The following is a 43,584-nucleotide window of genomic DNA, read 5'->3' as shown; positions in this document are numbered from 1 at the left end:
TGTGCTACGAGGGGCACGTACTCCTCAGCGAGCAGGCTGGGGTCGGTGGACTCGAGTTGGTCGGTTGGGCCCGACACGCCGTTGAAACGGTTCACGAGAGGATCTTGACCGAATCTTGTGGATTAAATGGGCGCAGTTGTCCGAAATGGCCCAGGTGGGCTATGGCAACGTTATTGCGGACTAGGGACGGCCGAATCGGTGTCGTGATCGGTTTTCCGTTGGCGGTGGTCCCCGAACCCGCCGAAAAGGTCGGTCTCTCAGCCCTCGAAGGCGCAGAACTCGTTGCCCTCGGGATCGACCAGGACGGTCCAGACAACCTCGTCGACTCGAGCGTGAGCGGTGGGTCAGCTCGGCTTTCGTAGGGTGGGGGTGACACCCCGGGCCGCCGGCCCGGCCGGTTCGACGTCGTGGACGAGGAGGCACCGATGCTGAGACTCGCACCGCCCGCTGGTCTCCGTGTCCACGTCGAGATGGTCCTGCCTGCTGCACGGCGCTCCCGCGCCGGCGTGGTGCTGAAGGCCGCGGGGCGCCGACGTGGTTGACGATCGTGACCGCAACGAGGAGGGACGCGCGCAGCAGGCGCGACCACGCGACGCTCTGGGACGCCCCCTGCCGTACGGCGCGGCCGGCGTCGAGCCGATCTCCGAGGTGCCGCTCTCGCCACAGGAGACGCTGCGCTACGCCCGCCGCCTGCTGGACGAGGGGCGCCCTTTTGCGGCGCACGAGGCCCTCGAGGTCCGGTGGAAGTCGTGTCCGGACGAGGAGCGCCCGTTGTGGCAGGGCCTGGCGCAGTTGTGCGTCGGTCTGACCCACCATGCGCGCGGCAACGCACGCGGCGCCTCGAGGCTCGTCGAACGCGGCTCAGGGCACCTCCAGGAGTATGCGCAGAGCGCCGGTCCCACCTTCGGCCTCGACCTCACGTCGCTGGTCGAGTGTGCCCGCGTCCGGGTCGAGGACGCCTGAGGGTCCGGTCGGCGCCAGGTCGACATGGGTGGAGGAGGCGCCGATCGGATCCTGTGGTCAGATCGGCCCGCAGCGCGGACATCTCCTTCCGCGTCATCGAAATCGGGCGTAACCTGCGGCCCGAGGCCTCGTTGTGCCGGATGATTGATTCTTGCTGACGGACGACCGACTGGGGGGTCGGTCTCGTTCGGGGGACGGCAATGCGTCGATCAACGGCCACGTCGCTGCCACCCCGAGATGGCAGTGGACAGGCCGCAGACCGCCCCGGCATCGCTGATGCCGGGGCGGTCCTGCGAGGCCGGCGCGTCGATGAGGTACCCGGGCTCGCGACCAGGGATGGCGCAGGTCAGTAGCCGGCGAGCCAGTTCTTCAGCTCGACGATGACCACCGCGGCCAGCAGGACCGCGCCGGCGTACGCCGTGGCCTTCACCCGACTGGTGCCGCCCCACCGCATGGAGAGGTAGCCGACGACGGCGACGAACGCCGAGAGCCACAACTCGGTGGCGTTCAGCTCGATCGAGTCCGGGAGGACGAGCAGGGGGATCGAGGCCAGGACCGCCACCGCGGCGGCGCCGGTCAGCTGGGCCGCGGCCAGCCCGAGCGACTCCCGGTCGAACTCGCCGGCGCTGACCATGCGGGTCGCCATCCAGAAGGCGAACCAGTGCGCCACGGCCAGGCCCAGGGTGATGCCCCAGACGATGCCGAGACCGTGGGCGTGGAGGTCCTTGCTGTCCGGCAGCGCCGTCAAGGCGGCGAGCAGGCAGATCGCGATGTAGAGCGCCATCGTGTTGGCCTCGCGGCGGCGCTCGACCCGCTGCCCCTCGTGAGCACTGCGCACGTCGACCATGGGGAGCATCATCCACGGGTCGGAGCCCGGTTTCCCGTCGAATGGCGCGATCGCTGTGCCACGATCACGTCCATGGCGAGAATGAGACGTGCGTCACTGGCCGTCATGGCGCTGGTCGCCCTGGTAGCAGGACTGCTGGTGGCGACCGACGTGCCCACCTCCGCGGACCCGGTCGAGCTCACCCTGCGGCCGAGCGTCAACCAGCTCTACGTGCTGGATGCGACGCCGGGCCAGGCGCTGCAGCTCGTCAACGCCGGCGACGCGGTCGTCGGCACCGGGACCGCGGACACCGCGGGCAGCTTCGTGTGGCGCGAGCTCAAGGCAGGCAGCTACACCGTGCGTACGACGGGGGAGCCGGTCGTCACGGTCGGGCCGGTCACCGTCACCGACTACAGCGCCGCGCCGCCGGCCGCGTCGTTCTACTCCGGCCAGACCCTGGCCGAGGGGTTCGGCTACATCACGACCCGCGACGGCACCACGCTCTCGGCCAACGTCTCGCTGCCGTCCGGCCCAGGTCCCTTCCCGACCGTGGTCGAGTACTCCGGCTACGACCCGAGCAATCCCGCCAACACCACGATGTCGGTGCTCTACAACGCGCTCGGGTTCGCCTACGTCGGAGTCAACATCCGCGGCACCGGCTGCTCGGGCGGCTCCTTCCTCAACTTCGAGCCGGTCCAGAGCCTCGACGGCTACGACATGATCGAGACGATCGCCGCCCAGTCGTGGGCGAAGTTCCACAAGGTCGGCATGGTCGGCATCTCCTACCCCGGGATCTCGCAGCTGTACGTCGCGCAGACCCGGCCGCCGCACCTCTCCGCGATCTCGCCGCTCTCGGTCATCGACGACACCTACAACGGCACGCTCTACCCCGGCGGCATCCTCAACACCGGCTTCGCCGTCCCGTGGGCCGCCGAGCGCTCGTCCGACGCGGCGCCGTACGGCGAGGGCTGGGAGCAGCCGCGCGTCGACGGTGGCGACACCACGTGCGCGGCCAACCAGGCGCTGCGGCTGCAGAACCCGGACCCGCTCAAGCTGATCAAGGCCAACCCCTTCTACTCCAAGAAGGTCGGCGACCCGATCTCGCCGGCGCTCTTCGCGCACCGGATCAACGTCCCGGTCTTCCTCGCCGGCGCCTGGCAGGACGAGCAGACCGGCGGGCACTTCCCGGCGATCCTCGACGACTTCACGTCCTCGCCGCACCTCTTCGCGACGATGACCAACGGCTCGCACACCGAGTCGCTGAGCCTCGGCGTCTTCGACCGGTACGCCGACTTCCTCGACCTGTACGTCGGCCGCCGGGTGCCGACCAACGCCAAGGGGCTCGTCGCGCCGTTCCTGTCCGAGCAGCTGACCGGCGTCAGCGGCGTGGGCCTGCCGCTCGGCATCAACTACACGGGCATGAGCTACCCCCAGGCGCTGCGGGCCTTCCAGGCCCGCAAGCCGATCCGGATCCTCTTCGAGGAGGGGGCCGCCGACGGTGCCCCCTCCGGCGCCCCGCTGCCGCGGTTCGAGGCGGGATACAGCTCCTGGCCGATCAGGAGCGCCAAGCCGACCGCGTGGTACCTCACGCCCGGGGGCGGCCTGAAGGCCAAGCCCTCCAAGCTGCGCCCGCGCCAGGCGAAGCAGCGCAGCTATCGCGCGGATCCCCGGGCGCTGCCGCGGACGACGTACTCCGGCTCCAGCTCCGGCATCTGGACGGCGCACCCGAAGTACCACTGGCGCCAGATCCCGGCCGACAAGGGCCTGGGCTGGATCACCGCACCGCTCAAGCGGAACGCGGTCGCCATCGGCACCGGCTCGGTGGACCTGTGGATCCGGTCGGCCGCGCGCGACACCGACCTCGAGGTGACGCTGAGCGAGGTGCGGCCCAACGGCACGGAGGTCTACGTGCAGTCCGGCTGGCTGCGCGCGAGCCACCGCAAGCTCGACGCCGCGAGGTCGACCGTCATCTCGCCGGTGCACACCAACCTCAAGTCCGACGCCACCCGGTTGCCTGCCGGCAGGCTGACCCGGGTGCGGCTGGAGCTCTTCCCCTTCGCGCACCCCTTCCGCGCGGGCTCGCGGCTGAGGATCACCCTCGACGCACCGGGCAACGCCCGGCCGCTGTGGGCCTTCCAGACGATCTCGCGCGGTGAGCGGGTGTACGTCGCCGCCGACCGGCTGCACCGCTCGCGGGTCGTGCTGCCGCTGGTCTCCGACGTCAGCGTGCCGCCGAGGGCGCCGAAGTGCGCGTCGCTGCGCAGTCAGCCCTGCCGCACCTACGGGACGAGGTAGCGTCGGGCAGGATGGCGCCCATGCGAGTGGGACTCACCGGCGGCATCGCGTCGGGCAAGAGCACGGTGTCGTCGATCTTCGCCGAGCTCGGCGCGGTCATCATCGACGGCGACAAGCTCGCCCGCGAGGTCGTCGAGCAGGGTCAGCCCGGCCTGGCGCAGGTCGTCGAGGCGTTCGGCCCCGAGATCCTGACCGCCGACGGCGACATGGATCGCGCGAAGGTCGGCCGGATCGTCTTCAACGACGACGCCAAGCGCAAGATCCTCGAGGGGATCGTGCACCCGCTGGTCTTCGAGAGGTACGCCGCGCTGGAGGCCTCGGCCCCGCAGGACGGGATCGTCATCCACGACATCCCGCTGCTCGCCGAGACCGGTCGGGCCGACACCTTCGACGCCGTCGTCGTGGTGGAGACGCCGACCGAGGTGCAGATCGAGCGGATGCTGCGCGACCGCGGCTGGAGCCAGGCGGACGCCGAGTCGCGGATCGCGGCCCAGGCGACCCACGAGCAGCGGCGAGCGATCGCGACGTACCTGATCCTCAACACCGGCACCCGTGAGGAGCTGCGGGCGCGGGTGGAGGAGGTCTACGCGGCGCTGGTGGCGGCGCGCTGACGTCGTCTGCGCGTGGTGGCGGCGCGGTGGCCGGCGTGGTGGTGTGGTTGCGGGGGTTTCGAGGCTCAGGCCTGGCGGCCTTCGCACCTCAACCCGCGGGGCGGCCCGGCGGCCTTCGCACCTCAACCAGCGGGGCGGCCCGGCGGCCTTCGCACCTCAGCCCGCCGCACGGCCCCTGAAATGGTCTCGACCCGCCCGACGAGGTCGGGCGGGTCGAGCGGGCTGGTCGCCGGTCAGGCGGCCAGGTCCGGGTCGCCGAGGCGACGGAGCTTCTGCAGGGCCTCGCGCTCGAGCTGGCGGACCCGCTCGGCGGAGATGCCGTGCTTGAGGCCGATGTCGGCGAGCTTGTGCTGCCGACCGTCGACCAGGCCGTAGCGCGACCGGATGATGTCGGCCGCTCGGTCGTCGAGCTGTCCGACCAGCGAGTTGAGCCGCTCGCGCGACTCGACGTCGAGGACGGTGAGGTCGGGACCCGGCGAGGTCTCCTGGGCCATCAGGTCACCCAGCGAGGTGTCGCCGTCCTCGTCGATCGGCGAGTCCAGGCTGACGTGCTCGCGGCCCCACGCCATCAGGTCCAGGACCCGGTCGATGGTCATCCCGAGCTCGGTCGCGATCTCCTGCGGGTCGGGGTCGCGACCCAGCTGGCGCTCCAGCGTGCGGCGCGCGCCGCCGACCTGGTTGAGCTCCTCGACCACGTGCACGGGGAGGCGTACGACGCGAGCCTGCTGCGCGATGCCGCGGGTGATCGCCTGCCGCACCCACCACGTGGCGTACGTCGAGAACTTGTAGCCCTTCGTGTAGTCGAACTTCTCGACCGCACGGATCAGGCCGGTGTTGCCCTCCTGGATCAGGTCGAGCATCGGCATCTGGGCCCGGCCGTACTTGCGGGCGATCGAGACCACCAGACGCAGGTTGGCGTTGATGAAGGTCTGCACCGCCTGGCGACCCTGCTCGGCGAGCCACTCGAGCTCCTCCTGGGTGGCCGACATCGGCGCGCCACCCTTCTTGCGTCCGATGCGACCCTCGGCGAGCAGGTGCTCGGCCATCAGGCCGGCCTCGATCGTCGTGGAGAGCTCCACCTCGGCGGCTGCGTCGAGCAGCGGGTTGCGGGCGATCTCATCGAGGTAGAGGCCAACGCTGTCGCGGCCCTCGATCTCGCGGGTACGGGCTGGAGCGGTACGTGTAGCCATGTGACGCCCTCCTTCGATCGTGGACGACGCCACTGCGTCTCCACACGTCTTCACAACGTCCACGGTGACCGATGGATTCCCTCGGTAAACGTGGACCTTCACTAGTGACTACGTGCGGGAGAGCCGAAGAGTTGCCGCTGCGGCGTACTCTCAGGGACTTCTCAGGGGAGGGCCGCGGGTGTCACCTCGGCCAGCCCCATCCGGTCCAGGATCCAGGCGAGCGTGAACGCCCGGTCGTGCCACGACTTGTAGCGCCCCGAGATGCCCCCGTGACCGGCCGACATCTCGGTGCGCAGCAGGAACTCCTGCCGCCCGACGGCGGTGGCCCGGAGCTTGGCGACCCACTTGGCGGGCTCGACGTAGAGCACCCGGGTGTCGTTGAGGGAGGTCTCGGCGAGGATCGGTGGATAGTCCACCGCCGCCACGTTGTCGTACGGCGCGTAGGACGCCATGTAGTCGTAGACCGCCGGGTCCGCCTCGGGGTTGCCCCACTCGTCGTACTCCGTGACGGTCAGCGGGAGCGTCGCGTCGAGCATGGTCGTGAGCGCGTCGACGAACGGGACGGCCGCGACCACCCCGGCGTACTGCTCGGGCGCCTGGTTGACGATCGCGCCCATCAGCAGGCCACCGGCGCTGCCGCCCTCGGCCACCAGCGTGTCGGCGCTCGACCAGCCGGTCTCGACCAGGTGGCGCGCGCACGCGTTGAAGTCGGAGAAGGAGTGCTGCTTGGCGAAGAGCTTGCCGTCGTCGTACCAGCGTCGACCGAGCTCACCACCACCGCGCACGTGCGCGATCGCGAACGCCGCGCCGCGGTCGAGCAGCGCGAGCCGCGCGATGGAGAAGTAGGGGTCCATCGAGGCCTCGTACGCGCCGTACCCGTAGAGCAGGGTCGGCACCGGGCCGGTCCGGCTCCGGCGGGCCACGATCGAGATCGGCACCTGCTCGCCGTCCTCGGCGGTCGCCCACAGCCGGTGCTCCTCGTAGTCGGCGGGGTCGTAGCCGCCGAGCACCGGCGCCTGACGCAGGAGCGTCAGCGATCGGTCGCGCACGTCGTAGTCGTAGACCGACGACGGCACCGCCATCGTCGTGTAGCCCAGGCGTACGACGGGCTGGTGGAAGCCCGGGTTGCCGGCGGAGCCGACCGTGTAGATCTCGTGGTCGAACTCGACGAGGTAGTCGTCGCCGACGCCCTCGGGGCCGAGCTCGAGGATCCGCAGCTGGGTCAGCCCCTCGCTGCGCTGGTGCACGACCAGGTGCCCGGCGAAGGCGTCCACGTCCTCCAGGCGTACGGCGGGGTTGTGCGCGATCAGCGGCTGCCAGTCGGCCGGCGGGGTCGGCGTGACGGGCGCGGTCGCCAGCTCGAAGTCGGCGCCGGTGTGGTTGTGCATCACCAGGAAGACGTCGTCACCGGCGATCACGGCGTGCTCGAGGGAGTACTCGACGCCCTCGGTGCGCTCCGCGAAGACCTGCCAGCCGGCCTCGGGGGCGTCGGCGTCGAGGAAGCGGTACTCCGAGGTGGTCTTCGAGCCCGAGGCGATCACCAGGAAGCGGTCGCTGCGGGTGCGGCCCACGCCGACCCAGAAGCGGCCGTCGGTCTCGTGGTGGACCAGCTCGTCCTCGTCCTGCGACGTCCCGAGCCGGTGCCGCCAGATCTTGTCGGCGCGCCAGGCGTCGTCGATCGTCGTGTAGTAGAAGTTCTCGCTCGCGCGGTCCCAGGTGGCGCCGCCGATGACCCCGGTGATCTCGTCGGCGCGCAGCTCGCCGGTCGTCAGGTCCTTGACCCGGATCGTGTAGCGCTCGTCGCCGACCACGTCGGTCGAGTAGGCCAGCAGGGTCGTGTCCGGGCTGACGGCGGAGCCGCCGAGGGAGAAGAACTCGTGGCCCTCCGCGAGGGTGTCCAGGTCGAGCAGCACCTGCTCGCCGGGCAGCGCCGGCTGGTCGGGCGCGGTGTCCTCGGCGGGCCGCGGGGGAGTCCAGTCGTCCACGTCGACGACCGGCACGCGGCAGCTGGCGCCGTACTCCTTGCCCTCGAAGGAGCGCCCGTAGTACCAGAAGCCGCGGTTGCGGGTGGGCACCGACAGGTCGGTCTCCCGGGTGCGTGCCTTGATGCCGTCGAAGACGGACTGGCGCAGCTCGGCGAGGTGGGCGGTCTGCTCCTGCGTGTACGCGTTCTCGGCCTCGAGGTAGCCGATGACGTCGGCGGAGTCCTTGTCGCGTAGCCACTCGTAGTCGTCGGTCCGGGTCTGGCCGTGGATCTCGGTGCTGGTGGGTCGCTTGTCGGCGATCGGCGGGGTGGTGGCGCGTTGCATGGCCTGAACCTATCCGGGCGCCTGCAACGGACGCGGTTTGGTCACCAACCGCAGATCTCGGGGGCCTGGAGCTGCGGTTGGTGACCAAACCGCGGGCGCTAGCGTTCGCACGTGCCCGGCCCCGTGATCGACCTCAACGCCGACCTCGGCGAGGAGGTCACCGACGACGCCGCGCTGCTCGCCGTCGTGACCAGCGCCAACGTCGCGTGCGGCTACCACGCCGGCAACGCCTCGATCATGCGTGCGGTCTGCGCCGAGGCGGCCCGGCTCGGCGTCTCGGTCGGCGCCCAGGTCTCGTACGACGACCGGCCGGGCTTCGGGCGGGCGCCGCGCGACGTGGCGTACGACGTGCTGCGCGACCAGGTCGCCGACCAGGTCGGCACCCTCGCCGCGATCGCCGCGACGGCCGGCACGTCGGTGCGCTACCTCAAGCCGCACGGCGCGCTCTACCACCGCGTCCTCGACGACGAGGATCAGGCACGGGCGGTCCTGGACGGCTCGGGCGACCTCCCCGTGCTCGGGATGCCGGGCCGGCTGCTGTCCCTGGCGCAGGCGGCCGGACGGCGGGTGCTGCACGAGGGCTTCCCCGACCGCGGCTACACCGCAGCGGGCCGGCTGGTGCCGCGCTCGGAGCCGGGGGCGCTGGTGACCGAGGAGGGCGAGATCGTGGCGCAGGCGCTCCGGCTCGCCGCGAGCGTCGACTCGCTGTGCCTCCACGGCGACAGCCCGGGGGCGGTCGAGCACGCCGTCGCCGTACGTCGCGGACTCCTCGCAGCTGGTCTGGTGCTGCGAGGGCTGTAGCGGCGAACCTCTCCACTGCGGTGCCCGGCGTCCGATGATCGGGTCGTGACCATCACCCTGTGCCGCGCCCTGGGCGCCACCCTCCTCGTCCCTGCCCTCCTCGCGCTCGGGGCGTGCAGCGGCTCCGTCTCGGTCGACACCGGCGGGTACGACGCCGCCGACGTGGCCGAGCAGGTCCAGCAGGCCCAGGAGAAGGCGACTCCCGACCTCGACGTCACCGACGCGACCTGCCCCGACGACTCGAAGCCGAAGAAGGGCGCCTCCATCGAGTGCACGATCAAGATCGAGGGCGTCCAGGCGCCGTACGCCGTCACCTTCACCACGGTCACCGACGACGACGTGAAGTTCGCATCGCACCGGCTCAGGCCATCGTCTCGTCGGCCAAGGTGGTCGAGTTCCTCCAGCAGCAGGCGACCGACCAGGGCCTGACCGACGTGACCGCGGACTGCGGCGAGCAGGCCGTGCTGGTGCAGGACGCCGACACCACCTTCACCTGCTCGCTGGTCCAGGGCGAGGACACCCAGGAGGTCACCCTGCGAATCAAGGACCTGCAGGGCACGGTGGCGATCGAGTCCTGACGCTCGCGGCAGTCCGCAGCTCTCCACAGCACGGTCCACAGGTCTGGACCGCCGTCTGTGGAGATCCCGCCACCGTTGTGGATGAACCGCCCCGACCTGTGGAGGACCCTGGGGGACCGGCGGAATGTCGCCGGGACCCCTTGCGGGGTGTGACCCGCACCACGTAGAACTCTCCTCACCAGGTCGCCGGCAACGGGGAGCTGGGATCGGACAGGAACCAAGATCCGCACCGCGAGGCGACTCGCGGCGCCGGCCCGGTGACGGGGCGGGCGGGGTCGAGGGGAGTGCCCGGTCGACCGGACGTCACCGAGCCGGTCGAAGCGAGGGGCCCCTGGCGCTCATACCGCCGGGGGCCCCTCATCCATTTCCATGGTGATCCCGTTCGGCGACGCGTGCAACGCCGTGCGCGTGACGTCTGTGTGAACGCCGCCTCCCCGCGAGCCACGTCAGACTGGACCCATGCAGCTGCACGCCGTCGGTCGCTCCGCGCTCCTCGCCGAGGTCGCCGACGCCGTCGAGGCGCTCGACCTCGCCACCTGGGCGCGCTCGGTCGGCGTCGACGCGGTGGAGGTGGTGCCGGCGGCGCGGACCGTGCTCTTCGACGGGGTCGGCGACCCGGCCGCGCTGACCGCGCGGCTCGACGGCTGGACCCCCTCGGGCGCACGACCCACGGGCGACCTGGTCGAGATCCCGGTCGTGTACGACGGGCCTGACCTGGCCTTCGTCGCGGAGGTCTGGGGCACCGACGTGGCCGGTGTCGTCGCCCGGCACGGCGAGGTGGAGTACGTCGCCGCGTTCTGCGGCTTCGCGCCGGGCTTCTCCTACCTGTCCGGGCTGCCGTTGGAGCTCGCCGTACCCCGCCTGGGGTCGCCGCGACCCCGCGTGGCCCCGGGGTCGGTCGGACTGGCCGGCGCATGGTGCGGGGTCTACCCGACGGCCTCGCCGGGCGGGTGGCGGCTGCTGGGTCGCACCGACGCGAACCTGTGGGACCCGTCGCGCGACCGGCCGGCGTTGCTGCCGCCGGGCACCCGGGTGGTGTTCGTCCCGCGATGACCTCCCTGCACGTGCTCGCCACCGGCCCCCTGGTCACGGTCCAGGACCGGGGCCGCCTCGGCCTGGCCCACCTCGGCGTCGCCCGCGGTGGCGCGCTGGACGGGCCGGCGGCCGGGCTCGCCAACCGGCTGGTCGGCAACGACGAGGACGCCGCCGTGCTCGAGGTGCTGCTCGGCGGCCTCGAGCTGCGTGCCGATGCCGGCTGCTGGGTCGCGGTGACCGGGGCGGGCCGCCCCCACGCCCGGGCCGAGTGGCTCGCCGCGGGCGCGACGCTCCAGGTGGCTGCTCCGGCGACGGGACTGCGCAGCTACGTAGCGGTCGCCGGCGGGATCGCCGTGCCTGCCGTGCTCGGGTCGCGCTCCACCGACACGCTCGCGTGGGTCGGGCCCGACCGGGTCCTGCCAGGCGCCGTCCTCCCGGTCGGCGAGCCCGCCGGGCGACCGCGGGCGCTCGACACCCCCCGGACGCCGACGCCCGGGCCGTTGCGGGTGCGCCGGGGCCCGCGCGCCGACTGGCTGAGCCACGACGCGTTCGAGCGGCTCTGTGCCACGTCGTACGTCGTGGCGGCCGACTCCGACCGCATCGGCCTGCGCCTCGACGGCGCGTCCCTGCCGCGGCGCCGCGAGGACGAGCTGCCGAGCGAGGGGATGGTGCTCGGGGCGGTGCAGGTGCCGCCGAGCGGCGTACCGATCGTGTTCCTGGCCGACCACCCGCCGACCGGTGGCTACCCGGTGCTGGCCGTCGTGGAGGCCGACGACCTGTGGCAGTGCGCGCAGCTGCGGCCGGGGGAGGGCGTGCGGTTCACTCCGGCGCGCTCGGGGTCGTCCACGCGCTGAGCGCCGGGTCGTCCTCGGCATAGCTGCGCACCGGCCCCGCCGGGCTCGTCGCCGTCTCGAACCGGATCGTCACCACCCCGCGTCCCGACCCCCAGACCCACCCCTGGCCGAGCTCGGCGTGCACGACGTCCATCCCGGGAGCCCAGGTCGGTCGCGAGCTCTGCGGCAGCTCGACGTCGGGCAGCTCCTCCTCGTCCTCGGTGGTCTCCCCGAAGAGGTCCTCCTGCACCCAGTCGGCCAGACCGGACACGCCGACGCCGAGGAGGCGTACGCCGCCGGAGGTGTCGAGGTCGGCGAGCAGGCCGCGGGCGAGCCGCGCGATCGTCGCCGCCGTGTCGGTGGGCGAGCCCAGGGTGGAGGAGCGGCTGACCGTGGTGAAGTCGTGCATCCGCACCTTGATCGTGATCGTGCGCCCCGACAGCCCGCTCTTGCGCAGCCGCCGCGCCACGTCGCCGGCCTGACGCGTCAGCAGGTGCTCCATCAGGCTGCGGTCGGTCAGGTCGTGGTCGTAGGTGCCCTCGACGCTGACCGACTTGGCCTCGCGCTCGGAGACCACCGGCCGGTCGTCGTCGGCCCGGGCCAGTGCGTAGAGCCAGTGCCCGCTGGCCTTGCCCAGCTCGCGCACCAGCTCGTCCTCGCTCAGCTGCTCCAGCTCGGCGACCGTCTGCACCCCGACGCGTCGCAGCCGCTCCGCCGTGGCCGGTCCGACGCCCGGGATGACGGAGGCCTTCATCGGGCGCAGCAGGTCGCGCTCGGTGCCGGGCGGCACGACGACCAGCCCGTCGGGCTTGTCGAGGTCGCTGGCGACCTTCGCGATGAACTTCGAGGTGCCGACGCCGACCGACGCCGTCAGCCCGCCCGTCACCTCGGTCACCCGGGAGCGCAGCTCCTCGGCGAACGCCGTCACCGACGCCAGCGACAGGTCGGTGAGGCCGGGGTGCTCGGTGGTGTCCGCGACGGCCAGGTCGACGAACGCCTCGTCGAGCGAGAGCGGCTCCACCAGCGGCGAGACCGACCGGAGCAGCCGCATGACCTGGTCGCTCGCTGCGCGGTAGGCGTGGAACCGACCCGAGAGGAAGGCCGCGTGCGGGCACCGCGAGCGCGCCTCGCGGGTCGACATGGCCGAGCGGACGCCGTACTGCCGGGCCTCGTACGACGCCGTCGCCACCACGCCGCGGCCGCCGACGCCGCCCACGACGACGGGCTTGCCGCGCAGGGACGGCTTGTCGCGTTGCTCAACCGCCGCGAAGAACGCATCCAGGTCGAGGTGGAGCACCGACGCAACCGCTCGCACCCCGAGAACCTATCGCGGCCCTCCGACAGCCCACCTGCCGCTCACAGCAAGCCCTCCCGCAGCCGTCTTCACAGGCCCGCCCACCACCGGCCGCCGACGTCGGCAGCACCGGGGAGCGTCGAGGCATGACCACAGACCAGTCCCCACCCACGACCACCCTGACCGCCCGCACGCCCGAGGACCTCCTCGCGGTGGTGCCCGTCGTCCTCGGCTTCGAGCCGACCGAGTCGATGGTGATGCTCACCTTCGGCGGCGACCGACCCTTCCATGCCCGCGTCGACCTGCCCGACGCGGTCGACGACGTCGCCGAGATGGCCGCCCTGCTGGCCGAGCCGGCGCGCCACCACGGGGTCCGGCGCGCGTTCCTGATCGCCTACAGCGACCGCGACCGGTTCGCCGACCGGGCCCTGCAGGCCACCGCGCAGTCGCTGCGGCTCCACGGCGTCGAGGTGATCGACGGGCTGCTCACCGACGGCCGGCGCTGGCGACCGGTGCCCGGCCGTCCGGGCGTGCCCCTCGACGGGGTGCCCTACGACCTGTCGGCGCACCCGTTCGCCGCCCAGGCCGTCTACGACGGCCGCGTGGTCCACGCCTCGCGCGACCGGCTCGCCGAGACGGTCGCCGCGCAGCCCGACCTCGTGGCGCGGGTGGTGCCGGCGCTGGCCGCGCTCACCGGTGAGCCGCTCCCGGCCCTCGAGGAGGGCCGGTGGGCGCGTGAGCTGGTGGAGCGGCACGTCGGCCGGGGCACCTCGCCGGCGGACGCCGAGGTCGCCCGGCTCCTGCGCGGCATGCTCGACCTGCGGGTCCGCGACGCGGCCTGGTCGTCCCTGACGCGCACCCGGGCACGCGAGCACACGGCGTTCTGGACCGACGTCGTACGGCGCGCGCCCGACCCGCTGGTGGCGGCGCCCGCGGCCCTGCTGGGCTTCGCGGCGTGGCAGGCCGGCCAGGGCGCCGTGGCCTGGTGCGCGGTCGACCGGTGCATCGAGGCCGACCCCGGCTACTCGCTGGCCGGGCTGGTCGCCGAGGTCCTCACCCGCGCCGTGCCGCCGGAGACGTGGGAGGGCGGCTTCGACTGGACCACGGGCCTGTCCGCGTGAGGGATGCGGATGAAGGTCCGGCCCATCGGGTAGTGGTCGGGCATGGTGCGCACCGTGGGTCTCGAGGAGGAGCTGCTGCTGTTCGACCCCGACACCCGGGAGGTGGCGGCGGCCGCGCCGCAGGTGATGAAGCAGTTCCGTGAGCACGGCCGCGGCCGGCTGGAGGCGACGGCGGCCTCCGACGAGCTCGACCAGGAGCTCTTCCAGCACCAGCTGGAGACGAAGACGGACCCCACCCGGTCGGTCGATGACGCGTTCGTCCAGGTGGTGACGGCTCGCCGTACCGCCGGGGAGGCTGCTCGCGAGGCCGGCTTCGCGCTGGGCGCGTCCGGGATCGTGCCGCTGGGCGGGGACCTCTCCGTGGTGACGCCCAACGACCGCTACCGGTCCATGGTCGACACCTACGGCGAGCTCGCGCGCGGCGGCGGCACCTGCGGGATGCACGTCCACGTCGCGATCGACTCCGACGAGGAGGGGGTGGCCGTCCTCGACCGGATCGGCCCGTGGCTGCCGGTGCTGCTCGCGATGAGCGCCAACTCGCCGTTCGCCGACGGCCGCGACTCCGGCTACGCCTCCTGGCGGGCGCAGGTCTGGAGCCGCTGGCCCAGTGCCGGCCCGACCGAGCAGTTCGGCTCGGTCGAGGGCTACCGCGAGTCGACCCGGATGATGATCCGGACCGGCGCGGCCCGCGATGACGGGATGCTCTACTTCGACGCCCGGCTCTCCGTGCACCAGCCGACGCTCGAGGTCCGCGTCAGCGACGTCTGCGCCGACCCGGAGGATGCCGTGGCCATCGGCGCGCTCGTGCGGGGCCTCGTCGAGACGGCGGCCGGCGAGTGGCGCGACGGCCGGCCGGTGCCGCGCTGGCGCTCCGAGGCGCTGCGCGCGGCGCACTGGCGGGCTGCTCGCTACGGCATGTCCGACGCGCTGGTGCACCCGCTGGAGCGCGAGCTCCGGGGCGCGCGCGAGGTCGTCGACGCCCTGGCGGACGCGGTGGCTCCCGCCCTGGCGGAGGCCGGCGACGCCGACCGGGTGGCCCGGGTGCTCGACCGGCTCGTCCACGCCAACGGCGCGACCCGGCAGCGGGCGGCGTACGAGCGCACCGGCAGCGTTCGTGGTGTCGTCGACGACCTGATCGCCCGCACCGAGGCGTCGTACGAGACCTTGATCGACGACCCCGGCCACTAGGGTCTCCCCATGGGCGAAGAGGTCGAGGCTCAGGAGTTCTCCCGCGCTGATCGCACGCGCCACCGGGAGAAGGTGCGTCGCAACCTGGACGTCTTCGCCCGGATGCTGCGCGAGGCACGCTTCGACACCGACGACCCGATGACGGGTCTGGAGGTCGAGCTCAACCTCGTCGACGAGGTCGGCGACCCGGCGCTGAAGAACGCCGAGGCGCTGGAGGCGATCGCCGACCCGGACTTCCAGACCGAGCTGGGCCAGTTCAACATCGAGATCAACGTGCCGCCGGCCAAGCTGCGCGAGGGCGGTCTGACCACCTTCGAGGACACCCTGCGGCGCAGCCTCAACGACGCCGAGGAGAAGTCCTCCGCGGTCGGTGCCCACATGGTGATGATCGGGATCCTGCCGACGCTCGCCGAGGGCCACATGGGCCTCGACGCGCTGAGCGCCAACCCGCGCTACAAGCTGCTGAGCGAGCAGATCCTCAACGCCCGCGGCGAGGACATCACGATCGCGATCGACGGCCCCGAGCGGTTGCGCACGACGTCCGACTCGATCGTCCCCGAGGCGGCGTGCACCAGCACCCAGTTCCACGTGCAGACCTCGCCCGACCAGTTCGCGGCCTACTGGAACGCCTCCCAGGCGATCGCCGCGGTGCAGGTCGCCGTGGCCGCGAACTCGCCGTACCTCCTGGGCAAGGAGCTGTGGCGCGAGACCCGGATCCCACTCTTCGAGCAGGCGACCGACACCCGCAGCGAGGAGCTCAAGGCGCAGGGGGTCCGGCCGCGGGTGTGGTTCGGCGAGCGCTGGATCACCTCGATCTTCGACCTCTTCGAGGAGAACGTGCGCTTCTTCCCGGCGCTGCTCCCGGTCTCCGACGACGAGGAGCCGCTGGCCGTCCTCGAGGACGGCGGCACCCCGCGGCTCTCGGAGCTCCGGCTGCACAACGGGACGATCTACCGCTGGAACCGGCCGATCTACGACGTCGCCGGGGGAGTGCCGCACCTCCGGGTCGAGAACCGGCTCCTGGCCGCCGGCCCGACGGTCGCCGACACCATCGCCAACGCCGCCTTCTACTTCGGGCTGGTCCGCGCCCTGGCGGAGAGCCCGCGGCCGCTGTGGTCGCAGATGTCCTTCAGCGCGGCCGAGGAGAACTTCCACGTCGCGTCGCGCCAGGGCATCGATGCACAGATCTACTGGCCGGGCGTGGGACAGGTGCGGGCCACCGAGCTGGTGCTGCGCCGGCTGCTGCCGATGGCCCGCGAGGGACTGGCCTCGTGGGGCGTCTCGCAGGCCGAGTCCGACCGGCTGCTCGGCATCATCGAGCAGCGCTGCCTGCTCGGCACCAACGGCGCGGAGTGGTTCGTCCAGCGGGTGGGCGCCGAGGGCAACCGCGACCGGTACGACGCCCTGCGGGCCGCACTGCTCGACTACCGCGAGCGGATGCACACCAACGAGCCCGCCCACACCTGGGACTGAGCCCGTCGGCGGCTCACCGGTTGCGCAGCCGCTTCCACTCCCGTCGTACGCCGGTGCGCGGGTCGAACCACCCGTGGCGGGTGACGACCACCAGCACCAGGTCGACCGCGGCCTCCGCTCCGGCGGAGCGCGCCGCCGCGAGCCACGCCAGGTCCAGGTCACCGACCTCGAGCGGGCCGGACCGGGTCAGCCACAGGATCGGGACGGCGCCGGCGACGGGCGCGTGTCGACGTGCGGTGTGCAGCATCGCCGCCACCACGTCGGTGCGCAGGGCGTGGTCGAGCCGCTCGTCGAGGCGGACGACGTACACGTCCTCCGGCCCGCCGGGCCATCCCACGTGCAGCAGCGGCGGGTGCACCCGCCGGCGCTCGCGCATCGCGTGATCGGCGACCGCGCGCCGGAGCACCAGGTGCAGCGATCGCGCGAGCGGTTCGTGGATGCCCTCGATCGCGACCACCTCCCCTCCTCGGAGGTCCACCCTCACCCGACCGGCGGTGGCGCCGCGGCGCCCATCCACAGGCTGCGTGCTTCGCGCCGGATCGGCTACGGTGCCGGTGACGTCTTGAACTTGGGAGGATCGATGGGAACCGTCGTCGTGGGCTACGTGCCCAAGCCCGAGGGGGATGCTGCGCTGCGTACGGCGGTCGCCGAGGCCAGGCTCCGCTCGGCCAGCCTGGTCGTCGTGAACTCCCAGCGTGGTGGCGCCGACTTCGACCAGGACGCCTCCACCCAGACCGACCGGGAGATGAACGCCGTGCGCGCCACGCTCGACGGCTCCGGCGTGCCCTACGAGATCCGCCAGCTGGTGCGCGGCTTCGAGCCGGCCGAGGACCTGATCAGCATCGCCGAGACGAGCCAGGCCGAGCTGATCGTGATCGGCCTGCGCCGCCGCTCGCCGGTCGGCAAGCTCATCCTCGGCAGCAACGCCCAGCGGATCCTGCTCGACGCGCACTGCCCGGTGCTGGCGGTCAAGGCCGACTGAGTCGGTCGCCCCTCCGCGATCCGCGAGTGGGTGACCTCCCATGGCGCACCGGCGCGCTGGCCCAGGTCCTGGCCGACGATCCGTTCGCACTGTTGGTCGGCATGATGCTCGACCAGCGTCTGGAGACACGAACACGAGGCATCGACTGTCGCGCTCGTCCTCGCCGAAGCCGAGGAACGTGGACGACGAGACCCACCGGGCGACCCACAGCGCTCCTGCTCGGCTCAGAGGTTCTGTGCATCGAGCCAGTCGAGAGTCGCTGTGGCGACCTCCCGCCAGCCGGCGTCCATGGTCAGCGAGTGCCCACGCCCCTCGAACTCCTTGTACTCCGTGACCGACGGGTTGTCGGCGTACAGCTTGAAGACCTGCCTGGTCACCTTGGATGGCACGGTGTGGTCGTTGTCGCCGCTCACCAGCAGGAGCGGTCCCCGGACGGCGTGATGGGTGTCGACGGCGGCCGGCGAGTGCTTCGAGAAGGTGGCTGCGGCGTCCTCGAAGAGCGGTCGGCCGGGTCCAGGGATGGTCCACGCCTCGAACAGGGCGTCGGACTCCTCCTCGGTCAGGGCGTTGCCGAAGCTGTAGTGGAACTGCTTCGCCGTCAGCGACACCGTGCGCTTCTTGTTGGCCGGGTTGCCCAATACCGGGAATCCCGAGCGGAGCTGGGAGAAGGGCAGCGCCGTGACACCCTTGATGGGCGCCGGGTCGATGGCGACGGCGGCGACGGCGAGGTCCTTGGCGATCAGCTCCTGAGCGATGAGGCCCCCGAAGGAGTGCCCGACGACGATGGGCTTGTCCGCCATGGTCCCGATCACGGATGCGTAGTGGTCGAAGATGTCCTCGATGCCGATGCCGTTCAACGGCTCCGGGTTCGCCCTGGTCTCCACGACGGTCTCGGAGTCCCCGGGCCACCCGGGCGCGCTGGCGTCGTAGCCAGCTTCCGCGAACAGGTCGATCCACGGCGCCCACGCGGTGGAGTGGATCCACAGCCCGTGGATGAACAGGACCGGCGGCTTGGTGCTTGCGTCACTCATGACTACTCCTTGGTTGGGTGATGGTCGAGCTCAGGGCAGGCTGACCGACCGGTGTGGCCGGCCCGTCGTCTGACGGCATGGCCTGCGGACGGGACAGTCGTCGTACGGCGAAGGGGAGAGCCGCGGCGGTGCCGATGGCTGCCGCGTACGGCGTCCAGGCGATGTGGTCGGCGTTGACCAGCACCGTTCCGACGATCGAGCCCAGGGCGATGCCGACGTTGAAGCTCGCGACGTTCAGTGTCGAGGCGAGGGTGCTTCCGGGGCCGGCGATCTCGATGACGCGTGACTGGAGGAGCGGTGGGAGGGCGAACCCGGTCAGTCCCCACAGCACGAGGAGTACGACGGCCGCCCCGGGCGTGGAGCCGCCCAGCCCGAACAGGGCCAGTACAGCGGTCAGCAGCGCCAGGACCACCGGCAGCGCCTGGGCGGGCCAGCGGTCACCGGCACGGCCACCCACCACGGCCCCCACCGCGGTCGCCAGGCCGTAGACCAGCAGCAGCGCTGGCACTGCTCCTTCGGCGACACCCGTGATCTCGACCAGGTAGGTGGTGATGAAGGTGAAGACGGCGAACATCGATCCGAACCCGAGCGCGGTGGCGACGAAAGCCCGCGCCAGCGCCAGCCGGTCGACGGCCCGTTCGCCCGGCTCGGCGACGGCATCGGTGGCAGACGGGCTCTTCTCGACGAAGGCGATCCAGACCGCGGCAGCACCTCCCATCAACGCGATGGCGGCGAACGGGACCCGCCAGGAGGTGGCCTGCCCCAGCAAGGTCCCCAGCGGGACCCCCAGCACCGTCGCGATCGTGAGCCCGCCGAACATCAGCCCGAGCGCACGTGACTTGCTGGACTCGTCGACCAGGCTGACCGCCAGGACCGCCGCGATCCCGAAGAAGGCGCCGTGCGTCGCGGCAGCGAGCACCCGCGCCACCAGCAGCACCTCGAAGGAGCCCGCGACGGCCATCACGACGTGGGCGGCGACGAACACGCCCAGCAGGGCCTCGAGCGCCGACTTCGGTGGGCGCCGCCGCAACAACCACGCAAGGAGCGGTCCACCGCCGGCGATCCCCACCGCATAGGCCGTCACCAGGGTGCCGGCAGAGGCGACAGAGACCGACGTCGCGCTGGCGATGGTCGGCAGTAGGCCGACGACGACGAATTCCGTGGTCCCGAGGGCGAACGCCGCTGCGGTGAGGGGCAGGAGAGTCTTCGGTAGTGCCATGGCTGGGACCTTCCAGTCGGGGACCTGCCTCAACAGACCACAACCGGAAGGGCAAGCGAACCCAGGAAAACCCCCAGTCCACAGACGACACCGCTCGGGGAGCGACGCCTTGCTGCCGGGCTCAGCTCTCGGTGCGCTCCAGCTGCAACCGGTCCTTGAGTTGGCGCCGCGACTTGATCTGGAGCTTCCGGAAGATCTTGGTCAGGTGGAACTCGACGGTGCTCTCGCCGATGAACAGCTTGGTTGAGATCTCCTTGTTGCTCATGCCCGACCTGGCCAGCTCGGCGACCTGCTGTTCCTGGGGGGTGAGCAGGCTCGCGTCGCCCGAGTCCCGACGGAGCCGCTCCCCAGTGGCGCGCAGCTCCGCCTCACACCGCTGAGCGAAGAGGCGCGCACCCATGGCGTTGAACAGCGTCAGGGCTTCCTTGAGCTGGACCCGCGCATCGAGCTTGCGACCCTCCCGACGGAGCCACTCGCCGTACAGCAGGTGGGACCTGGCGTGCTCCGTGCGGACGCCGGAGGTGGCGAGGAGCTCGAGGGCTCTGCGGAAGTAGGCGTCGGCCTCGCCCCTGCGGGCGCAGACGGCCTCCGACCGGGCGAGGAGGCCCTCGGACCAGGGAGTGCGACAGGCAGCGACGCGCTCGCGGAGCTGACCCAGGCGGAGCCGGACCGTCTCCTCGTCGTGGATACGCGCCGCCGCCTCGATCGCTTCGGGCAGCGCCTGGGACCCCCAGGGCACGTGGTCGTGCTCGATGGCCTGCGACGCGGCCGCGAGGGCCTGCTCGTAGTTGCCCAGGCTGTTCTCCAGGACCGCGAGACTCATCCAGCCCCAGTCCTCGAGCACGCTCTTGCCGAGCTGGACGCCCCATCGATGGATGAGCGCGTCGATGATCTCCCGAGCCTTCGCCTCGGCACCCATCCAGACGAACAGCTCTCCTTCGTACGGCGTGTCCACGACGCTGGGCTCGGGACTCAACATCGCGACGAGTCCACGGAGCTCACTCATCATCAGCTGTGAGGAGCTGAAGTCCCCCTCGAGCAGGTACACGCGTCCGAGGCTCGCCTGGCTGGACCTGAGACTGCCCATCGACCCGTGACCGAGATCGTGCGCCCGATAGCGCGTGCTCAGGACCCTGAGCGCGTCGAGGTCCCACAGCTCGGCAGGCATCAGGACGGCTAGCGTGGTCAAGCCGATCTCGCCGTCCATGCTGACCTCGTTCTCGATGATGTCGGCCACGGCCCGCTTCATCTGGGCTGCCGCCCGCGGATGGCCGGCATGCATCCGGAGGGCACCGGCCATCGCCAGCCCGTCCCGGGAGCGGTCGACGGCCTCGACAGGTGGGTCGTCCGCCAGCCTCGCAACCTCGGCATTCAGCTCGGCGAAGGACAGACCGGTCATGTGCCGCCCGCTCATGAACGCCGCCCCGAGGGCCTCGAGCGTCACCGTGCGGGCGAGGTCGACATCGAGAAGACGGGCCTGGTCGAGGACCTCGATCAGGTGTGCCGAGATCTCGCTCGCCGAGGCGGCACCCGCCAGGTGGATCACTGCTTGGAGCCGGACGACCTGCACCCGCAGGTGCAGGTCGTCCAGGTCGGTCGCTGCCAGGTCGAGGATGCGTTGGGCGCCGACGCGGTCCCCGGCACGCAGCAGTGCCTGCCCGGCCCCGAGCTGCCGCTGTGCTTTCAGTGCTGGGTTGGCGGTGAGCTCAGCAGCGCGGGTCAGGTACGTCGCCTGGGTGGCGTATCCGCCCTTCGGTCGGACCCGGTCAGCGCAGGCTTCCAGAAGCGCGGCTACCTCGTCGTCGTGGAGGACCGCGGCACAGGCGCGATGCCAGGCATGGCTCTCGACGTCGAGAGCGGCGTCGGTCGCGTCGGCGAGGGCAGCGTGGACGCGCCGCAGGTCGCCGGGCTCGGCGGAGGAATACGCCGCTGTACGGATGAGTGGATGGCGAAAGGCCGGCGCGGGCTCGTAGCTCCAGACGCCGGCGCGGACGGCGGCGTCGGCATCCTCGGGCGCGAGGCCGAGCCGAGTCGCCGAGACCCAGAGCACCTCCGAGTCGCCCTGCCCGTTTGCGGCTGCCAACAGCAACAGCTGCTGGCAGCGCGGCGGCAGGTCCGCGATCTGCCGCTGGAAGTGATCGACGAGCACCTCGCCGACCGACAGCTCACTAGCCAGATGCAGCGATGCGTGGAGCTGGGAGGCGTCCGCAGCGTGCACCAGCTCGACCACGGCCAGCGGATTGCCGTTGGTCGCCTCGACCAACCGGACGAGGTCGACGGTCAGCGGGTCGTAGGACGGTGCGTCGAGGGAGGCGAGGAGCTCACTGACGGCGCGCGCCGTCAGTCCACCCAGCTCGAGCTTCGGCAGGTCGTTGACCTGCTGCGGCACCTGTCCGACGCGGGAGCTCAGCACCAAGGCGACGGCGTCGGAGTCCAGCCGCCGCGCGACGAAGGCGAGCACCTCGAGGGTGTCGGGGTCGATCCAGTGGGCGTCGTCGATGACGATCAGCAAGGGACGCTCTGCCGCCGCGCTCCGGAGCACCGCAAGGACGGCAAGCCCGAGGTGGAGACGCTGGAACGGCTCGTCGGACAGACCCAGCGCCGTGGCCATGGCGCGGTGCTGGGGGATGGGCAGGGCTCTCATCCGGTCCAGCAATGGCGACACCAGCCGGTCCAGACCCGAGAAGACGATCCGTGTCTCGGACTCAGCGCCGGCAACGTGCAGGACCCGGAACTTCTCCGCCCGGGCGGCGAAGTGCTCGAGGAGGTGCGTCTTGCCGGCGCCGGCCTCCCCGACGAGGAGCAGCGATCCGCTTCGGTTCGTCGTGGCCCTCACGAGGAGCTCGTTGAGGCGTCCCATCTCGAAGTCCCTACCGACGAGCGGTCGCCGCTCGGTCACTCCAAGTTGATCCCGGGACTCGACCATGGACCAGATTCCTACCGTGAATTGGACCCTCGAGGGGCAAAGGCGACCATATTGCTCGGGTTCGAGACGCGCAACGCACTGGGGTTCACCCCGGATGCGATCCGTGCCCCCGATCGATCAACTGGGATGGCGTCCCGTTGAGTCCACCTGGCTCAGGCGCACCGGACCGTAGATCGGAGCACGCGCATGTCTCTTCAAGCACTTCGCGCATTCCCTCGACGCACCATCCTCCTGCTGATCCTTGCCCTGTCGGTGGTGGTCGGCGGGACCGCCATCGCTGCCGGAGCCGACGTCAGCAGCTCAGCCACTTCCTCGGCCCCCAGATCGGATCGAGCAGCCAAGCCGACCATCGTGCTGGTGCACGGTGCCTTTGCTGACGCCTCCGGGTGGAACGGCGTCACCGCGCGCCTGCAGGCCGGGGGCTATCCGGTCCTGGCCTGGTCCAACCCCATGCGAGACCTGACGTCGGACAGCGCCGCGCTTACGACCTTCCTGTCCACCGTGACGGGGCCGATCGTGCTCGTCGGTCATTCCTACGGCGGAGCGGTCATCACCCAGATGACGGGCAACAGCCACATCAAGGCGCTGGTCTACGTCACCGGCTACGCGCTGGCCAAGGACGAGAACGTCTTCGCCGCCAGTGCCCTGGGCGGTGCACAGTCCACGCTCGGTGAGCACCTCGTGTTCCGTCCCATCCCGGGCGCGGGGCCCGAGAACGCCGACGCGTACGTCGACCCGGCGTACTTCCACCACCTGGTGGCCGGCGACCTCAGCAAGCGACGCTCCGCCGTCCTCGCGGCGAGCCAGCGACCGGCGGCCGTCACCGCGTTCTCGTCCCCGTCGAGACAGCCCGCGTGGGCGACGATCCCTTCGTACTACCTGATCGCCACCCGTGACAACGCGATCCTCCCGAAGGCCCAAGCGGCGATGGCCGAGCGCGCGGGCGCCAAGACGACGAAGGTCGCGGGCTCGCACTTCGTGATGCTCAGCCATCCCAAGGTGGTGGCCGATTTCGTCCGCAAGGCGGCGACCGGCGGCTGAGCCTCGACATCACCGGCCCCAACGCCGCGATGACGAGATCTCGTTCGCTCCGTGACCCCGGGCCACTTGCCTGGCTGAGACCGCGCCGAGACCCAGTGGCCTCGGTAGGGCATCCGTCAAGTGGCTGAGGGTCAGGCATGCTGGTCCCATGGCGATCCACATCACCGGCGACGCTGCCGCCGACCAGGTGCTGACCGACGACCCGTTCGCGCTGCTGGTCGGCATGATGCTCGACCAGCAGTACCCGATGGAGCACGCGTTCCGGGGGCCCGCGAAGGTGCTGGACCGGTTCGGGACCCTCGACCCGGCGCGGATCGCGGCCGCCGACCCGGAGGAGTTCGCGACGCTCTGCTCGACGACGCCGGCGATCCACCGGTTCCCCGGGTCGATGTCGGCGCGGCTCCAGGAGCTCGCCCGGATCGTCGAGGACGAGTACGACGGCCACGCCGAGCGGATCTGGACCGAGGCGAAGGACGGCCGCGACTTCCTCAAGCGGATGCAGGCGCTGCCCGGCTTCGGCAAGCAGAAGGCGCAGATCTTCGTCGCCCTCGTCGCCAAGCAGCTCGACGTGCGCCCGGAGGGCTGGGAGGCCGTCGTCGGGGCGTACGCCGAGGACGGCTACCGCTCGGTGGCCGACGTCGTCGACGACGCGAGCCTGCAGAAGGTGCGCGACTTCAAGAAGGCCAAGAAGGCCGAAGCGAAGGCGCAGGCAGGCTGAACCGAACCGAGCACCGGCGGCGTCTGAGTTGTTGTGAGTGTCGAGATAGTGGAAGGAAGCGCAGTGAGCGCTTCCTACGAGGAGTTCGTTGCGGCCCGAGGGCCGGCGCTCTTCCGCACCGCCTACCTGCTCACGGGGTCGCGGGCCGACGCCGAGGACCTCGTGCAGGTGTCGCTGGTGAAGCTGTTCGTGTCCTGGTCCCGCGCCGCCCGGGCGAAGTCGGTCGAGGGCTACGCGCGGCGGGTGCTGGTCAACGCCTACATCTCGGGGCGCCGGCCGGCGCGCCACACCCGGGAGCACCTGGTCAGCTCGCCGCCCGACGTCGCGATGCGCGATCCAGAGGTCGACACGGCCCTCACGCTGTGGCCGCACGTGCGCGCCCTGCCGCCGCGCCAACGGGCGGTGATCGTGCTGCGGTACGCGAACGACCTGAGCGAGGCCGATATCGCCCACGCGCTCGGATGTGCACCCGGGACCGTGAAGTCCACCGCCGCCGCGGCACTCGCGACGTTGCGCCAGCGCATGGCCGACCAGGAAGGACGAGGCAATGACTGACCTCGAGCACCGGCTGCGCCGCGAGCTGACACAGGTCGAGCACGCTGCGGCGACACCTACGATCAACGTCCCCGGCGTTGCCGCGCTCGGGCGACGTGAGCGGACGCGACGGCACGGGATCCTTTCGGGTGCCGCCGTCGTTGTCGCGGTAGTGGCCGTCGGCGTGACTGCGACCCTGGTCGGTCACTCGCCCGACGCCGCGCCGCGACCGGCCGGCCCGTCGCCCACGCCGACGAGCTCGACCTCCCCGTCCCCGACGACCGCAGCACTCCCCGCAGTGCCGGACACCGACGTGCCGTGGTGGAGCGACGGCGTGCTGCACGTGGGGAGCACGACCTACCCGATGCCGTCCGAGCCGGAGATCGCCTTCCGCGGGGGCACGACCCTGGTCTCGTTCCGCAAGCCTGTCTATCGAGTCATCCGTGGCGACGGTCCGCTCCGTCCCCTCCCGGCCGGGCACCCCTACGCGAGCGATCCGGTCATCTCGTCGGACGGCACCCACGTCGCGTGGGTCGAGACCGTGGCGTCCCATCCACTTCCGAACGTGTCCGGGCTGTCGGCATCACGACTGGATCTCTTGCTGGTCGACTACGACCTCGAGGGAGGGCGAGTCTCCGCGTCGCTCCCGCAGACGGCGGACGTGGAGTGCTGCGAGGGGGACGCGGTCGGGGTTCCTCAGATACAGGGATACACCGACGATGGCCGCTTGGTGCTCTACGACACCGACCGGAACCCACCGGCGCTGTGGGACCCACGGCAAGGAACCATCACGGTCGCCGAGGTCGGTGCTGACGGGGCGAGCATGGGAGGAGTCCCGGCGTGGCCGGGGGGCATCGCCTACTCCGGGCCCGACTCCTCGGGACCCGCGACCCTCGTGCGCGTCGACGGCTCGGGGCATTTCAGCTCGACCCGGCAGGTACCGCAGGCCTCCGACGGATCCTGGAACGAGGACGGCACGATCTATGCCTACGACCTCTACCCGGAAGCGGTCTCGTTCGTCGGCCCCGACGGCGGAGAACCGGCTCGGCTGCCGCTGCCGGAGTCGACGGACGAGTGGCGGATAGCCGCGTGGGAGTCGAACGACACCCTCCTGCTGGTTTCTCGGCGGAAGAGGACCAACGAGCTTGCGCGCTGCGATGTAGTCGCACTGACGTGCGAGCCGGTGGCCGATGTGCCTGCGATGGGGCCGCTGGTCCTACCGCAGAGCGGGTGATCGAAGGGCTGAACCTCGCCCACGCACGGCCCGGTTGCCCGATTCGTTGGGAGTGCGTGGCAGAATGACGAACGCGGCTCTTGACGTCTCCGGGACGGGCCGCGCCCAAGATCTGTTTTGACCGTCGTTGACGAGAGGTGTTCGTGTCCTCGAACGCGCGCAAGCTGCTCCCCGCCGAAGTGCTGACCCACGAGGCTGTCGTGACCCTGATCGAGCGGGGGACGCCGACCGGTTCGGTCACCCCCGAGGAGGTCCGGCAGGCCAGTGAGGACGCGGCCGTCGAGCCTCGTCACCTCAAGGCGCTGCTCGGACACCTGAGCTCGCTCGGGATCTCCGTGGCGCTGCCGGTGGCCACCACCCGCGCCGTCGCGGCGACGTCGACCCGCAAGACGACGACCGCCAAGACCACGAAGGCGGCGCCGGCCAAGAAGGCCGCCGCCGACAAGCCGGAGGCTGCTGCTCCCGCGAAGAAGGCGCCGCCGGCCAAGAAGGCCGCCGCCAAGAAGACCGCGGCGAGCGCCGACGGCGAGGCCGTGGTCGAGGTCGTCGTCACCGACGCCGTCGTGGGCCCCGACGGCAAGAAGATCCTCCCCGACGTCCCGGACGAGCAGTTCGAGAAGGACGTCAAGGCCGACCCCACGATCGAGGAGGACGAGAAGTCCGCCACGTTCGTCGTCTCCGCTGCCGACGACACCGACGAGCCCGAGCAGCAGGTCATGGTCGCCGGCGCGACCGCCGACCCGGTCAAGGACTACCTCAAGCAGATCGGCAAGGTCCCGCTCCTCAACGCGGAGATGGAGGTCGAGCTCGCCAAGCGGATCGAGGCCGGCCTCTTCGCGGAGGAGAAGATCGCCAAGGGCGCCAAGATGAGCGGCAAGCTCGCCGAGGAGTTCGAGTGGATCGCCGAGGACGGCAAGCGCGCCAAGAACCACCTCCTCGAGGCCAACCTGCGTCTCGTCGTCTCGCTCGCCAAGCGCTACACCGGTCGCGGCATGCTCTTCCTGGACCTGATCCAGGAGGGCAACCTCGGCCTGATCCGCGCGGTCGAGAAGTTCGACTACACCAAGGGCTACAAGTTCTCGACGTACGCCACCTGGTGGATCCGGCAGGCCATCACCCGCGCCATGGCCGACCAGGCCCGCACCATCCGCATCCCGGTGCACATGGTCGAGGTCATCAACAAGCTGGCCCGCGTGCAGCGCCAGATGCTCCAGGACCTGGGCCGCGAGCCCACCCCGGAGGAGCTCGCCAAGGAGCTCGACATGACCCCCGAGAAGGTCATCGAGGTCCAGAAGTACGGCCGCGAGCCCATCTCGCTGCACACGCCCCTCGGTGAGGACGGCGACTCCGAGTTCGGTGACCTGATCGAGGACTCCGAGGCGATCGTCCCGGCCGACGCCGTGTCGTTCACCCTCCTGCAGGAGCAGCTGCACGCCGTCCTCGACACGCTCTCCGAGCGCGAGGCGGGCGTCGTCAGCATGCGCTTCGGCCTGACCGACGGCCAGCCGAAGACCCTCGACGAGATCGGCAAGGTCTACGGCGTGACCCGCGAGCGGATCCGCCAGATCGAGTCCAAGACGATGTCCAAGCTCCGGCACCCGTCGCGCTCGCAGGTCCTGCGCGACTACCTCGACTGAGTCCAGCACGCCGATGACGGGCCGGGTTGCGCAGCTGCGCAGCGCGGCCCGTTTCGCGTCCCAGCTGTACGGCGAGCAGGCGCGCGGCGCCTACGAGGCCTACGTACGGCGGATCCCCTTCGCCCGGCTCCGGTTCGCGCCGGGTCGCGACGACCCGTACCCGATCTACGAGCAGCTCCGCTCGCAGGGACCGTTCGTCGTCACCCCGATGGGCAACCTCGCGACCGTCGACCACGCGCTGTGCAAGGAGATCCTGCGCAGCCGGCGCTTCGGCGTGCAGCCCGAGGGCCAGGGCCCGCCGCACGACTTCGACCTCTCGTTCCTGGACCGCAACCCGCCCGACCACACGCGGCTGCGACGCCTGGTCGCACCGGCCTTCAGCCCGCGCCGGATGGCCGACTTCCGCGGCGCCGTCGAGAAGACGGTGACCGGCCTGCTCGACGACGCCGCCGCGGCGGACGAGATCGACCTGGTCCCCGCGCTGGCCGCGCCGCTGCCCATCGCCGTGATCACCGACCTGCTGGGGATCCCGGACGCCGACGGCGATGCGTTCATGAGGTACGGCATGGCGCTCGGCAGCGCGCTGTCCGGGCTGCGGTCCCTGCGCCACGCCCGCCAGGTGATGGCGGCCAACCGGGACCTGGAGGCGCTCTTCGAGGACCTCTTCGCACGCCGCCGGGCCGATCCGCAGGACGACCTGATCAGCGCGCTGGTGGCGGCCGAGGCCGACGACGTGGTCCACCCGGCCGAGCTGGTGCCGCTGTGCGGGCTGCTGCTGATCGCCGGGTTCGAGACGACCGTCAACCTGATCGGCAACGCGGTCAACGCGCTCCTCGACCACCCCGAGCAGTGGGCGCTGCTGGTGGCCGACCCCGACCTGGCCGGTGCCGCGGTCCAGGAGACGCTGCGCTTCGACCCGCCCGTCCAGCGCACCGCTCGCGCCTCCTGGGACGACGTCGAGCTGGGCGGGTACGCCGTACGCCGCGAGCAGTGGGTCAACGTGCTCCTCGGCGGGGCCAACCGCGACCCGGCCGTCTTCCACGACCCCGACGTCTTCGACCTCACCCGCGCCGACGGCGCCGAGCACCTGGCCTTCTCCAGCGGCATCCACCACTGCGTCGGCCGTCCGCTGGCCGAGCTGGAGGCGACCGTGGCCCTGCGCCTGCTGGTCGAGCGGATGCCGGGGCTGCGCCGCGCCGGCCCCGTACGACGCCGCAACGCGACGCTGATCCGCGGACCGCTGAGCCTGCCGGTGCGAGCGAGCTGAGCGTCAGTACGCTTGGTTTCGTGTTCAAGCACCGCCCTCCCGCCGCAGCCCACCGGCCCCGAGGCTGACGCGCGACGTGGCGGTCTCGTCCCAGCAGCTGCGGCAGGCGGCTCGCTTCACCACGCACCTGTACGGCGGCCGCGTCCGCGGGCTCATCGACGCGCACCTGCGCCACGACGACGTCGCCCGGCTGAACGCGATCGGCGCCGGTGACCCGTACCCGATCTACGACCGGATCCGCGCGGCCGGCCCCTTCGTGACGACGCCGTCGGGCCACCTCGCCTCGGCCGACCACGCGATCTGCAAGCAGCTCCTGCGCGATCGCCGCTTCGGGGTGGAGCCCGAGGGTGCCGCCCCACCGGAGCCCGCGCTGGACCGCTCCTTCCTCACCCACAACCCGCCCGACCACACCCGGCTGCGGCGGCTCGTGGCGCCCGTGCTCAGCGCGCGCCGGCTGGCGGAGTTCACCAAGATGATCGAGGAGACCGTCGACGGGCTCCTCGACGACGTCGGCGGGACGGCGACCTTCGACGTGATGCCCGCGCTCGCCGAGCCCCTGCCGGTCGCGGTGATCAACCGGCTGCTGGGCATCCCCGCCGAGGACGGCGCCGTGCTGGCGTCGTACGGCGAGACCCTCGGCGGCGCCGCGGCCGGCTTCCGCTCCCTGCGTCAGGCCCGCGACGTCTCGGTGGCCGCCACGGCGATGGTGCGTCTCTTCGAGGACATCATCGAGCGTCGGCGCTCCGACCCGGGCGACGACCTGATCAGCGTCCTCCTCGCCGCGGAGGGGGACGGCGACGCCGAGATCCGGGCCGTCGAGCTGGTGCCGCTGTGCCGGATGCTGCTCATCGCGGGGTTCGAGACCACCGTCAACCTAGTCGGCAACGTCGTCAACGCGCTGCTCGACCACCCCGACCAGTGGGCCCTGCTGGTCTCCGACCCGGCGCTGGCCCACGCGGCGGTCCAGGAGTCGCTGCGCTACGACGCGCCCGTCCAGCGCACCGGTCGAGTCTCCTTCGACGACACCGAGATCGCCGGGCAGCCGATCCGCCGCGGGCAGTGGGTCAACGTCCTGATCGGCGGGGCGAACCGCGACCCGGCGGTCTTCGGGGACCCCGACGTCTTCGACCTGTCCCGCGACGACGTCTTCGACCACCTGGCCTTCTCCAGCGGCATCCACCGCTGCGTGGGTCGACCGATCGCCGAGCTCGAGGGCACCGCCGTCCTCCAGGCGCTGGCGCAGCGGATGCCGAGGCTGCGACGAGCCGGCGCCACCCGGATGCGGACCATGCCGCTGGTGCGTGGTCCGCGGAGCGTGCCGGTCCACACCGCCTGAGACACGCCGCAACCCGCTTGCAACCTTCCCGGCACTCCAGGAGTCTGAAGAGGCAGACCCCGACGTCCGGAGGACAGATGAAGCTCGCGATCGTCGCCACACTCACCGCCGCCGCTCTCGGCGCAACGCTCGTCGCGGCGCCGGCCGCCCAGGCGGAGCAACGCAGGTACGCCGACCCGGCCGACGCCGCCGCCTCGCTGACCGACATCCGCGCGGTCAAGGTCGACCACGGTGCCCGGACGCTGGCGGTGACCGTCAGGTTCACCGACCTGCGGCGTCGCTCGGACGGCGGGCCCGCGAGCCTGACCATCGGCATCGACACCCGCTCGAGCCGGCCGGGCGCCGAGTTCCGGCTCGTCAGCGGGCTCCAGGAGGGCACCGACTACCAGCTGATGCGGGTGCGCCACGGGCGGGTCGTCGGCGAGCCGCTGACCTGCGGTCACCGGGTGCGCCTCGACTTCGCCCACAACCGCCTGCGGTTCGTCGGCTCACGGACCTGTCTCGGGTCACCGGCCCGGGCGCGGATCGCCGTGCTGATGCGCGACGAGTGGGACGCCTCGCACCCGATCACCGACTGGCTCGGCGCCCGGCGCTCCTACACCGCCTGGCTCGCCAGCAGCTGATCAGCCGCCCAGGGCCGCCAGCGCCTGCCGGGCGGCCAGGTGGCCGCACATCCCGTGCACGCCCGGGCCGGGGGCGGTCGACGACGAGCACAGATAGGCGCCCGGCACCCTCGTGCGGTACGGCGCGCGCCGTACGAGCTGGGGCACCGTGACCGCCCCCGAGGCGATGTCGCCGCCGACGTAGTTGGGGTTGTACGCCGCGAACCCGGCCGGGTCGGTGACGTGCATCGCCACGATCCGCTCGCGCAGGCCCGGCGCGAAGCGCTCGAGCTGGTCGAGCACCACGTCGGTCGCGTCGCCGGCGTACGCGTGCGGGACGTGCGCGTAGGCCCAGATCGGGTGCACGTCGCCGGCGGAGCGGGTCGGGTCGGCGAGGTACTGCTGCCCCACGAGCACGAACGGCCGCTCGGGCATCACGCCGCGGGCCGCCTGGGCCTCGGCCTCGGCGATCTGCTCCAGGGTCCCGCCGACGTGGACGGTGCCGGCCCGGCGGCAGGCCTCCGCGGTCCACGGCACCCCGCCGCGCACGGCCAGGTCCAGCTTGTACGCCCCCATGCCGTAGCGCCACCGCGGCCGGGGCAGGCGCGCGATGTCGGCGAACGCGGTGGGGGTCGTGTCGAACATCGTGATCCGCGACCCGGGCAGGTCGGAGAGCGAGCGCACCTCGACGCCGGTCCGGATCTCGCCGCCGAGCGAGCGCAGCAGGCCGGCCAGGGCGTCGGTGATCGCTCGCGAGCCGCCCTCGGCGACCGGCCAGCCGTGCCGGTGACCCGCCGCGATCAGGGTCGCGCCGATGCCGGCGGTGGTCGGCCGGTCGAGCGGGCGGCAGACGTGCGCCGCACAGCCCGCGAAGAGCCCGCGTGCCGCGTCGGTGCGGAACGCGCGAGCGAGCACGGTGGCCGGCAGCGCCGCCCGCATCCCGAAACGGGCCATCAGCACGGGACGCCGGGGCAGGTGCACCACCGGGCCGAGGAGGTCCGGCGCCAGCTCGTCGAAGTGCTGCCCGAGCGGGCCGAAGACCGAGCGCCACCGGTCGCCGTCGGCTCCCAGGCCGGCGCCGGTCTCGTCCAGGTCGCGCACCATGACCCCGGCGGTGCCGTCGTCGAGCGGGTGGGCCAGGTCGATCTCCGGCCACCGCCAGACCAGGCCGTGGTCGGCCAGCGGGAGCGAGGAGAGGTACGGCGAGCCGACGCCGAAGGGGTGGATGGCGGAGCAGATGTCGTGCTGGACGCCCGGCACCGTGAGCTCGGCGGTGCGGGTGCCGCCGCCGATCTCGTCGTACGCCTCGAGCACGGTGACCCGCAGCCCCCGTTGCGCGAGCGTGACCGCCGCGGCCAGCCCGTTGGGCCCGGAGCCGACGACGACAGCGTCGGCGTCGCCGCCGGGAGGACTCATGCCTCGACTCTGCCGTACGACGCAACCCCGTGCCGTCTTCGACCGGGCGGGCGCCCCTCAGCCCGCGGCGACGAGCACGACCGCCCCGGCGCACAGCGCCAGGCCGACCGCCTGGGTGCGGTGCACGTGCTCGCGGAGCACGGTGGCGGCGAGCAGCACCGTGAACGCGGGGTAGAGCGAGGTGATGACCGCGGCCACGGTCAGGTAGCCGTGGTGGGTGGCGACCAGGAAGAGGCCGGTGGCCAGGGCGCCCAGGGCGCCGCTGATGGCCCCACCGAGGGCGTAGCGGTTGCGCGGGACCCAGTCCTGGCGCAGCGTGAGCGCGACCACGATGATCGCGCCGCCGGCGATGAGCTGGTTGAGCGCGAGGGGGAGGAAGCCCGCCTCCGCCGGGACCTGGGCCAGGCTGGCGAAGAGCGCGCCGAAGCCCAGGCCGGCCAGGACGCCGTCGACGATGCCCGAGCCCGGGCTCTCGGTCGGGCCGGGCAGCGGCTCGATCAGCGGCTCGGCCAGCGGCTCGCGGGAGACCAGCCAGATCGCGGGGAGCGCGAGCAGCACGCCGACCCAGACCAGCGCCCCGGGTCGCTCCCCGGTGAGCACGCCGACCACGACGGGGACCAGCACCGCGCCGACGCCGGAGACCGGGGCCACCACGCCCATCCGCCCGGACGACAGGCCGCGGTAGAGGAACGCCGTACCGAAGCCGTTGCCGACGCCGGCCAGGACCGCCCAGGCGAAGTCGGCGGCGGTGGGGGAGCCGCCGTCGAACGCCACCAGCACCAGCACCAGGGCGGTGCCGGAGAGCTGGGCGACGAGCGAGACCGCCCAGGCGCCGCCGCGGCGGGAGAAGATCCCGCCGTTGAAGTCGCCCAGACCGTACGACGCAGCCGCGAGCAGCGACAGCAGGATGCTCATGTCGCGACCGCCCCGGCGACCCAGACGACGGTCGCGGCGAAGGCGGCCAGCAGCTCGATGACGATGCTCAGCCCGACCGCCTTGAGGGAGTGGACCGTCGAGGGCCACGCCTCCTTGCCGCCGACGCGGACCAGCTCGGCCAAGTAGATGCCCAGCACGAAGCCGAGGAACAGCCCGACCACGGGGACCACGAAGAAGCCGACGACGCCGACGACGGCCCCGACCAGCTGGGTCGCGGGCGGGATCCCCGCGACCTGCAGCCGACGACCCGGTACGACGTACTTGACGACCGCGCCGGCGACGACGAGTGCCGTCGCGACCGCGAAGACGGTCCAGGCGGCGGCGCCACCGGTCGCCCATGCCCACACCAGGATGCCGGCGACCACCAGCACCGACCCCGGCAGGATCGGCACCAGGATGCCCACCAGCCCGACCGCGACGAGGAGGGCGGCGATCGCGGTGGTGGTGGTCACGGCAGCACCCTGTCACACATGCGAAGCGGCCCCAGACATCGTGTCTGGGGCCGCTTCGGAGAGTGTGGCGGAGGTCGGGTGACCTACGTCAGTCGGTGACGGCGGGCGGCGTGGGCGCGAGCTTGTGGGTCTCGTCGACGACGTTGGCGGCGATCTCCTTGAGCTTGTCTCCGTGCTCGCGGGCGTGGTGAGCGCAGAAGAGCAGCTCACCCCCCGACTGGAGCTCCACACGGAGGTAGGCCTGGGCGCCGCAACGGTCGCAACGGTCCACGGCGCTGAGCGCTGCGGTGTTGGGGGCTAGTGCAGTGGTCACATCGGCCTCTTTCTCTTCGTGCCTCGGTATCTGGCTCAACGTAGCCACTGGCTCCAAGATTCCCACCTTGGTGCAGGTGCCGCGTGGTGCCCGACACGTCATCCAATCATGCTGTGTTTCCCTCATCGGCAGAATTCCATGCGTTGAGAGCCTGAGCGTGGAGAGATTTCGCTACTGGTCTAACAGGGTGGTGTTCGATCGTGCCTGACCCGGGGAAGTCCTGATCACGCTAGACCCGCCCCTGGCAGGCGTGCCTACATCGTCCTCCGGCGTGTCGCAGGTAGATTCGGAGCGGACGTAACAATTGGATTTCCGAGCTCCAGGAGCCCCCCGATCGACAACACGTACAACGCCGCGCACCTCCTCGTCCTCGAGGGGCTGGAGGCGGTGCGCAAGCGGCCCGGCATGTACATCGGCTCCACCGACACCCGCGGCCTGATGCACTGCCTGTGGGAGATCATCGACAACGGCGTGGACGAGGCGCTGGCCGGGGCCGCGCACCGCGTCGAGGTGACCCTCCACCCCGACGGCTCCGCCGAGGTCCACGACGACGGCCGCGGCATCCCGACCGACAAGGAGCCCAAGACCGGGCTCCCCGGCGTCGAGGTCGTGGCGACCAAGCTGCACGCCGGCGGCAAGTTCGGCGGCGGCTCGTACGTCGCCACCGGCGGTCTGCACGGCGTCGGACTGTCGGTCGTCAACGCGCTCTCGGCCCGGATGGACATCGACGTGCAGCGCGCGCCGTCGGAGCAGGGCCTCTCCTTCCGCCACGGCGCACCGGGCGTCTTCACCGGCCCGGGGCCGGACGCGCCGTTCGAGCCGCGGTCCGGGCTCACGCGCAAGGGCGGCCGGGTCGCCAAGGGCAGGTCCGGCACCCGCATCACCTTCTGGCCGGACCGGCGGATCTTCACCAAGGACGCCGACTTCGTCTTCGAGGACCTGATCGGCCGGGCCCGGCAGACGTCCTTCATCGTGCCCGGGCTCGAGATCGTGATCCGCGACCTGCGGGGCGAGACGCCGCGCGAGGAGAAGTTCCGCCACGACGGCGGCATCGCGGAGTTCGCCGACTTCCTGGCCCCCGACGAGCCGGTCACCGAGATCGTCCGGCTCCAGGGCTCCGACACCTTCACCGAGACCGTGCCGATGCTCGACGCCCAGGGCCACATGACGCCGCAGGAGGTCCTGCGCGAGCTCCACGTCGACGTCGCGGTCCGGTGGGGGACCGGCTACGAGACCGTGCTGCGCTCCTTCGTCAACGTGATCGCGACGCCCAAGGGCGGCACGCACGTGAGCGGCTTCGAGGCCGCCGTCACCCGCACCTTCAACGACGCCATGAAGGCGACCAAGGTGCTCAAGGTCAACGACGACGACGTGATCAAGGACGACGTCATGGAGGGCATGACGTCCGTCGTGACGGTCCGCCTCGCGGAGCCGCAGTTCGAGGGGCAGACCAAGGAGATCCTCGGCACGCCGGCGGCGCGGACCGTCGTACGCAAGGTCGTCGCGGCGGAGCTCAAGCAGTTCCTGACGTCGACCAAGCGGGCGGAGAAGGCGCAGGCCAAGCTGGTCATGGAGAAGGTCGCCGGTGCGGCCAAGACCCGGATCGCGGCGCGCCAGCACAAGGAGACCCAGCGGCGCAAGAACGCGCTGGAGTCCTCGGCACTGCCCTCCAAGCTGGCCGACTGCCGCGCCGCCGACAACGAGAAGACCGAGCTCTTCATCGTCGAGGGTGACTCGGCGCTCGGTACGGCGAAGCTGGCCCGCAACTCCGAGTTCCAGGCGCTGCTGCCGATCCGCGGCAAGATCCTGAACGTCCAGAAGGCGTCGGTCGGCGACATGCTCAAGAACACCGAGTGCGCCTCGATCATCCAGGTCGTCGGCGCCGGGTCCGGACGCACCTTCGAGCTCGAGGCGCGGCGCTACGGCCGGATCATCTTCATGGCCGACGCCGACTCCGACGGCGCGCACATCCGGTGCCTGCTGGCGACGCTCTTCTACAAGTACATGCCCGACCTGATCAGCGCCGGCCGCGTCTACACCGCCGTCCCGCCCCTGCACCGGATCGAGCTCTCCAACCCGAAGAAGGGGATGGAGAAGTACATCTACACGTACTCCGACGACGAGCTGCACCGCAAGCTCGCCGAGCTCAAGAAGAAGGGTCTGCGGTGGAAGGACCAGCCGCAGCGCTACAAGGGTCTGGGCGAGATGGACGCTGACCAGCTGGCCGAGACGACGATGGACCCGCGGCACCGCACCCTGCGGCGGCTGACCGTCGACGACGCCGAGAGCGCGACCGGGATCTTCGAGCTGCTGATGGGCTCCGACGTCGCCCCGCGCAAGGAGTTCATCGTGCAGGGCGCCTACGAGGTGGATGTCGAGACGCTCGACGCGTGAGCCGTGGGCGGTGACCGAGCGTCGAGACACCCCAGGTGGCTGCCGCGCCGCCCGATCGACAGCCGATCCGGGTGTCTCGACGACATCGCGGGCCGCACAGCGGTGCCGGTACGTAGGAGCTGGCACCCCGCTCGACGCCTGAGGTACGACGACACCGCGGGTCTCACACCTCGCTGAGGCGGTGCTTCTCCTCCTGGTCGCGCAGGACCAGGTGCGAGGTGAAGATGTACAGCGGCTCGCGGTCGCCCCAGGCCGGGACGATGTTGACGAACTCGTAGCTCTGGTTGGTGGTGAGCTCGATCATCGTGGCCTCGATGTAGTGGTGCTCCGGGGGGCGGATCGCCCGTCCCCGGTAGTGGCCGCGTCCTGCCGTCACCATGTCCGAGTGTGTCAGGACGTTGTAGTCCGCCATCTGTGCCGGCCTCCCTGCCGTCGGTGGTCCTCCTAGGCCTGTGGGTCCCATCGGCAGGTCGGGTCGCGGCCTGACCTGTTCGGCCGTCGCAGGATGCCGCGTGCGGCTACGGTCTCCCCGGTGCGTCGACGGCGACGCCAGGAGCACAGGGGGCGGACATGGTCGGACGGTTCGGGGGCAAGCGGGCACTGGTCACCGGCGCGGCCGGCGGGGTCGGGCGTGCCACGGTCGAGCTGCTGGCCGGTGAGGGCGCCGCGGTGGTCGGGCTCGACCTGGCCGCCGGCGGCGACGTACTGGCCTGCGACGTCAGCGACGACGTCTCGGTCCGGGCAGCGGTCGCCACCGCGGCGGAGCGCCTCGGCGGACTCGACGTCGTGGTCAACGTGGCCGGCATCGACCAGTTCCGCAGGTTCGAGGACCTCGACGTCGCGACCTGGCAGCGGCACCTCGGGGTGAACCTGACCGGCCCGATGCTGGTCAGCCACGCCGCGCTGCCGCACCTGCGGGCGAGCAGGGGCAACATCGTCACTATCGCGTCGATCGCCGGCCTGCGCGCCCAGCCCTACCAGGCGGCGTACTGCGCGTCGAAGAGCGGCGTCATCATGCTGATGAAGTCGCTCGCGCTCGAGCTCGCCGCCGACGGCATCCGGGTCAACACGGTCTGCCCGGGCGGCGTGCAGACCGACCTGCCGACCAACGCGGCCGCCGAGCACGCCGGCGCCGACCTGGACTGGGCACTGCTGATGGAGACCGCCGGCGCCCGCTACGGCTTCATGCCGCCCAGCCACATCGCCGACGCCGTGGCCTACCTCGCCTCGGACGCGGCCGCCTCGGTCACCGGCGCGGTGCTCTCGGTCGACCGCGGCACCGCCTGCTGAGTCAGAGCTGCCGGTCCAACAGGCCGCTGTCGACGTCGTACAGGAACCCGCCGACCTTGACGGTGTCGGGGATCAGCGGGTGCGAGCGCACCTTGGCGACGTCCTCGGCGAGGGCGGCGGCCTGGTCCAGCACGACGTGGAAGGGCTGCCAGGACGCGTCCTGGCCGGCGGAGGCGCCGACCCGCGCGTGCAGCTCGGCCTCCGTGCTGGAGGCCATCGCGCAGCGGGTGTGGGGGACCACGAGGATCCGCTCGACGTTGAGCAGGTGCACGCCGAGCACCAGCGCCTCGAGGGCCTGCGGCGTGACCCGGCCACCGGGGTTGCGGAAGATCTTGGCGTCACCGGGCGCCAGACCGACCATCCGGAGCGGGTCGATCCGCGAGTCCATGCAGGTCACGATGGCGACGCCGGCGTGCGCCACGCCGTCGAAGCCCGACAGGGTGAAGCTGTCGGCGTACTCACGGTTGGCGGCCAGCAGGTCGTCGAAGTCGTCCACGAGCGCGACGATAGCGGAGACCCGCCGGCGGCTCCGGCGATGGTGGCCGAGCGAGACGCGCGGCCGTGCGTACGACGTCGCGCCGGGCGTGTCGGGGCGGCGGCGCCCTCAGCCAGCCGACCGCAGCAGGTCGCGGGTCGCGATCGCGCGGGTGGGTGCCGACCGGAAGAGCACGAGCGCGAGCACGCCGGCGATCACGGCGCAGACCGCGGCACCGGTGAAGACGGTCTGCTCCTGGGCGATGCCGGCGACCTTGAGCAGGTGGGTGAACTCCTTGCACCGGCTGCCGCCGTCGCAGACGTCGCGCACCGAGGGCACGTCGGCCTGCTCGGAGTAGTAGCGCCGCAGCCCGATGGTGGTCAGCGCGGAGATGCCGATCAGCATCCCGACCATCCGCGAGACGACCACGAAGGCGCTGGCCAGGCCGTGCACGTCGTCGTCGGTGCTGGCCAGCACGGCCGCGTTGACCGGGGCCAGCGCGAGACCGAAGCCGAAGCCGCCGATGACCAGCGGCAGGGTGGCGACCGGGCTCTCCAGGGTCGTCAGCCCCCAGGTCGCCATCCACAGGAAGCCGATCGCGGCCAGCGCCATCCCGCCCGCGGTGACCGCCCCGGCCGGGAGCCGGTGGGTCAGGTAGCCGCCGACCACGGCGCCGACCGGCAGTGCGACCAGGAAGCGCACCAGCACCAGGGCCGCCATCAGCTGCGAGCCCGGGTAGACGGTCGTGCGGGCGAAGAGCGGGATGTCGATGAGGGCCGCGATCAGTGCCGCGCCGATGAAGAAGCTGACCAGCATGGCTCCCCACGCCGGCGTACGGCGCAGCGCGCCGGGCGGCACCAGGGGCCGGTCGGTCCGGCGCAGGTGCAGCGTGAACGCGACGGCGGCGAGCGCGGCGCCGAGGAGGTACCAGAGCCCCTGGTCGGAGAAGACCTGCACCTTGGGGTCCGCGGTCGCGAAGGCGAGGATGACGCCGGCCAGGGCGAGCGCGAGCAGGGTGGCGCCGAGCACGTCGGCCTCCCGCACGGTGCGGACCCAGTCGGGGATGTCGAGGAGCGGGCGGCGGGCGGTGCAGCAGCGCAGGAGCAGGAGCGCGAAGGCGCCGATCGCGGTCACGCCGAGCGGGGTCAGCCAGCGGCCGTCACCGGTGATCGGGATGAAGAGCTGGCCGTAGGTCAGGTCGCGCATCAGCTGGCTGGGCTGGACGAAGACGAGCACGCCGGCGACCAGGGTGACCAGCGCGAGCAGGAGCCCCAGCCAGTCGAAGCGGAGCCGGCTCCGGGCGGGTGTGTCGGCGGCGCCCAGCCTCGAGACCACCGCGAGCCGATGGATCCCGGCGGCCAGGACCAGTCCGACGGCGAGGTTGACCAAGAAGATCGCGCGCCAGTCGGCGACGGCGAGCACCAGGGCCCCGAAGAGCGGGCCGACGACGCTGCCGATCTCCTGGACGGCGGAGACCAGGCCGAGGGGCACGCCGCGGCGCTCGGCCGGGTAGAGGTCGGCGACCAGGGCGAGGGTCGCGGGGACGAGCCCGCCGCCGCCGACGCCCTGGAGGAACCGGCCGGTGACCATGGTGGGCATGTCGTAGGCCAGGGCCGTGACCAGCGAGCCGAGCGCGAAGATCAGCAGCGCCGCCACGAGCACCGGGACCCGGCCGCGCAGGTCCGCGATCCGCCCGATGAGGGGCAGCATCGCGACGTACCCGAGCAGGAAGCCCGAGACGATCGGCGCGGCGCGCTGGAGCTGCTCGACCGGCACCCCGACGCTGGCCATCATGTCGGGCAGGGCCAGGACGACGACGTACGTGTCCGCGGCGGCGAAGGCCACGGCCACCGCGGCCAGGCCCAGCAGCCACTGCGCCGAGCGCGTCACGGCGCGGTGATGTCCTTCGTGGTCCCGTAGTCCTCGAAGGTGACGGTGTAGGTCATCGGCTTCGAGTCCTGGTAGAACACGCCGGTCAGCTCGGCGCTGCGGAGCTCGTCGTCGTCGTTGATCGTGTACGTCGCGTCGAACTCACCGGCGGCGGTCGGGATGACGTTCTTCATCACGTCGCCGGGGACCTTCCCGGTGTACTCGGTCAGGATCTCCTTGTTGTCCGCACCGCCGCGGACGCTCTCGCCCTTCTCGACCTCCGTGGTCGCCGGCAGCAGGGAGGAGAAGCCGGCGTCCGTGCTCATGAGCTTGGCCGGGTCGGGCGCGCCGTACTCGGCCGGGTCGATGTCCTGGTAGCCCGTGGTGAGCGGCAGCTGGACGTAGACCTTGGCGTCGACCGCCACGACGGGCACCTGGAACGCCTGCCCGGAGAGGACGACGGTGATCGAGCCCTCGAAGGCCGGGGCGTGGGTGCCGACACCCTCGGCCTTCTCCACGCCGGTGACGCCGTCGGGCAGGTCATCGGTGCTGAGCGTCAGGTTGACGCCGCTGGTCTCGTCGAGCGTCTTCTTGGCGGCCGCGAACACCTCCTCGGGCGTCGGGTCCGACTTGCTGCCGCCGCCACCACCTCCGTCGGAGCTGCAGGCGGTGAGGAGGACGGCGGTCAGGGCGCCGGCCAGGAGAGCAGCGGCGGCACGATGACGGCGACGAGCGGCAGTGAGCACGGGGGTCAGCCTTCCACACGGACCCGCGCGGCCACCGGTCCGGCGCAGGCCACGATCGGCTGGCTGGCAGGGATGCCCGAGCCGTCCCGCTTGCCGGTCGCCTCGGGCAGGTCGATGGGGGAGCCGCTGGCGGCCGCGGCGCGGGCGGGCGCCGTACCGACCCAGGCGAAGACGAGCGTGTCCTCGCCCTTGAGGAAGCGGTGGCACCGGACGCCGCCGGTCGCGCGGCCCTTGGGCGGGTACTCCGAGAACGGCGCGACCTTGAGGGCGCCGGGCTCGGTGCCGGGCAGCGCGGTCGACGACCCCGACGAGGTGACGACGACCGAGCCCTCGGGGGCGTCGGGGTCGACGGTGCCGAACCAGACGACGCGCTCGCCGGCCGCGACCCGGACGCCGGCCATACCGCCGCCGGAGCGGCCCTGGGGGCGTACGCCGTCGGCGCCGAAGTGCAGCAGCTGGGCGTCGGAGGTGACGAAGCAGAGGGTCTCCCGGCCGGTGGTGAGCTCGACTGCGCCGACGACCTCGTCGCCGTCGGCGAGCCGGATCACCTCCCACTCGTCGCGCCCGAGCACCTCCGGGTTGACCCGCTTGACGGTGCCCTGACGGGTGCCGAGGGCGAGTCCCGGGCCGTCGGCGGCCAGGGTGCAGAGGCCGAGCAGCCGCTCACCGGGCTCGAGCGAGAGGATCTCGCTGACCTGGAGCCCGCCCGCGAGGTGGGGGTCGTTGGCGGTGTCGGGCAGCTGGGGCAGCTCGAGCACCCCGATCTTCACCAGCCGACCGCTGCTGGTCAGCCCGCCGATCTCGCCGCGGGCGGTGGCGCGCACCGCCGAGACCACGACGTCGTGGTTGGCCCGGCCACCGCCGCTGCCGGGCTGCGCCGCGTTGGCGCTGCGAGCGAGCAACCCGGTCGAGGAGAGGTAGACGAAGCAGGGGTCGTCGGCGACCTCGAGCTGGACCGCGGTCGCCGTGACCGAGGTGCCGGACGACTCGAGCAGGACGGTACGACGAGGCGTGCCGTACGTCTTGGCCACCTCGGCCAGCTCGTCGGAGACGACCTTGCGCAGCAGCTTGTCGTCGCCGAGGATCGCGTCCAGCTCGTCGATGGTGCGCTGCAGCTCGGCCTGCTCCTTGTCGAGCTCGAGCTTGGAGTACTTCGTGAGCCGGCGCAGCGGCATGTCGAGGATGTAGTCGGCCTGGATCTCGCTGAGCTCGAAGACCGTCATCAGCCGCTCCTTGGCGGCGCCGGCGTTGTCGCTGGCCCGGATCAGCTGGATGACCTCGTCGATGTCGAGGATCGCGAGCAGCAGGCCCTCGACGAGGTGGAGCCGGTCGGCGGCCTTCGTGCGGCGGAAGAGCGAGCGACGGCGTACGACCTCGAAGCGGTGGCCGAGGAAGACCTCGAGCATCTCCTTGAGCGCCATCGTGCGCGGCTGGCCGTCGACCAGGGCCACGGCGTTGATGCCGAAGGAGTCCTCCATCGGCGTCTGCTTGTAGAGCTGCTCGAGCAGCGCCTCGGGCACGAAGCCGTTCTTGACCTCGATCACCAGCCGCAGGCCGTGGTTGCGGTCGGTGAGGTCCTTGATGTCCGAGATTCCCTGGAGCTTCTTGCTCTGCACGAGCGTCTTGATCCGCTCGATGACCTTCTCGGTGCCGACGCCGTACGGCAGCTCGGTCACGACGATGCCCTTGCGCCGGTTGGTGATGGCCTCGATCCGCGCGGTGGCCCGCATCCGGAAGGACCCGCGGCCGCTCTCGTAGGCGTCGCGGATGCCGTCCAGGCCGACGATCTTGCCGCCGGTGGGCAGGTCGGGGCCCGGGATGAAGCGCATGATGTCGTCGACGGTGGCCTTGGGGTGCGTGATCAGGTGACGCAGCGCCTGGACGACCTCGATCAGGTTGTGGGGCGCGCAGTTGGTCGCCATGCCGACCGCGATGCCGGTGGTGCCGTTGACGACCAGGTTGGGGATCGCGGCGGGCAGCACCCCGGGCTCGAACTCGCGGCTGTCGTAGTTGGGCTTGAAGTCGACGGTGTCCTCGTCGATCGAGGCGGTCATTGCGACGGCGGCCGGCGCCATCCGGGCCTCGGTGTAGCGCATGGCCGCGGGGGAGTCGTCCGGGGAGCCGAAGTTGCCGTGCCCGTCGATGAACGGCAGCCGCATCGACCAGGGCTGCGCCATCCGCACCATCGCGTCGTAGATCGCGCCGTCGCCGTGCGGGTGCAGCCGACCCATGACCTCACCGACGACCCGGGCGCTCTTCACGTGCCCGCGGTCGGGCCGCAGGCCCATGTCGTTCATCGTGTAGAGGATCCGCCGCTGCACCGGCTTCAGGCCGTCCCTCGCGTCCGGCAGCGCACGCGAGTAGATGACGGAGTAGGCGTACTCGAGGAACGACGTCTCCATCTCGTGCTTGATGTCGGTGTCGAGGATGTGCTCCTCGAAGTCGTCGGGGAGCTCCTGCTCCTTGCTGCGCCTTGCCATGGGCTGATTCTTTCAACTCCCACGGACAGATGCGTCAGGGGCACGCCGTTCGCCGGCCACCGACCTGTGGGACTGCGGTGCCTGAGATGTACGTCGTGCGTCGGTCGCCGGAGCGCTGGACCACGGTGGTTGAGGTGTGAGGAGCGCTAGCGACGAGCCTCGAAACCAC

The 43,584-nt window shown here is 71.7% G+C and carries 39 protein-coding genes; 22 read left to right on the top strand and 17 right to left on the bottom strand.

The annotated features are described in order from the left end of the window. The first annotated feature begins 534 nt into the window (after nt 1-534). On the top strand, nt 535-963 hold the full coding sequence (locus N542_RS0114735; RefSeq protein ID WP_028644587.1) for a DUF309 domain-containing protein: 429 nt from the start codon (nt 535-537) through the stop codon (nt 961-963). A 346-nt stretch (nt 964-1,309) separates the two neighbouring features. Here the strand turns inward: N542_RS0114735 and N542_RS0114730 are convergent, their stop codons facing one another. Further along, nucleotides 1,310-1,810: a hypothetical protein gene (locus N542_RS0114730; protein WP_051551801.1), complete on the bottom strand. Its 501-nt coding sequence runs from the start codon at nt 1,808-1,810 to the stop codon at nt 1,310-1,312. A gap of 72 nt (nt 1,811-1,882) precedes the next feature. Between N542_RS0114730 and N542_RS24985 the strand changes: the two genes are divergently transcribed. Both N542_RS24985 and coaE read left to right on the top strand, forming a co-directional pair. Continuing rightward, nucleotides 1,883-4,084 carry a CocE/NonD family hydrolase gene (locus tag N542_RS24985; RefSeq protein WP_081795205.1) on the top strand — a complete coding sequence of 734 codons (2,202 nt, stop codon included), beginning with the start codon at nt 1,883-1,885 and terminating at the stop codon, nt 4,082-4,084. 20 nt (nt 4,085-4,104) lie between these two features. Continuing rightward, nucleotides 4,105-4,695, top strand: coding sequence for a dephospho-CoA kinase (coaE, locus tag N542_RS0114720; protein WP_028644585.1), 591 nt, complete (start codon nt 4,105-4,107; stop codon nt 4,693-4,695). Between the two features lie 233 nt (nt 4,696-4,928). Here coaE and N542_RS0114715 read toward each other — a convergent pair whose 3' ends face one another. Together N542_RS0114715 and N542_RS0114710 are read right to left on the bottom strand one after the other, a co-directional pair. After that, a complete protein-coding gene (locus tag N542_RS0114715; RefSeq protein ID WP_028644584.1) occupies nt 4,929-5,885 on the bottom strand; it encodes a sigma-70 family RNA polymerase sigma factor in 957 nt (318 codons plus the stop codon). 161 nt (nt 5,886-6,046) lie between these two features. Continuing rightward, nucleotides 6,047-8,194, bottom strand: a complete 2,148-nt coding sequence (locus tag N542_RS0114710) for a S9 family peptidase (RefSeq protein ID WP_028644583.1) — start codon at nt 8,192-8,194, stop codon at nt 6,047-6,049. A gap of 111 nt (nt 8,195-8,305) precedes the next feature. Between N542_RS0114710 and N542_RS0114705 the strand changes: the two genes are divergently transcribed. The 5 genes from N542_RS0114705 to N542_RS0114685 all read left to right on the top strand — a co-directional run bounded on the left by N542_RS0114705 (nt 8,306) and on the right by N542_RS0114685 (nt 11,462). After that, nucleotides 8,306-8,995 (top strand): 5-oxoprolinase subunit PxpA, encoded by a 690-nt coding sequence (locus tag N542_RS0114705; RefSeq protein ID WP_155993074.1) that lies wholly within the window; start codon nt 8,306-8,308, stop codon nt 8,993-8,995. Nucleotides 8,996-9,040: 45 nt separating this feature from the next. Next, nucleotides 9,041-9,424, top strand: a complete 384-nt coding sequence (locus tag N542_RS24980) for a DUF4333 domain-containing protein (RefSeq protein ID WP_036507847.1) — start codon at nt 9,041-9,043, stop codon at nt 9,422-9,424. Beyond that, nucleotides 9,382-9,573: a hypothetical protein gene (locus N542_RS0114695; RefSeq protein ID WP_028644581.1), complete on the top strand. Its 192-nt coding sequence runs from the start codon at nt 9,382-9,384 to the stop codon at nt 9,571-9,573. The genes N542_RS24980 and N542_RS0114695 overlap by 43 nt, the downstream gene beginning before the upstream one ends. A gap of 459 nt (nt 9,574-10,032) precedes the next feature. After that, nucleotides 10,033-10,626, top strand: a complete 594-nt coding sequence (locus N542_RS0114690; RefSeq protein ID WP_028644580.1) for a 5-oxoprolinase subunit B family protein — start codon at nt 10,033-10,035, stop codon at nt 10,624-10,626. Next, nucleotides 10,623-11,462, top strand: a complete 840-nt coding sequence (locus N542_RS0114685; protein ID WP_028644579.1) for a biotin-dependent carboxyltransferase family protein — start codon at nt 10,623-10,625, stop codon at nt 11,460-11,462. The genes N542_RS0114690 and N542_RS0114685 overlap by 4 nt, the downstream gene beginning before the upstream one ends. Here N542_RS0114685 and N542_RS0114680 read toward each other — a convergent pair. Continuing rightward, complete coding sequence (locus N542_RS0114680; RefSeq protein ID WP_028644578.1) at nt 11,428-12,756, bottom strand: DNA polymerase IV; 1,329 nt, start codon at nt 12,754-12,756, stop codon at nt 11,428-11,430. The two genes, N542_RS0114685 and N542_RS0114680, sit on opposite strands and share 35 nt — an antisense overlap. Nucleotides 12,757-12,881: 125 nt before the next feature. On the opposite strand from N542_RS0114680, the gene N542_RS0114675 reads away from it, so the two are divergent. Genes N542_RS0114675 through N542_RS0114665 form a run of 3 tightly spaced genes read left to right on the top strand, consistent with a single transcriptional unit; the run spans nt 12,882 to nt 16,517 of the window. Continuing rightward, complete coding sequence (locus N542_RS0114675; RefSeq protein ID WP_028644577.1) at nt 12,882-13,856, top strand: DUF4192 domain-containing protein; 975 nt, start codon at nt 12,882-12,884, stop codon at nt 13,854-13,856. Nucleotides 13,857-13,898: 42 nt separating this feature from the next. Continuing rightward, nucleotides 13,899-15,044, top strand: coding sequence for a carboxylate-amine ligase (locus N542_RS0114670; RefSeq protein WP_028644576.1), 1,146 nt, complete (start codon nt 13,899-13,901; stop codon nt 15,042-15,044). Nucleotides 15,045-15,053: 9 nt separating this feature from the next. After that, entirely contained in the window at nt 15,054-16,517 is a 1,464-nt protein-coding gene (locus tag N542_RS0114665) for a glutamate-cysteine ligase family protein (RefSeq protein ID WP_028644575.1), read from the top strand. A gap of 13 nt (nt 16,518-16,530) precedes the next feature. Here N542_RS0114665 and N542_RS0114660 read toward each other — a convergent pair whose 3' ends face one another. Further along, on the bottom strand, nt 16,531-16,974 hold the full coding sequence (locus tag N542_RS0114660) for a hypothetical protein (protein ID WP_231482670.1): 444 nt from the start codon (nt 16,972-16,974) through the stop codon (nt 16,531-16,533). Nucleotides 16,975-17,097: 123 nt separating this feature from the next. Between N542_RS0114660 and N542_RS0114655 the strand changes: the two genes are divergently transcribed. Then, a complete protein-coding gene (locus tag N542_RS0114655; RefSeq protein WP_028644573.1) occupies nt 17,098-17,499 on the top strand; it encodes a universal stress protein in 402 nt (133 codons plus the stop codon). Nucleotides 17,500-17,723: 224 nt separating this feature from the next. Here N542_RS0114655 and N542_RS0114650 read toward each other — a convergent pair whose 3' ends face one another. From N542_RS0114650 to N542_RS0114640, 3 genes are all read right to left on the bottom strand, one after another. Further along, a complete protein-coding gene (locus tag N542_RS0114650) occupies nt 17,724-18,530 on the bottom strand; it encodes an alpha/beta hydrolase (RefSeq protein WP_028644572.1) in 807 nt (268 codons plus the stop codon). Beyond that, nucleotides 18,523-19,749 carry an MFS transporter gene (locus tag N542_RS24975; RefSeq protein WP_051551798.1) on the bottom strand — a complete coding sequence of 409 codons (1,227 nt, stop codon included), beginning with the start codon at nt 19,747-19,749 and terminating at the stop codon, nt 18,523-18,525. Before N542_RS24975 ends, N542_RS0114650 begins: the two co-directional genes overlap by 8 nt. Before the next feature lie 121 nt (nt 19,750-19,870). Then, nucleotides 19,871-22,675 (bottom strand): helix-turn-helix transcriptional regulator, encoded by a 2,805-nt coding sequence (locus N542_RS0114640; protein WP_081795203.1) that lies wholly within the window; start codon nt 22,673-22,675, stop codon nt 19,871-19,873. Nucleotides 22,676-23,026: 351 nt separating this feature from the next. Here N542_RS0114640 and N542_RS0114635 point away from each other — a divergent pair, with 351 nt between their 5' ends. The 8 genes from N542_RS0114635 to N542_RS0114595 all read left to right on the top strand — a co-directional run bounded on the left by N542_RS0114635 (nt 23,027) and on the right by N542_RS0114595 (nt 31,065). Continuing rightward, nucleotides 23,027-23,716, top strand: a complete 690-nt coding sequence (locus tag N542_RS0114635; RefSeq protein WP_197025965.1) for an alpha/beta hydrolase — start codon at nt 23,027-23,029, stop codon at nt 23,714-23,716. A 148-nt stretch (nt 23,717-23,864) separates the two neighbouring features. Continuing rightward, complete coding sequence (locus N542_RS0114630; protein ID WP_028644569.1) at nt 23,865-24,434, top strand: HhH-GPD-type base excision DNA repair protein; 570 nt, start codon at nt 23,865-23,867, stop codon at nt 24,432-24,434. Between the two features lie 63 nt (nt 24,435-24,497). Next, a complete protein-coding gene (locus N542_RS0114625; protein WP_028644568.1) occupies nt 24,498-24,989 on the top strand; it encodes a SigE family RNA polymerase sigma factor in 492 nt (163 codons plus the stop codon). A gap of 277 nt (nt 24,990-25,266) precedes the next feature. Next, the gene (locus N542_RS0114615) at nt 25,267-26,202 is read left to right on the top strand and encodes a hypothetical protein (RefSeq protein ID WP_028644567.1); all 936 of its coding nucleotides are present in this window, start codon (nt 25,267-25,269) and stop codon (nt 26,200-26,202) included. Nucleotides 26,203-26,339: 137 nt separating this feature from the next. Next, nucleotides 26,340-27,839: an RNA polymerase sigma factor gene (locus N542_RS0114610; RefSeq protein WP_028644566.1), complete on the top strand. Its 1,500-nt coding sequence runs from the start codon at nt 26,340-26,342 to the stop codon at nt 27,837-27,839. A 13-nt stretch (nt 27,840-27,852) separates the two neighbouring features. Next, nucleotides 27,853-29,106 (top strand): cytochrome P450, encoded by a 1,254-nt coding sequence (locus tag N542_RS0114605; RefSeq protein WP_028644565.1) that lies wholly within the window; start codon nt 27,853-27,855, stop codon nt 29,104-29,106. A gap of 76 nt (nt 29,107-29,182) precedes the next feature. Continuing rightward, complete coding sequence (locus tag N542_RS0114600) at nt 29,183-30,442, top strand: cytochrome P450 (protein WP_028644564.1); 1,260 nt, start codon at nt 29,183-29,185, stop codon at nt 30,440-30,442. Nucleotides 30,443-30,519: 77 nt separating this feature from the next. Continuing rightward, nucleotides 30,520-31,065: a hypothetical protein gene (locus N542_RS0114595; RefSeq protein WP_028644563.1), complete on the top strand. Its 546-nt coding sequence runs from the start codon at nt 30,520-30,522 to the stop codon at nt 31,063-31,065. Here the strand turns inward: N542_RS0114595 and N542_RS0114590 are convergent, their stop codons facing one another. The 4 genes from N542_RS0114590 to N542_RS0114575 all read right to left on the bottom strand — a co-directional run bounded on the left by N542_RS0114590 (nt 31,066) and on the right by N542_RS0114575 (nt 34,161). Then, a complete protein-coding gene (locus tag N542_RS0114590) occupies nt 31,066-32,460 on the bottom strand; it encodes a phytoene desaturase family protein (RefSeq protein ID WP_028644562.1) in 1,395 nt (464 codons plus the stop codon). 57 nt (nt 32,461-32,517) lie between these two features. After that, nucleotides 32,518-33,375: a DMT family transporter gene (locus N542_RS0114585; protein WP_028644561.1), complete on the bottom strand. Its 858-nt coding sequence runs from the start codon at nt 33,373-33,375 to the stop codon at nt 32,518-32,520. Continuing rightward, nucleotides 33,372-33,848, bottom strand: coding sequence for a DUF456 domain-containing protein (locus N542_RS0114580; protein WP_028644560.1), 477 nt, complete (start codon nt 33,846-33,848; stop codon nt 33,372-33,374). Before N542_RS0114580 ends, N542_RS0114585 begins: the two co-directional genes overlap by 4 nt. Nucleotides 33,849-33,936: 88 nt before the next feature. Then, on the bottom strand, nt 33,937-34,161 hold the full coding sequence (locus N542_RS0114575; RefSeq protein WP_028644559.1) for a DUF7455 domain-containing protein: 225 nt from the start codon (nt 34,159-34,161) through the stop codon (nt 33,937-33,939). 405 nt (nt 34,162-34,566) lie between these two features. Here N542_RS0114575 and N542_RS0114570 point away from each other — a divergent pair, with 405 nt between their 5' ends. Then, nucleotides 34,567-36,555 (top strand): DNA gyrase/topoisomerase IV subunit B, encoded by a 1,989-nt coding sequence (locus N542_RS0114570; RefSeq protein WP_197025963.1) that lies wholly within the window; start codon nt 34,567-34,569, stop codon nt 36,553-36,555. A gap of 163 nt (nt 36,556-36,718) precedes the next feature. On the opposite strand, the gene N542_RS0114565 is transcribed toward N542_RS0114570, so the two are convergent. Further along, complete coding sequence (locus N542_RS0114565) at nt 36,719-36,931, bottom strand: hypothetical protein (RefSeq protein WP_155993072.1); 213 nt, start codon at nt 36,929-36,931, stop codon at nt 36,719-36,721. Between the two features lie 194 nt (nt 36,932-37,125). Here N542_RS0114565 and N542_RS0114560 point away from each other — a divergent pair, with 194 nt between their 5' ends. Continuing rightward, a complete protein-coding gene (locus tag N542_RS0114560) occupies nt 37,126-37,845 on the top strand; it encodes an SDR family NAD(P)-dependent oxidoreductase (RefSeq protein ID WP_028644556.1) in 720 nt (239 codons plus the stop codon). 1 nt (nt 37,846) lies between these two features. Here N542_RS0114560 and N542_RS0114555 read toward each other — a convergent pair whose 3' ends face one another. The 4 genes from N542_RS0114555 to N542_RS0114540 form a co-directional block, all read right to left on the bottom strand. Then, nucleotides 37,847-38,341, bottom strand: a complete 495-nt coding sequence (locus N542_RS0114555) for a beta-class carbonic anhydrase (RefSeq protein WP_028644555.1) — start codon at nt 38,339-38,341, stop codon at nt 37,847-37,849. A 108-nt stretch (nt 38,342-38,449) separates the two neighbouring features. Further along, complete coding sequence (locus N542_RS0114550) at nt 38,450-40,210, bottom strand: MFS transporter (RefSeq protein WP_028644554.1); 1,761 nt, start codon at nt 40,208-40,210, stop codon at nt 38,450-38,452. Then, nucleotides 40,207-40,935 carry an LppX_LprAFG lipoprotein gene (locus N542_RS0114545; RefSeq protein ID WP_051551797.1) on the bottom strand — a complete coding sequence of 243 codons (729 nt, stop codon included), beginning with the start codon at nt 40,933-40,935 and terminating at the stop codon, nt 40,207-40,209. Before N542_RS0114545 ends, N542_RS0114550 begins: the two co-directional genes overlap by 4 nt. Before the next feature lie 5 nt (nt 40,936-40,940). After that, nucleotides 40,941-43,415 carry a DNA gyrase/topoisomerase IV subunit A gene (locus tag N542_RS0114540; RefSeq protein ID WP_028644552.1) on the bottom strand — a complete coding sequence of 825 codons (2,475 nt, stop codon included), beginning with the start codon at nt 43,413-43,415 and terminating at the stop codon, nt 40,941-40,943. Between the last annotated feature and the right edge of the window lie 169 nt (nt 43,416-43,584).

It is taken from the genome of Nocardioides sp. URHA0020 (assembly GCF_000620705.1).
Lineage (GTDB): Bacteria > Actinomycetota > Actinomycetes > Propionibacteriales > Nocardioidaceae > Nocardioides.
This window is presented reverse-complemented; position numbering and strand designations above follow the sequence as displayed.

Coding starts and splice junctions, on each gene's coding strand:
- N542_RS0114595 (WP_028644563.1), top strand. CDS start 30,520: ATGAAGCTCGCGATCGTCGCCACACTCACCGCCGCCGCTCTCGGCGCA.
- N542_RS0114710 (WP_028644583.1), bottom strand. CDS start 8,194: ATGCAACGCGCCACCACCCCGCCGATCGCCGACAAGCGACCCACCAGC.
- N542_RS0114675 (WP_028644577.1), top strand. CDS start 12,882: ATGACCACAGACCAGTCCCCACCCACGACCACCCTGACCGCCCGCACG.
- N542_RS0114715 (WP_028644584.1), bottom strand. CDS start 5,885: ATGGCTACACGTACCGCTCCAGCCCGTACCCGCGAGATCGAGGGCCGC.
- N542_RS0114640 (WP_081795203.1), bottom strand. CDS start 22,675: ATGGTCGAGTCCCGGGATCAACTTGGAGTGACCGAGCGGCGACCGCTC.
- coaE (WP_028644585.1), top strand. CDS start 4,105: ATGCGAGTGGGACTCACCGGCGGCATCGCGTCGGGCAAGAGCACGGTG.
- N542_RS0114655 (WP_028644573.1), top strand. CDS start 17,098: ATGGGAACCGTCGTCGTGGGCTACGTGCCCAAGCCCGAGGGGGATGCT.
- N542_RS0114685 (WP_028644579.1), top strand. CDS start 10,623: ATGACCTCCCTGCACGTGCTCGCCACCGGCCCCCTGGTCACGGTCCAG.
- N542_RS0114540 (WP_028644552.1), bottom strand. CDS start 43,415: ATGGCAAGGCGCAGCAAGGAGCAGGAGCTCCCCGACGACTTCGAGGAG.
- N542_RS0114570 (WP_197025963.1), top strand. CDS start 34,567: ATGTACATCGGCTCCACCGACACCCGCGGCCTGATGCACTGCCTGTGG.
- N542_RS0114690 (WP_028644580.1), top strand. CDS start 10,033: ATGCAGCTGCACGCCGTCGGTCGCTCCGCGCTCCTCGCCGAGGTCGCC.
- N542_RS24985 (WP_081795205.1), top strand. CDS start 1,883: ATGGCGAGAATGAGACGTGCGTCACTGGCCGTCATGGCGCTGGTCGCC.
- N542_RS24975 (WP_051551798.1), bottom strand. CDS start 19,749: ATGGCACTACCGAAGACTCTCCTGCCCCTCACCGCAGCGGCGTTCGCC.
- N542_RS0114730 (WP_051551801.1), bottom strand. CDS start 1,810: ATGGTCGACGTGCGCAGTGCTCACGAGGGGCAGCGGGTCGAGCGCCGC.
- N542_RS0114630 (WP_028644569.1), top strand. CDS start 23,865: ATGGCGATCCACATCACCGGCGACGCTGCCGCCGACCAGGTGCTGACC.
- N542_RS0114590 (WP_028644562.1), bottom strand. CDS start 32,460: ATGAGTCCTCCCGGCGGCGACGCCGACGCTGTCGTCGTCGGCTCCGGG.
- N542_RS0114560 (WP_028644556.1), top strand. CDS start 37,126: ATGGTCGGACGGTTCGGGGGCAAGCGGGCACTGGTCACCGGCGCGGCC.
- N542_RS0114585 (WP_028644561.1), bottom strand. CDS start 33,375: ATGAGCATCCTGCTGTCGCTGCTCGCGGCTGCGTCGTACGGTCTGGGC.
- N542_RS0114650 (WP_028644572.1), bottom strand. CDS start 18,530: ATGAGTGACGCAAGCACCAAGCCGCCGGTCCTGTTCATCCACGGGCTG.
- N542_RS0114605 (WP_028644565.1), top strand. CDS start 27,853: ATGACGGGCCGGGTTGCGCAGCTGCGCAGCGCGGCCCGTTTCGCGTCC.
- N542_RS0114665 (WP_028644575.1), top strand. CDS start 15,054: ATGGGCGAAGAGGTCGAGGCTCAGGAGTTCTCCCGCGCTGATCGCACG.
- N542_RS0114670 (WP_028644576.1), top strand. CDS start 13,899: ATGGTGCGCACCGTGGGTCTCGAGGAGGAGCTGCTGCTGTTCGACCCC.